Consider the following 56,992-nt stretch of genomic DNA (forward strand, 5'->3'; position numbering starts at 1 on the left):
TAGCGACAGATGAGCAAACAACCACTTGACCAGGAAGGCGCCAACAAAACGCCTGACGATGCCTCTCAAAACCGACCAGCGAGCGAAACGCCTGTGGCGGATGAGACATCGAGCGCGGCCTCGCCCCCGGTCGATGATAAAAACGCCGCTGACCAGGCCGCGCAAAACGACTACGCCACTAAAAACAGCCGTTCGCGTCGCCGCAACAAAGGCGGCAACAACGCTAAAAACGCCAGTGCCCCGGCCACGACCGGCACCAGCACGCCCGGTTCATCCAACGCCGCGCCCGACAAAACCAGCACCACCGCAGCCAGCACCGGTGCCAAACCGGCGTCCGGCGCTCCGGCAAGTAACAGCACCAAAAGCGCCACGCCGCCCCCGAAAACACCCGCCTCGCAAAAACCGGCCTCTTCCGGCGGCGGCGGTAAAGGCGGCGTGGTCGCACTCGTGTTAGTGCTGATTCTGGCGCTCGTATTGGGCGTGGTCGCCTGGCAGCTTTGGCAGCGCCTGGATAACCAGCAGGCGCGTATCGACGAGCTCGACCAACAGACCCAGGGCAGCGCCACTCAGCAGAACTTGAGTGAGCTGGAGTCGCGCCTTGAAAGCAATGAAGCCGAGCGCAACGAAACCCTCGAGAACACCGCTCGCGAACTGCGCGCCGAGCTCGACGAGGTGCAGGCCAGTGTCGATGAAACCGTCAATAGCGTGCTCGACCAGCTCTCCCAGACCCAGGATACCGATGAGCGCGACTGGCTCCACGCCGAAGCCGCCTACCTTTTGCGTCTGGCCAACCAGCGCCTGCAGCTCGAAGGCGACGTAGAGGGCGCCGCGGCACTGCTGCGCACCGCCGACGCCCGCCTGGTAGACGCCGACAACCCGGCACTGACGCCGGTACGCCGGGAAATCGCCAGCGAGCTGGCCGCGCTCGATGCCGTTCCCCGCGTCGACCGTACCGGCATTTACCTGGCGCTGAACGCCCAGCAGGAGCGCGTAGCCGGGCTTCGCCTCTCCCAGGAAATCGAGGAGCGCGCGGTCAATTCCGGTATCGAACAGCCGCCCCAGGGTTCTTTCGAGCGCCAGCTGGCGCGCTTTGGCGCCGAGCTACGTGATTTGGTCGTGGTGCGTCATCACGACGAAGCGCTGGAGGCCCTGGTCACGCCGGAGCAAGAGTCGTATCTGCGCCAGAGCCTGCGCCTGATCCTCGAGCAAGCCCAGCTTGCACTGCTGCGAGAAGAGCAGCCGCTTTTCGAGGCAAGCCTGGATAAAGCGCTGAATCTGCTCGATAGCTACTACGACACCGAACGCGAAGAGACGCAAAGCGTTATTACGCGCCTCCAGGAGATCAAACAAAACGACGTCGAACCCGAGCTTCCCGATATCAGCGGCTCGCAGCAAGCAATGTCGCGCTTTATCGACAACCGTTTCGAGTCACGCCGCCAGGGCGGAGGTGACGAATGAGAAAACTGCTGCTGTTAATCGTCGCCGGGCTCGCCGTGGGCGCCCTGTTCGGCCATCTGATGATGTCGGTACCCGGCTACTGGCTGATTCGCGTCGGCGATACCTCCGTACAGACCTCGTTCTGGTTTGGCCTGGTGCTGCTACTGGGCGCGTTTATCCTGGTGCACTTCGTGCTTCGGCTGCTCGCTGGCATCCTTCGTCCGATGGGCCGGTTTCGCACCTGGAATAGCCGGGCCCGTAACCGCCGCGCCATGAAGCGCACGGAGCGCGGCCTGGTCGCGCTAACCGAGGGCCGTTTCAAACGCGCCGAGCGCACCCTGGCCGGTGCCGCGGATGACTCCAGCGCGCCGATGGTGAACTATCTTTCCGCCGCGCTTGCCGCCCACTACCAGGGCCATCACGAGCGCTCCCAGGAGCACTTGAACCAGGCCCAACTCTCGACCGACGGTGCGGGTACCGCGGTGGGCCTGATGCAGGCGCAGCTCATGGTCGACCGGCAGCAGCCGGAAGAGGCGCTGGCGATTCTCAACCGCCTCGACCAGAAGCTCTCCAACCACCCGCAGGTGCTCAAGCTGCTCAAGCAGGTGTACTTGAGCGTCAGCGACTGGGAAGGCCTGCGCCACCTGGTACCACGGCTGACCGCCAAAAAGCTGATTACCGAGCAGGAGCGCGAGCAGCTCGAGTTCAAAGCCTACCGCGAGCTGATCGTGTTCGAAGCCGGCAACCCGGCCAACATCGAGCGCGTTCGCGGGCTGTGGTCGGACATGCCGGAGTACCTGCGCGGTAACACCGAGCTGATCGTGCTTTACGTCGAAGCGCTCCTACAGGCGGGCGAAGAAACCATTGCCGAGCGCCTTTTGAACCAGTCGCTGGACGTTCACTGGGACGCGCGGCTGGTGAAGCGCTACGGGCTTTTGGGTGTCGACGCGGCGCGCCAGCTGGCCAAGGCAGAAAAATGGCTGCAAGAGCGCCCCAACGACCCAGAACTGCTGCTTGCCTGCGGGCGGCTTTCCTTACGTACCGGCCAGTGGGAGAAAGCGCTCGAGTACTTCGAAGCCAGCCAGCGCCAGCGCCCGAGCGGCGAAGTATGTGCCGAGCTCGCTCGCCTTTACGCAAGCCTTGGCGAGCACAACAAGAGCCAGCTCTACTACCGCCAAAGCGTCGACATGATGGCTCAGTCGCTGCCTTCACTGCCCCAGCCAAGCGATGCAAGCGACAGCGACGGCCCCCACAAGGGCGCCAAAAAGCGCCGCTAGGCAAGCCCTGCCAGCAAGCTGTCCCTTCTCAAGGGTGCCCTCGGGCACCCTTTTTTGATTGTCCTCGGTACTTGAAACGCCTCTCATCTCCTCCTCTTGGCCACCCGGCGGGCTCGGAAAACGCAGTACGTCTAGTTATGGCGTGCTTGCGGCAATATTCTAAATAGACGAACGGTCTATGCGATTTTAAGCGCTTTTTATCCTACTTTTTCGATACTATTATGAGTGCATGTTCTGAAGCGCAGGGCGCGAACAGAGCCCCTAAACATATTCGATAACTACTTTAAGGTACGCCACCATGAAAAAACTGACCGCTACTGCCGCCATCGCACTTGCTCTCGTTTCTGGCTCTGCTTTCGCCGAGCGCGGCTCCGCCGAGCTGAACGCCATTAGCCAGCCGGAATCGAGCGCCACGCACCAGGCCGAAGCGCGCAACGCCTCCACGCAGCAAGTGATCGCTAAAAACAGCGCCTCCGGCGAGCACGTCACCCCCGCTGCTTCCAGCGGATCGAACACCGATCAAAGCGCCTCCCTGGACCAGGTACTGGCCAGAAACGGTGCGACCGGCGAGCAGACCGATAACGCCGTTTCAAGCACTAACTCGCACGGCTAAGCACGAATCCCCCACCGCTTGGTGGGGTTTTCACTAAAAAGGGTGCCCATTCTGGGGCACCCTTTTTTTGTCGTGAGCGCGGCGCTTGGGGCGTTGTCGTTGCCGCGCCGGGCTGAACGATCTTCTCCCTGACCGACAATGGTTGGGTGGCATGTACCGCTTAACGACTTGATCGACCAGGAGTGCCCTCCGGTACCTCATCAAACAGCAACAAGGTTAATGGCCCTTTACTTTCATATTAATCGAATGGTCTAGATACTTTTAAGCGCTTTTTATACTAATTTTTTAGTCCTATTATACGTTCATGTTCTGAAGCAACCGCTGCGACAAGAACCGAACAACCTTCCAATCGATATCTTGAGGTACGCCAGCATGAAAAAATTGACCGCTACTGCCGCCATTGCACTTGCACTCGTTTCTGGCTCTGCATTGGCCGAGCGCGGCTCCGGCGAACTGAACGCCATCAGCCAGCCCGCATCGAGCGCCACACACCAGGCCGAAGCGCGCAGCGCCTCCATGGATCAGGTGATCGCTAAAAACAGCGCTTCCGGCGAGCACGTCACGCCCGCTGCTTCCAGCAGCTCGAACGCCGATCAAAGCGCCTCTCTGGACCAGGTACTGGCCAGAAACGGTTCGACCGGCGAGCAGACCGATCACGCTGCTTCACGCGCTCGCACCCACGGCTAAGCATTAAAAAACCCCACGCACTGGTGGGGTTTTCATTAAAAAAGGGTGCCCCTAGTCGGGCACCCTTTTTTGGTTTGCGCGAAAGGTCAGTCGTCGATGACCGGCGCGCTCGTTACGCGCTCCTCGGGCAGCTCTTCGCGGATGTCGGCTACGTCACCCGCGCTGACGCCGCCGGCTTCGTTACCCCAGGCGTTACGCACGAAGTTGGCCACCTCGGCGACCTCGTCGTCAGAGAGCCGCCAGGCGAAGTCCGGCATGGCCAGTTGCGCCGGGCGCTGCTCGGTAGACGGCAAGCGAGCGCCGGCCAGAATCACGCGAATCAGCCCGGTGGCATCGTCGGCATTGACCATCGAGCTTCCCGAAAGCGAAGGGAAGACGCCGGAGGCGCCCTGGCCGTTGGAGAAATGGCAGGCGTTGCAGTTATCCAGATAAAGCCGCGCGCCCAGATCATCCCCCACGTCGGCGCTGGTCAGCCGGGTATCGGTTTCATCCACCTGCTCGGTGGTAATCACGCGGCGCCCCTCGCTATTGCCCAACGACTTCAGGTAGCCAGCGATCGCGTGTAGGTCGCTCTCGTCAAGACGCGAGGTGCTGTGCGCCACCACCGAGGTCATCTCACCGGCCACGGCGCTATGGTCGTTACGCCCGGTGGCCAGGTAGTCGACGATGTCCTGTTCGCTCCAGCGCTCCATGGCGCTGCCGCCATCACCGTCGCCGCGCAGGTTGGGCGCATACCATCCATCCAATACCTCACCGGACAGAAAAGCCTCGTCGCCATCGCTGAGCGCTTTCTCCTGGAAAAAGAGCCCGCGCTCGGTGTGACAGCTACCGCAGTGACCGAGCCCCTGCACCAGGTAGGCGCCGCGGTTGAGTTCTTCGCTGCGCTCGGTATCGGGTGTGAAGGGCTCGTCTGCGGTAAACAGCCAATTCCAGGCCCCGATGCCCCAGCGCTGGCTGAACGGAAAGCTCAGGTCCGTTTGCGGCGGCTCGTTATGCACAGGCTCCACCCCTTCCATGAAGTAGGCATAGAGCGCGTCGATGTCCTCATCGTTGATCAGCGAGTAGGACGGATACGGCATGGCCGGATAGAGATTCTTGCCGTCGGCACGCTTGCCTTCTCTCAGCGCGGCGGCGAACTCGTCGCGGCTGTAGTCACCGATGCCGGTTTCCGGGTCCGGTGTGATGTTGGTCGAGAAGATATCGCCAAACGGGCTGTCTACCGCCAGGCCGCCGGCGAAGGGTTCGCCCCCCGGCGCGCTATGGCAGGCCACGCAGTCGCCGGCGCGGGACAGGTACTCACCGCGTTCGATGTCGGCGTCGTCGAACGCCAGCAAGGGCGAGGCCACGCTTAAAAGCCCGACGCCAATAAGCCCCTGGCGCCATTTTGGGTAATGCTTCATGGTCGCTCTCCTTAGGCTTGAACCAGCGGGCCGGGGTTAGGCAGGTACTGCTCGCGAATCGCTTTCGCCGACCAGTAGGTCAACGCGCCGACCAGCCCCGTCGGGTTGTACTGCAGGTTCTGGGGGAAGGCGCTGGCGCCCATCACGAACACGTTATGTACGTCCCAGCTCTGCAGGTAGCGGTTCAGCGCGCTGGAGGAGGGGTCGGTGCCCATGATCGCTCCGCCCACGTTGTGGGTGGTTTGATACGGACGTACGTCGTAATGGGAGTCGAAGTCCTTGAACGACAGCTTGTAGTCGTCCGGGCCCAGGGCCTTGGAGAGCGCGTCGATCTTTTGCTTCATGAACTGGGTCATGCGCACGTCGTTGGCTTTCCAGTCGAAGGTCATGCGCATGAGCGGCCGACCGTGGTCATCGGTGTAGATGGGGTCCAAATCCAGGTAGCAGTCACGATACGACATGTTGCTGCCGTGGGAGCCGATGGTCATGGTATGGCCGTAGGTCTCTTGTACCGCTTCTTTCCAACCCACGCCCCAGCTCGGCGCGTCCCCGCGTAGCGGCATGTTGCGAATCGGCTGGCCGTTGGTCATCGCGGCATTGATATAGGAGCCGCCGATGAAGCCCTCCTGGCCGAAATCGATCTGCTCGACGCCGAAGTCGTTGATGATCTCGCCGTTGGCCCCCGCGCCGACGAAGGGGTTGAACTCCTTGTCGTTGAAATAGAGCGTGGCGCCACCGTTCATCTGGTAGGCGTAGTTCTTACCCACCACGCCCTCGCCGCTTTCCGGGTCGTAGGGCGTGCCGATGCCAGAGAGCAACATCAGGTGGACGTTGTGCAGCGAATAGGCGCCCAGAATCACCAGATCCGCAGGCTGGAAGACTTCATTGCCGTCGCCATCCACATAGGTCACGCCCGTGGCGCGCTGGCCGTCGTTATCGAGCTCCACGCGCAGTACTTCACTGTTGGTACGGTAGGAGAAGTTTTCGCGGCGCTTGAGCGCGCCCAGCACGCAGGTTTGCGGCGACGACTTGGAGTAGTTCAGACACCCATAGCGTTCGCAGAAGCCGCAGAAGTTACACGGGCCCAGCTGCATACCGTAGGGGTTGGTGTAGGCCTGGGAGGCGTTGGCGGCGGGCAAGGGGAAAGGGTGATAGCCCTCGCTTCGCGCCATATCGGCGAAGAGTTCGTCGTTGTAGGTACGCGCCAGCGGCGGCATCGGATACTCATCCGAGCGCCAGCCTTCGAACGGGTTGCCGCCCTGCTGGATCTCGCCGTTCAGATTACCCGCCTTGCCGGAAATGCCCGCCACTTTTTCGAAGAAGTCGAAAAACGGCTCGAGCTCGTCGTAGCTGACGCCGAAGTCCTGAATGGTCATCTCGTCCGGGATGATGTCCGCGCCCCAGTTCTCCTCGACGTAGCTTCGCAGTCTCAGCTCTTCGGGCTGCGGGCGCCAGGTATGACCGTTCCAGTGAGTACCCGCGCCGCCCACGCCGTCGCCGGGTAGAAACGACCCCAGGTTACGGTAGGGAACGGCCATGTCGTCCAGCCCGTGGCGAACGGTGAGCGTGCTCTTGGCCGGGCGCTGCATCAGCTGGTAGCGCACCCCATAAGTGAGCTCGTCGGCCATTTTGGGGTAGGCGAAATCCGGCACCGTGTCCCGGTCCTCGCCGCGCTCGAGCGCGAGTACGTTGAGCCCCTCGTCGGTGAGCTCCATGCCCATGATCGAGCTGGTCCAGCCGAAGCCCACCAGCACCACGTCAACGGGTGATTGTGTCTTAGCCATGCTTATCCTCTCTCCCCGTTAATGCTGACCGGTCCCAGCGGATACTCGACGTTATGCTGGTCGACCCACTCGCGGTACGCCCCGCGTGCGCCGGGAAAGCCGATGAACTTCCACGCCGCCATATGCTTGTTGCCGCCGTGAATGGGGTCGGCAAAATAGCCCTCTTTGGTGTTTTGCAGCAGCATGTCGAAAAAGTAGCTGCTCCGCATCGCTTCCATTTCGACATCCCCCTGGGCGAGCGCGGTGAGTACGTCATCGCGCGCCGCGTCGTCGAGGGCGGCGAAGGCCTGACCGTGCTGGCGCTGGCAAAACGCGTTGACCGCAGGTATGCCCTGCCGGTACATGTCGCGGGGGGCCAGCGATATCTGATGGCCGAACAGTTCAGGGACGTCGTCGGGAAACGGCCCTTTCATGTACCAGTCGGCGGCGTGGCCGAAACGGCCTTCCATTTGACGGTCGATGAAGATGGGGACGTTGGTTTCGAGCGCGCCGGGGCCGGGGCCATCGCCGGGGATCAGCCGGTCACAGGCGGCGATGATGAATTCCCACTCGCTCTCATCGAAAAATATCGGCTGGTAGTCGCCAAGCTGCTCGGGGGGTTCATCGGCGGGGGCAGTCAGCGAAACGCCGCTACCGATGGTGACCGCGGGGATACTGGTCAAGGCGCCTTTCATAAAGCGCCGGCGTGATGCGTCTTTAAGGCTCACGTGCTCTCCTCTTCTTTGCGTCGACGGGCCATGGCGTGACGAGTCCTTCAAGCGCTTTACAAGCGAAGCGTTTATAAGACTTCTTTTAATTATGGCGGTTAGCTTAATGCAAAACCGATTAATTAGCTTAGTAACGATCAAAGCAGATTGCCCGAACGCGTAGAAAAAAAGCACTCCCAAAAAGCGACGCCCGGCGAATGCCGGGCGTTTCAGACGAGACTACAACTTTAGTAGCAAAGACTTTTGTAAACCGCATTTATATACCCGAATCTACGGCGCTGATCATTAGCTCTGTGCCTTTGGCGCGTCCTCCTCCACATTTGTTAAAGCAGAAGTACAGTGCCCGCAGCGGCTTGCCTTGATCGGCACGGCCATAAAACAGTAAGGGCAGGACTTTTCTACCGGGCTTTTGGGTTCATCCACTTCTTCACGCTTTAGGCGGTTGATGGTGCGTACCAGCATGAACACCACGAAGGCGACGATTGCGAAGCTAATAACGGCGTTTAGAAAGAGCCCGATATTGAGCGTTACCGCCCCCGCCGCCTGGGCCGCCGCCAGTGTCAGGTAAGGCCCCGCTACCGCCCCTTCGCGCAACACGATGAAAATGTTCGAGAAATCGATTCCGCCGATCAACAAACCAATGATCGGATTCATGATATCCGCCACCAGACGCTGGACGATGAGCGTAAAAGCGCCGCCGATGATAATACCCACCGCCATATCGATGACGTTTCCCTTAACGGCAAACTCGCGAAACTCCTTGAAAAACCCCGACATTTCAGCACTCCTCGTTTAGAAAGTTTATTAGCATATAACGTTTTAATCATAAAACCCGCTACTTCAATAACTTATAAAAAGCGACGCCGGGTGTTCAGAAAACGTTGCGTTTTATTGGTTAATGCGAGAAAACCTCATTGGAGGGTTTTACAGGCGACCTTGGCCATTCTATTTGCGACAAGCCGCGCACCTCTTTCAAGATTGCTTTGTCAGTATAAGTGTCATCCATGCCACTATGCAGGCAGGACGCGATAAAGCTCGTTCATGGATTAAAACAACACGCCAGCGACATACCAGAAAAACAATAAAAAACCCAAGACGTTTAGGTGATAGAGGTAAAGACCATGACATCCGATCAAGTAACATACGGCGCTCCCGAGAGCCGCCCCAGCGCACCGCAAACCCTCGGTTTTCTGCTGCTGGATAATTTCACCCTGATTTCCCTGGCGTCTGCCATCGAACCCCTGCGCATGGCCAATCAGCTGGCCGGTCGCGAGCTTTACCGCTGGTATACGCTCACCCAGGACGGTGCGTCGGTACGCGCCAGCGACGGCCTCAACGTGACCCCGGATGCGGCCATGCAGGCGCCGCTTTCGCTCGATTGGGTGATCGTTTGCGGCGGAGTGGCGCCCCAGCACAGCGTCAGTCGCGAGCACATTCATTGGCTGCAGGCCCAGTCGCGCCAGCTAAAGCACCTGGGCGCCATCTGTACCGGCAGTTGGGCGCTGGCCAAGGCGGGGCTTCTGGATCACTACGAAACCAGCATTCACTGGGAGTGTTTGGCCTCGGTGCAGGAAGCGTTCCCGAAGATCGTGCTGACCACCAAGCTTTTTTCCATCGACCGGGACCGCTTTACCGCCTCCGGCGGCACCGCCCCTTTGGACATGATGCTCAACCTGATTACCCAGGACCACGGCAAGGCGCTGTCGGCGGGTATTTCGGAGATGTTCATTTACGAGCACATGCGCAACGAGCAGGACCAGCAGCGCGTCCCCTTGAAGCACGTGCTGGGCACCACCCAGCCCAAGCTTTTGGATATCGTGGCGCTGATGGAGTCCAACCTCGAAGAGCCTTTAGAGCTTAACGAGCTTGCCACCTACGTGGACGTATCCCGGCGCCAGCTCGAGCGGCTTTTCCAGCGCTACCTGCACTGCTCGCCCTCGCGCTACTACCTGAAGCTTAGATTGGTACGTGCGCGCCAGCTTTTGAAGCAGACGTCGCTTTCGATCATCGAGATCGCCTCGGTGTGTGGTTTCGTCTCCACGCCGCACTTCTCCAAGTGCTACCGCGAGTGTTTCGGCATTCCCCCACGCGACGAGCGCTTGGGCTCGCAGTCGCGTCAGTCGCCCCAGATCAAGGCCGCGCCGATAATCCAGCCCTGGGGCGTCGAGCCAGCCGCCGGCGAACCCGCCTCGAGCGCTCTGCTGGCGCTGGCCTACGCCCAGGGCGAGCCGACCTTTGCAAGCGTGCCGCTGGTGAACTACTAGCGCGCCCGGCCATTTGCCGTAAGCACTGCCCAAGAGCTGCCCCATGGGCAGCTCTTTTTTATACCGCCCCTTCCCAGCACCCCGGTGCTTTTTAACGCGAAGCCGAGGGCTTTGCCACGCGCATTGCTCATGATGACGCTTTTGGAATTTCCGTCGTCGTTTCCAGGAGCAGAGCAGGCCCAGGGCAGCGCTATGCTCCCCTTCATGGACAACCCTGGAGCCTCGTTATGAACCCTGCTGAATTACACCAAGACGCCATCGTCATCGACGGTTTGATCATCGCCAAATGGAACCGGGAGCTTCTGGAAGACATGCGCCGCGGTGGCCTGACGGCGGCCAACTGCACCGTCTCGGTTTGGGAGGGCTTCAAGGCCACGGTGGACAACATCGTCGCCTCCAACAAGCTGATGGAAGAGTGCAGCGACCTGGTCCGCCCGGTGCGCACCACCGCGGATATCACCCGCGCCAAGGAAGAGGGCAAAACGGGCATCATTTACGGGTTCCAGAACGCCCACGCCTTTGAAGACCAGATCGGCTACGTGGAGGTCTTCAAGCAGCTCGGCGTGGGCATCGTGCAGATGTGCTACAACACCCAGAACCTGGTGGGCACCGGCTGCTACGAGCGCGATGGCGGGCTCTCGGGCTTCGGTCGCGAGATCGTCGCGGAGATGAACCGCGTCGGCATGCTGTGCGATCTCTCCCACGTGGGCGCCAAAACCTCCGAGGAAGTCATTCTCGAATCCAATCAGCCGGTGTGCTACTCCCACTGCCTGCCCTCGGGCCTTAAAGAGCACCCGCGCAACAAGTCCGACGAAGAGCTCAAGTTCATTGCCGACCACGGTGGCTTTGTCGGCGTGACCATGTTCGCCCCGTTCCTCAAGAACGGTATCAACTCGACTATCGACGACTACTGCGAAGCCATCGAGTACATCATGAACATCGTCGGCGAAGACGCCATCGGCATCGGCACCGACTTCACCCAGGGCCACGACCAAAACTTCTTCGAGTGGTTGACCCACGACAAGGGCTACGCGCGGCGCCTGACCAACTTCGGCAAGATCATCAACCCGGAAGGTATTCGCACCATCGGCGAGTTCCCCAACCTGACCGAAGCGCTTTTAAAGCGGGGCTTAAGCGAGTCCCAGGTCAGAAAGATCATGGGCGAGAACTGGGTGCGCACGTTGAAAGATGTGTGGGGCGAGTAACGATCGAAAACGGGGCGAGTCGATTCAAAAAAGCGCCGCCCCGATGACCCTCTCTTGTTTGAACAAGTACAAGTTTTAAGGATGACCACCGTGACCAAGACAGCTCCCGAACTCCCGATCGACGTCGACAGCGAAACCGGTATCTGGACGACCGACGCACTGCCGATGCTGTACGTGCCGCGCCACTTCTTCGTCAATAACCACATGGCGGTCGAAGAAGCCCTGGGCGCGGAAAAGTATGCCGAGATTCTCTATCACGCCGGCTACAAGAGCGCCTGGCACTGGTGCGAAAAAGAGGCCGAGCTTCACGGCCTCGAAGGCGAGGCCGTTTTCGAGCACTACATGAAGCGGCTTTCCCAGCGCGGCTGGGGGCTTTTCATCACCGAGGAAATAGACCTGGACGCGGGCACCGCGCGGGTACGCCTGGAGCACAGCGCCTTCGTGTATCAGATGGGCAAGGTGAATCGTAAGATCGAGTACATGTTCACCGGCTGGTTCGCCGGCGCCATGGACCAGATTCTGGCCGCGCGGGGGAGTGAGACGCGCACGGTGGCCGAGCAGACCCAAAGCGGCGCCGAAGATGGCTGCGAGCACGGTCTGTTTGTCGTAACGCCCTTGAGCTGAGGTTACTCCCATGGCATTCGATGCACTATTCAAACCGATCCAGATCGGCAGCCAGACGATTCGTAACCGCGTGGTCAGCACCGCCCACGCCGAGGTGCACGCCACCGACGGCGGCATGACCACGGATCGCTACGTCAAATACTACGAAGAGAAGGCCAAGGGTGGCTGCGGGCTTTGCATCTGCGGCGGCTCGTCGATCGTTTCCATCGACAGCCCCCAGGGCTGGTGGAGCTCGGTGAATCTGTCCACCGACCGCATCATCCCGCACTTTCAGAATCTGGCGGACGCCGTCCATAAGCACGGCGGCAAGATCATGATTCAGATTACCCACATGGGCCGCCGCTCGCGCTGGGACGGCTTTGACTGGTCGACGCTGGTCTCGCCTTCGGGTATCCGCGAGCCGGTCCACCGCTCGACCTGCAAGACCATCGAGGAAGAGGAGATCTGGCGCATCATCGGCGACTTCGCCCAGGCCGCGCGCCGGGCGAAGGAAGGCGGCCTCGACGGCGTCGAGCTCTCTGCGGTGCACCAGCACCTGATGGACCAGTTCTGGAGCCCACGGGTCAACAAGCGTACCGACGAGTGGGGCGGCACGTTTGAAAACCGCATGCGTTTCGGCATGGAAGTGCTCAAGGCGGTGCGCGCCGAGGTCGGCAACGACTTCGTGGTGGGGATGCGCATCACCGGCGACGAGTTCCACCCGGACGGTCTCGATCATGAAGAGATGAAGCGCATCGCCGCCTATTTCGACGCCACCGGCAAGGTCGATTTCTTCGGCGTGGTGGGTTCGGGCTGCGATACCCACAATACGCTGGCCAACGTCATTCCCAACATGTCCTACCCGCCGGAGCCCTTTCTGCACCTGGCTGCGGGCATCAAGGAAGTGGTCAACGTGCCGGTCATTCACGCCCAGAACATCAAGGACCCCAACCAGGCCCAACGCATTCTGGAGGGCGGCTACGTCGACATGGTCGGCATGACCCGCGCGCACATCGCCGACCCGCACATCATCGCCAAGATCAAGAACGATCAGGTGGATCAGATCAAGCAGTGCGTGGGCGCCAACTACTGCATCGACCGCCAGTACCAGGGCCTCGACGTGCTGTGTATCCAGAACGCCGCGACCTCGCGGGAGTACATGGGTTTGCCGCACATCATCGAGAAAACCGACGGCATCAAGCGCAAAGTCGTCGTCGTGGGCGGCGGCCCGGGCGGTATGGAAGCCGCCCGGGTCTGCGCCGAGCGGGGGCACGACGTGACGCTGTTCGAAGCCAAGGACCAGATCGGCGGGCAGATCACCATCGCCTCCAAAGCGCCCCAGCGCGACCAGATCGCCGGCATCACCCGCTGGTATCAGTTGGAGCTCAACCGGCTGGGCGTCGACCAGCGCCTGGCCACCAAAGCCGATGAAGCCACCATTAAAGATCTACGCCCGGACGTGGTGATTCTGGCCACCGGCGGCCAGCCGTTTCTCTCCCAGGTGCCCGAGTGGGGCTATGACGAGGACACCGAGCAGAGTTTGGTGGTCAGCACCTGGGCGATCCTCAACGGCGACGTCGAACCGGGCAAGAACGTGCTGATTTTCGACACCATCTGCGAGTTTTCCGGCGTCTCGGCGGCGGACTACCTGGCCGACAAGGGCTCAAAAGTCGAGATCGTCACCGACGATCTCAAGCCGGGGGCGGCGGTGGGCGGTACCACCTTCCCCACCTACTACAGAAGCCTGTACGAGAAAGAAGTCATCATGACCTCGGATCTCGCCCTGCATAAGGTGTATCGCGAAGGCGAATCCCTGGTCGCGGTGCTCGAGAACGAGTACACCGGCGCCTTGGAGGAGCGCGTGGTCGATCAGGTCGTGGTCGAAAACGGCGTGCGCCCGGACGAGGCGCTCTACTACGCGCTCAAGGCGCAGTCGCGCAACAAGGGCCAAACCGATATCGAAGCGCTCTACGCGATCGAGCCCCAACCCTGCCTCTCACAAAGCGGTGAAGGCTTTGCCCTGTTCCGCCTGGGGGATTGTACCGCGCCACGCAACACGCACGCCGCCATCTACGATGCGCTGCGCCTTTGCAAGGACTTCTGACACAATAACGCTGTAAGCTGAACGGCCCGGGGCACGCCCCGGGCCGCAGACCTTACGGTGTCTCTGAGAGGAGAGACGCCATGCTCGATACCCTGTTACCGATTTTGCTGTTTTCCGCGCTGGCGCTGGCCATCGTCGGGGCGGTTCGCCGTGCCCGCCTGTGGCGCCAGGGGCGGCCCTCTCCCGTACCCGTATTGAAGGGCCTGATGCAGGTGCCCAGGCGCTACCTGGTCGACCTGCACCACGTCGTCGAGCGGGACAAGTACATCTCCCACACCCACGTAGCCACCGCTGGCGGCTTCGTGCTGGCGGCCTTGCTTGCGATCATCGTCCACGGTTTTGGCCTGGATAGCGCGATTCTCGCCTGGGTGCTGCTGGCCGCCACCACCAGCATGTTCCTGGGCAGTATCCTGGTCGCCAAGCGGCGAAGCCCCCCGCCATCAAGGCTATCCAAAGGGCCCTGGATGCGCCTGCCCAAAAGCCTGATGGCGTTCTCGATCGGTATGTTCGTGGTCACGCTGCCCACCGCCGGCATTCTGCCGGAAGGCGTTTTCCAAAGCGGCATGGGCTGGATTGCCGCGCTGGTGCTGGCGGCGGTCATCGTCTGGGGCCTGGGCGAGATGTTCTTCGGCATGACCTGGGGCGGGCCGATGAAGCACGCCTTCGCGGGTGCGCTGCACCTGGCCTTTCACCGCCGCCCGGAGCGCTTCTCGGACAAGACCGGCGGTGAGCACCGCTCCACCGGCCTGAAAGCGCTGCACCTGGGCGACGACCACGCCAAACTTGGCGTCGAAAAGCCCGCGGACTTCACCTGGAACCAGCTTTTAGGGTTTGACGCCTGCGTGCAGTGCGGGCGCTGCGAAGCCGCCTGCCCGGCGTTTGCGGCCGGCCAGCCGCTCAACCCTAAAAAGCTGATTCAGGACATGGTCGTGGGCATGGCCGGCGGTAGTGACGCGAACTATTACGGCTCGCCCTACCCCGGCAAGCCGGTCGGCGAGCATCAAGGCGACCCCTTTGGTCCGATCGTCGCCCGCGAAGGCACCGCGCTGGTCGATCCTGAAACGCTCTGGTCCTGCACCACGTGTCGCGCCTGCGTCGAGGAGTGCCCGATGATGATCGAGCACGTCGACGCCATCGTCGATATGCGCCGCTTCCTAACGCTTGAGCACGGCAACACGCCCAACAAGGGCGCCGAGGTGCTGGACAACCTGATCGCCACCGATAATCCCGGCGGCTTCGATCCGGACTCGCGCCTTTACTGGGCGGCGGATTTGAACCTGCCGCTGATGGCGGAAAAGGGCGAGGCCGACGTGCTCTTGTGGCTGGGCGACGGCGTGTTCGATATGCGCAACCAGCGCACCCTGCGCGCCTTCATCAGCGTACTGCGGGCAGCCAACGTCGACTTCGCGGTGCTGGGTAATGAAGAGCGCGACAGCGGCGACGTGGCGCGGCGCCTGGGCGACGAAGCGACCTTCCAGACCCTGGCCCGCCGCAACATCCAGACCATGAGCCGTTACCGTTTCGCGCGCATCGTCACCTGCGACCCGCACAGCTTCCACGTGCTCAAAAACGAGTACGGTGAGCTGGGCACGTCCGATGCCCCCGCTACCTATCACGTTCAGCACCACAGCACTTATATCAACGAGCTGGTGGTGGGCGGTGCGCTCACCTTCAAAGAGTGGAAAGGCGGCAGCGTGACCTATCACGACCCGTGTTATCTGGGCCGCTACAACGGCGAGTATGAAGCACCGCGGGACGTGCTCAAGGCGCTGGGCATCGAGGTGCAGGAAATGGCCCGCTCCGGCTACCGTTCGCGCTGCTGCGGCGGCGGCGGCGGCGCGCCGATCACCGACATTCCCGGCAAACAGCGTATCCCCGATATGCGCATGGAAGACGTCCGCGAAACCGGCGCGGATCTCGTCGCCGTAGGCTGCCCACAGTGCACCGCGATGCTGGAAGGCGTGGTCGAGCCCCGCGCGGGGATCAAGGATATCGCCGAGCTGGTCGCCGATGCGCTGATCATCGATGCACCCGCCGACAAAGCGGCACCGGCCAAGGCCGCGCCCGCCCCGGCGCTGGAGGAAACCTCATGAGCGACATTCTGCGCCGCGATCCTCGCAAGGAGTGGATCGCCCGAAACCGCCTGCACCCACAACATTTGACGGTGCTGGCCGAGCTTGGCGGTGGAACCAAAGCCACCGAGTGGATGGGCCCTAACGGCGTGATGCGCCGCGACCCTCGCGCGGTCGGCTTTATGGGTCCGAACGGCGTTCGCCGCATTGATCGTAGCGGCGCGCAGCAAGCGGCTCAGGCCCCGGCGCACAGCGCCGAGGCCAAGGACTCGCGCCAGTCCGTCACCATCGAGTCGCCGGCGTTTATGGTTGCCGTGGTGCCGGATATGGCCGGCGGACGGCTGTCGGCCCATGATCGCGACCTGCTGGGCCTGGCGCGCCAGCTGGCCGATGCCGACCCGGCCAACCCCGGTGCGGTGGTGGCCATCGTGTTTGGTGAGCACAAGGAGAGCGCCTTTGGTGACGCCGGTATCGACCGGCTGATGCACCTGGAGGGCGAGCGCTTCTCCGGCTACCTGCCGGAGCTCAAGGTGGCCACGCTGCAAAGCGTGGAGCGCGAGTTGGCGCCGCGCTTTTGGCTGCTGCCTGATTCCACTCTCGGCGGTGGCGAACTTGGCCGCCGCTTGGCCGCGAGGCTTGGCGAGCGCCCGGCGGCCCAAGTGTGGCAGGTCGAGGCCAACGAAGACCCTTCGACCTGGCGGGCCACCGCGCGGGCCGGCGCCGGGCGCCACGATATTCACCGCGCCCTGCCCCGGATCGTACTGGCGCTGGCCGAGTGCGCCGACCCGGTCAGCGACACCCGCCACGCCGCCGAGGCCCTCGAGCTGAACCAGGCGCTTCCCGACGTGCTTGGGCGTATCGAGGATCTCGGCGAAGTCGCGGTCGACCCGGCCAGTGTCTCGCTGGCGGAAGCCGAGTTCATTCTCTCGGCGGGTAACGGCGTCAAGGACTGGGAGGGTTATCACCACGCCGCCGAGGTGCTCGGCGCGACCAAGGGCGCCTCTCGAGTGGCGGTGGACGACGGCTACATGGCGCGGGACCGCCAGGTGGGCGCCACCGGCACCTGGGTCTCGGCCCGGGTCTACGTGGCGATCGGCATTTCCGGCGCCATTCAGCACCTGCAGGGGATCCAAAGCTGCGAAAAAGTGGTCGCCGTCAATCTGGACGAGGGCTGCGATATGGCCAAGCGCGCCGATCTCACCATCATTGGCGATGCCAGCGCCGTGCTGGCCGCGCTGGTCGCACGGGTCGAGCAGCACCGCCTGGAACAACAGGAGAACCGCGATGCCGCCTAACCCTTACCCCACGTCACAAAGCACTTCACCCGCTCACCAAAACGCCGGGCTGCACGTGGCCGTGCTGGTTTCCATCGGCCGCCACCCGCTGACCGCCCGCGCCCGACGCGCCGACCAGGACGCCCGAGCGGTGGAAATGGCGCTGTCGCTTAAAGGGGCCTCTATCGAGCTGCTCCACGCCGGCCAACACGCCGGCGAGCACGAAGAGGCGCTGCGCGGCTATCTAGGCATGGGGATCGAGAGCGTCAACCTGATCGAGCAGGCACCCAACGCCGACGTGGTACCGGCGCTGAGTGAGGCGCTTCGCGAAAACGCGCCGCAGCTGATTCTGACCGGCAGCCGCGCCGAAACCGGCGAGGCCTCCGGGGTACTGCCGTACCTGCTGGCCGAGGCGCTGGGCTGGCCGATCATCACAAGCCTGGCGGCGGTAGAGAAAGTCGAACAGGGCACGGCGGTGGTGCTTCAAGCCCTGCCCCGGGGCAAGCGCCGGCGCCTGCGTATTCGCCTGCCGGCGATTGCCACCGTGGACACCAGCGCCCCGGCGGCGCGTCAAAGCGCCTTCGGCCCGGCCAAACGCGGCGAGCTGGCCCCGAGCGAGGCGCAAAGCGTGCTCGACGAACCCCTTGCCGGCTGGCAATTCTACCCGGCCCGCAAACGCCCCAAACGTCTCAAGATCGTCAAATCCTCCTCGGCGCGGGACCGCTTCAAAGCCGCGGCGGCCAAGGCCGATGGCGGCGGCGGGCAAACGCTCAGCGATGTCCCCCCGGAACAGGGCGCCGAGGCGATCTTCAAGCTGCTCAAGGAGGAAGGCGTGCTGCGCTAGGCGCTTAACAGCGCATCAAGGCCGTGGGTGACCTCGAATACCGGCTGGGGCCACGGATTGAAACCCCGTGGCCTTTGCTCGATGCGCCTACGGCGTCGATGCGTTGAACTGGATGCGCTGACCCGGCACCAGCCGATCGCTTTCTATGCTGATCTCTAGTGCCTCCCGCGCATGCGGGCCGATACAGGCCTCGGCGGTGCGTTCCTCGCCGGGCAGCAACCCTTTTAACGAAGTGTCCATGCGCTGACCATCCGCGGCGGGCCAGGCGTCGTAATAGATCGGCGCCACGCCTTCGTTACGCGCCGTCAGACGCACGCACTCGCCATTGCTGGCGAGCGCCGTGACCCGAAACGCGTAGCCGGTCGCCATCGACGCCTCGCGGATCCGCTCGCGGGGTTGATAGCCGGGCTGGTCGTTTCCGATCATGTAGCTGATGTGATACTGCGCCGCGAGGGATTCGAAGCTTCGCCCCCAGGGACCGTCCGGAGCCAGCACATGCTCCTGGTCGTAATCGCTGTAGTAGTTGAATTCGCCGCCCGCGGGGTTGTCGTGATAGCGCGTGCTGCCGAAGAACAGCCAGGAGGCGCGGTTGTATTCCTGATCGCTCTCCGAATGCGTTTCGTGCATGAAGGAATCGTCGAACAGGCCGAAGCGCAGCTGGCGCAGGGCCGGTACCGCCGAGAACGGCGTGTATCTGGAACTCGCAGCGTCGATCGAAATCGACCATGGCGTTTCTACGAAGGTGTCACCCAGGTGTGTCAAAAACTGCTGCTGGAAGGCCTTCGACGGAAACGTGGTGCCGAGCGTCAACGGCCCGTCCCAGAGGTGGTACTCGGCGTAGGAGCCGAAACCGACCTGCAGGAAGGCAAGCCGTGAATCGAGGTCGTAGCGCTGCGCAAACCGGCTGTAGAACTCGAGAATGAACGCCTGGAGGGTTTCTGAGCGCCAGTCCGGCACGAAGGTCCGTTCGCCTTCGATATCGTGGTAGCTCAGCGCGTGATCCGGCGCGTCTGCGATGTGGGCAGGAATCGAGACCCGGGTCTGTCCGGGGTAGGTGTCATGAAAGCGCAGGATCATCTGGTGACCCCGCGCCGCCGAGGACGCCAGCGTGGCCTCGACCCGAGACCAGTCATAGACACCCGGCTCGGTGACGACATCGCTGTACTTGAAGTAGGCGAACTCAAGCTGCACGTCATCGCCAAGTGCGGCGAGGTCACGGGCGTTGTCGTTCCACAACACGATGCCGGTCATGGGTTGCACCCGGTCGATCGAAGAATTCAGCGGGACCGGAACGTAGTCCGCGTCATGCGGGCTTTGCTCAGTGTCGGCCTGGGATGTGCTCGTGAACGCAAGCAGGGCGGCGGTGATGAACCCGTGCAGCAGAGGGCGGCATATCGGCATGACATCTCTTCTTTCGTGGGTGCGAAACCTCAGTCTAGTCACCAAGCATCCATAGCGGTATAGAAAAAAGAACAGATCTATTTATTGGGCTGAATGGTCGCCTTTAGCCGATGGCAGCCTTTAGCAATGCCCTCTACCGGAGCCCATAAGCAGAACGTCTCGCAAACCTGCTGGCTCTTCCAGCCCAACAGCCGCCATGGCGTCTTTGCTAGCCATGCAAGCTGCTAATCGAAATAGGGCTCCAATACACGCTCGATCCACGTCATGAAGGCCCGCACGCGAGGGGAAAGGTTGCGCCGATGCGCGACCACCAGCCATGCCGCCAGCGGTTCGGGGCGTAGATCGGGCAGAACCTCCACCAGGTCGCCGCGTTCGATGTGGTGCGCAAGGGTCGAATAACCGGCCTGGATCAGTCCAAGCCCCGCCAGGCCCGCCGCATGATAGGTCTGCACGTTATTGACCTGCATCGCCCCAGGCAGGGCAAGTGACGCATAGCCATTCCCCTCCGGATATTCCCATCCCTCCAGTCGGGCGCCGAGGGTCGGCGCGTAGTGAACCATCCGGTGGCCCTGGGTGAGCAGGTCATCGAGGGTTTGCGGTGTGCCGTACTTTGCCAGATAGCCCGGGCTTGCCACGTTCACCATTCGCAACTTGCCAAGCGCGCGGGCGACCAGCCGGTCGTCGATGATGGGCCCGAGACGGATGACGCAATCGAACCCTTCCTGAACGAGATCGACCCGGCGATCCGTGCTGGACATCTCAAGTGCCAACTCAGGGTTCGCATCGAGCAGTTGCGGCAGCGCGGGGATCACGACGGTCTTTGCCAACTCGGTCGGCATATCGATGCGCAGCCTCCCCTTAAGAGGAGCATCGCTACTAGCGAACATGGACTGCACGTCCTGAGCCTCGGCCAGCAGGTCGCGTGCGCGTTCGTAGAAAGCACGGCCGTCTTCGGTCAACTGCACGCTGCGCGTCGTTCTGTGCAAAAGCGCCGCGCCCATCTCGCGCTCGATCCCACGAATCACCGTCGATACTCGCCCTTTCTGGACCCCCAGACTTTCCGCCGCACGCGTGAAGCTCAACATTTCCGCCACGCGGACAAATATCAAAAGGGCCTGGAGATTGGGCATTGTTCACCAAATAGATAACAGAGCGTTCAGATTGGGATGATTTATAGCGCATTGGACACTCAGTAGAGTAGCTCATGTCCTCCACCACACCATTACATCCCCATAAGAGAACCCTCATGAACTCAGATTCCATGCCTGTCCAAACGGTCATCGTGTATCACTCCGGCTACGGTCACACCACGCGCATGGCGGCGGCTGTCGCCGAAGGTGCAGGCACCGGCGCCGTATTGGTGGCCATCGACCCCGAGGGCCATATTGCCGACGATGCCTGGCCATCCCTCGCAGGCGCAGACGCCATTGTCTTCGGCTCGCCGACCTATATGGGCGGCCCTAGCTGGCAGTTCAAGAAATTCGCGGATGCCTCTTCCAAGCCCTGGTTCGAGGGCGCTTGGCAAAACAAGATCTTTGGCGGCTTCACCAACAGCGCGAGCCTCAACGGCGACAAACTCAACACGCTCGAGTATTTCGTCCTGCTCTCCGGGCAGCACGCCGGGATATGGGTTGGCCTGGATATCAAACCGGCGAACGCCAAGGCGTCGAAACGCGACGACCTGAACCGTATGGGTTCCTACATCGCCCCCATGGCGCAGACGCCGGCCGATGCGTCGCCGGAAGAGATGTCGCCAGGCGATCTGGAAACGGCCCGCCTGTATGGCGCGCGGGTCGCATTGATTGCCGGGCAGTTTCGAGCCGGGAAGTCTCAGCCCCTCTGAGCTCACTTCATGCCGGCGAGGTCCGCCCGGCGTCATGCTGACGTTGGAATCCACGAATTCGAAGGAGGCGCCATGAAATACAATCGACTGGGCCGTACGGGCCTTTATGTGTCCGAGCTGTGCCTGGGCACGATGACACTGGGTGGCAATGCGGACGCGGGCATGTGGGCGGCCATCGGGGCGGTGGATCAGGCTGACGCCAACGATTTGATTGCCCATGCGTTAGAGCAAGGAATCAACTTTATCGACACCGCCGATATTTACTCTTTCGGTCAGTCCGAGCGCATCCTGGGTCAGGCAATGAGAGATCTCGGCGTGCGGCGCAGCGACATTGTGCTGGCGACCAAGACGGCGGGGGTCATGGGGCCCAAACCCAACGATCAAGGGGCGTCGCGCGGTCATATCATGGATTCTGTTCAGCGAAGCCTGGAGCGTCTTCAGGTCGACCATATCGACCTTTACCAGATTCACGCCAGCGACCCCATCACCCCAATAGAGGAAACACTGCGGGCGCTGGATGACCTGACGCGCCAAGGGTTGGTCCGCTATGTCGGTGTCTCGAACTGGCACGCGGGCAAGATCGGCAAAGCGCTGGGGCTGAGTAGCGCGCTCAATGCCACACGCTTTGAGACACTCCAGGCCTATTACTCGATTGCCGGACGGGATATAGAGCGCGAACTGGTGCCGCTGGTTATCGAAGAGCAGATGGGGCTGCTGGTCTGGTCGCCGCTTGCCGGTGGATTACTCTCGGGGAAGTTCGGCCCGGGAGCATCGATTGAGGAGGGGGCCCGGCGCAGTACTTTCGACTTTCCACCCGTGGATCTGAATCAGGCCTGGCCCTGCATTGCCGAGATGCGCGCCATCGGGGACGCGCGGGGCATTTCCGTCGCCAGAGTGGCGCTGGCCTGGTTGCTTTCCAAACCCCATGTCACCAGCGTCATTATCGGCGCCAAACGCATGGATCAGCTCGACGATAACCTGGGGGCGGTCAATGTCACTCTTACGGACGAGGAGCTGGCGCGGCTGGAGGCCGTGAGTGCCTTGCCGCCTTACTACCCCGGCTGGATGGTGGATCATCAGGATGCCAGCCGCCGCCCTGACCCTTTCACGCCGCTGGGGTCGACGCCGCGACTGTGACACCCACCCTGGGTTGAATTGCATGTAGCCACCCAAAGAGCGCATCAAGCCCCCAGGTTCATAACGTAAAGTGGCAAGCGCACTACTTTCCAGCCACCCCCGGATACAACCTCAGCCGCTGGCGCTCTCGGCGCAGGCCAATCCAGGAGTGCAGCACCAGCACGGTAATGACCACCACCCCGCCGGCCAGCGTGGAGGCGGTGGGCTCTTCGCCAAGCAGCCACCACACCCAGAGCGTGCCCAGCGCGGTTTCCACCAGATAGAAAAGCGCTACTTCGGTGGAGGGCAAGTAGCGCGTGGCGCTGTTGATCAGCACGGTGGCCAGCGGCATTTGCACCAGGCCCATCAGCGCCAGTACGCCAAACTGCGGGGCGTTCAGCGCAAACGGTGCGGCCATGGGCAGCGCGAGCGCGGCCGATAGAAGCCCGCCCCCGGCGATCAGCGCGATACGGTCAAGACCTGGAAAGCGGCGCAACAGCGTGAGATTGCCCCCTACCGCGGCGGCGGCGGCGAGCGCGTAAAGATTGCCCAAAAGCATGCCCTGGGCGCCCTCACCCATGAACACCAGGCCCATACCGGCCATGCAGAGCGCAATGGCAATCAAAGTACGCAGCGCCACGCGCTCGCCCAAAAACACTCGTGACAGGATCGCGGCAAATAGCGGTGCCGAGCTCAGAATCACCACCACGTTGGCAACGTTGGCGTTCATTACCGCCAGCACGAAGAGTAGCGAAATCAGCCCCAGCAGAACGGACGAGGCGAGCGCTGCGAGCGGCGTGTCGCGCAGCGTGGCGAGGCGTTTACCGGAAAGGCAAAACAGCGCCAGCACACCCAACATCAGAAAACCGCGCCAAAAGACGATGGTCCACCCATCGGTATTGGCCAGGCGGATCAACAAACCGTCGAAACTGAGACACACCACGCCCAGCACCACGATGACCAGGCCGCGTTGATAAGCACTTGGCTGCATTGTTTTAGCTCCGGGTCGGTTAAAAAAACCAACCGCCCGCCATAAAGGCGGGCGGTTGGGCGGTAAGCGGACGTCCTTTGGTTTTAGCGGCTCGCCGCGACAGTTTGATGAGGAGCGCTTGGCGAGCGCGGGCGCACCAGCCAGAAGCCGACGCCGCCGGCCATCAATAACATGGCGCCGCAGCCAATAGCCAGCCCGTAAGCGCCCTGCACCGCCCCGGGCGCCACGCCAAACGGCTCGGCAAAGCCCGCCAGCGTGACCGCGTACTGCTGCCACAAAAAGATGCCGATCGCCACGCCGCAGAGCATGGTGCAAAGCGCGATCCAGCGGGTACCCGGCACCCAGCCGCGAACGGCCTCGGTATCAACGTCGTGCAGAAACGCGCGGTAGGTGTGCTCGGCTTGGCTGACGCGCGTGGCTTTAGAGGCAAGCGCAATGGCCACCAGCGCCATCAGCGTGCTGAGCAGTACCGGGTGCAGATACACCGGCAGGCTCAGCCACTCGGCCTGAACCATCAACGAAATCGCCACGTTACCGGCAAAGCCCACCGCCAGCCCCCAGCCAGCACCTGCGGCGGTGATCCGCTTGCTCCAGATGCTCAAAAGCGCCACCGGCCCCCAGGACGAAGCGAAGAGCGTCGCGGCAAACCACACCACGGCCATGACCGCCGGCGGCTGAAAAAGCGCCAGCACCAGCGCGACCAGCCCGGCAGCCAGCACCGCCAGGCGGCTTTTGCGCATCGCCGAGGCCTCGTCTTTCGAGGCGGCAAGAATGTCATTGGAGATGCTAAAGCCGATGATCGACAGAAAGGTCGAGCACGACGAGAGCCCGGCGGCGAACACGCCGGTCAAAATCACGATGCCAAGCCAGGTCGGCAGGATGTTGAGCGCCACCCAAATCATCGAGCGCTCCGGGTCCAGGCCCGGGTCGTACAGGTTGATCGCCGCCCCGGTCACCATCATCAGCGCGTAGAAAACGGCGAGTGCCACCGCGGTCAGCATGGCCGAGCGCATCACCACGTGCTCGTTGCGCGCCATCAGGTAGCGACTCGACTGCCAGGGGCTCGCCGCGAGCACCGCCGCCCACACAAGACCCAGCGTCAAACCCCAAACCAGCGCCTCGCCGGGGGTGGAGAAAGTAGCGTTCGGGCCTTCCAGCACGCCGTGCCACAGCGCGATATCGGGCTTGTCGGTTTGACTTAGAAGCCCTTCGATCACACCGCTGAAGCCGCCCAGGTCCTGAATCACATAGATCGATCCGCCTATTGCTGCCAGCGAAAAGATCACGAACATGATCGTGTCAGTGAGCATGACCCCGGGGGAGCCGGAGTAGAGAATAAAGCCAGTGTAAGTCGCCCAGACCAGTACCAGGCCCACCCAGTAGGGCATACCGGTCAGCTCGGCAAACATGATGCCCGCGCCCTGCATCACGCCCAAAAGGTAGGCGCCCAGGCCGATGATCGTGGTGAGCCCGGCAATGATTTGCACCCGACGCGAGGCGAAGCGCTTGCCGAAAAATTCCGGCACGGTATTCGCCTCGCTTCGGCGCAGATAGCGGCCAAACACCAGCGCGCCCAGCAAGCAGCCCGAGGTGCTGATCGCGGCAAAGATCAGCATGACGAAAGGATAGCCCTGGTAGGCAAACCCGGTTTCCCCCAGAAAGGCGCTGGTGCTTAGGTAGCTTGCCACCAGGGTGCCCAGAATGAAAAAGGTCGGTGCGTTGCGTCCAGCCACCAGGTAGTCATCCAGGCCCTTGACGCGCCGGCCGGCCAGATGCCCGATCACAAAGTAGCCGACCAGGCTCAACAGTATCGCGATGGTGTAAATCATAAGCGCAGCCGTAAGGTTATTGATGTTGTTAAGCGGGGTTGCCAAGCGCTTTCAAGACGCTTTACAGCATGATGCAGCGCTTTATAAGCGTACTCTTAGCTATTAGCGCCAGCGGCTGCCGGAATTACGACATACGCCAATGCACCTGCGAGAAAGGCAGCTCTGGGGCAAGCGACATCACCTTTTCACCCCTTGTTGTGCGCGGCACGCCTGTACCGGCCACGGCTTATAAAGCCTTGAGCCCGGCACCGAAACCCGGTTACCCAAAACCGACCTCGACGTAGCCAAAGACGCTGCCTATCGCGCACGTACAAAGCGACTTTGCGTACACTGAGCGCTTTAGCCTCGCTTGTCGCGACCCATTGATAAGAGGATGCAGCCATGATGATTGTCGAACTGATCGACGGTGATGACTTTCGTGCGCGGCTCGAGACGCTGGGGATCGCGCTCCCTCAGGATGCCGACCCGGACACCTGCGCCCGGATCGCGGCCAGCGCCCACCGCCAGCAGCCCGTCGATGGGTTACCCGCCTGCATTGAAGCGCTAAAAGCCCGGCAGGATATCGTGCTGCCCGAGGTCCGCGAGGCGGTCGAGCGTCATCTGGCCTTTGTCGAGTAGGCCAGTCGGCCGCCAGTGCTTGAAGGGATCTTGAAGGGATAGAAACGAAAAACCGGCGCCCCGCTAAGCGGGAGCGCCGGTAGGTAGGCAAAAAGCGGGCGGTTAGCCCTGGGCCTTGGCAAGCGTGAGTGAAACGCCCTCGCCGCCCAGGTTCTCCAGCATGCGCTCGGCGTACCAGTTGACGAAATCGATCACGCCGAACTCATAGGTTTCCGAGTACGGGCCGGGCTGGTAGGCCTTCGAGTTGATGCCGCGCTGGTTCTCTTCGGCAAGCCGGCGGTCCTGGTCGTTGGTGGCGTCCCACACCCGGCGCATGTTCTCCGGATCGTAATCCACGCCTTCGACCGCGTCCTTGTGCACCAGCCACTTGGTGGTCACCATGGTCTGCTGCGGGCCCAGTGGCAGCACGCGGAACACGATCGAGTGATCGCCCATGAAGTGGTTCCAGGAGTTGGGCAGGTGCAGAATGCGTAGCGACCCCATATCCGGGCTGGTCAAGCGGCCCATCAGCTTGCTGCAGGCGGGCTTGCCGTCCATGGTCATGGAGACCACGCCATCCAGAAGCGGCGTACGGGTGATGCGGTTGCGGCTACCAAAGCGCTTGAGCTGCCAGGGCACCTGCTCGCCGTTCCAATCTGACTGCTTGCGAAACACCAGGTCCTTGTATTTGTCCGTGGCCCGCGGGTCTTCGGTGTCGTCGAACTCCATCAGCGAGTTCAAAAGCTCCGGGTGAGCGCCGTTGCAGTGGTAGCACTCGCGGTTGTTCTCGAGCACCAGCTTCCAGTTCGCCTGCTCGACGATGCTCGACTCCACCGCCACCTTGACGTTGTCCATCTGGTAGGGCTCGAGGTAGTGCTCCAGCGTCACCAGGAAGTCGTCGATCGACGAGGGGTTCTCGCTTAAGTTGATGAACACGAAGCCGCCGGCGGTGCGTACGCTCACCGGCTTCAAGCCGAACTCATTCAAATCGAAGTCGCTGCCCATTTCGCTACCGGCGAACAAGAGACGCCCGTCGAGCTCGTAGGTCCACTGATGGTAGGGGCAGACCAGCTTGGCGACCTTGCCTTTTTCGGTGCTGCAAAGGCGCGAACCGCGATGACGGCAGACGTTATGGAAGGCGTGAATCTCGCCTTCGCCGCCGCGTACGATCACGACCGGGTTGTCGCCTATCTCGAGGGTCATGAAGTTGCCCTTGGCCGGAATCTCGCAGCTCATGCCGGCAAACAGCCACTCTTTCTCGAAGATCTCTTGCATGTCGAGGGCAAAAAGCCGCGCGTCGTTATAAAACGGCTGCGGCAACGAGTAGGTGCGCGCCCGAGACGTGAGCATCTCGATCGTCTCCTCACGCATGGCGGCCAGGGGGTCGTTCTGGGTGTAATCCGTCGTGTTGTTCATACCAGATATCCTTTTAAACCCGCCTCCCCTTGAGGGCGGCGACACAGTCATTGACCGAACGTAATTGTCTTGTTGTTTAAGTTGCGTGACCTGACGTTGTGCGGGCGCGCGGCGATGGCTACTTGTGGTTTGCCACTTATGAAAAGGATTGTGGTCCAGGGGTTTTGACGTCAATTATCTGCCGACGACACTGCGTAGCGTACCGACGACGCGAAAACGGATTTCTCACGCCCTTGAGGTGGCGCCAGATAAGTACGTGTCGCTAACAGGTAAGCTGGCCCGAAAGCGCGTACCCAGAATGCAGGCAATGGTGCTGGACCGTGCAGTGCAAGGACGGGCCGGTGAAGGCAACGCGATAGCACGGCCATATTGAGACGACGATGACAACGAACTATTTCAACCCCGTCACGACCCAGACCTGGACCAATGGCCGCCACCACGTGCGGTGCGTCAAGATCATTCAGGAAACCCCGGACGTGCGCACGTTCTGCTTCATGGCCGAGCAGCCCGTCATGTTTTTCTTCAAACCGGGCCAGTTCGTCACCCTGGAGCTCGAAATCGACAACCAGCCGGTGATGCGCTCCTACACCATCTCGAGCTCGCCCTCGATCCCCTACAGCTTCTCGATCACGGTCAAGCAGATACCGGGCGGCCAGGTCTCCAACTGGCTGCACACCAACATGAAAGTCGGCGACGAGCTGGTGGTCCACGGGCCGGTGGGTAACTTCAACTCCATCGACTTCCCCGCTGACAAGGTGCTGTTTCTCTCCGGCGGCGTGGGCATCACGCCGTTGATGTCGATGACGCGCTGGTTCTTCGACACCAACACCAATGTGGACGTCGAGTTCATTCATAGTGCCCGGGCGCCCAGGGACGTGATCTATCACCGCGAGCTTGTGCACATGTTCTCGCGGATCCCCGAATTCAAACTGCATATCGTCTGTGAGAAAAAAGACGATATCGGTGAGGCCTGGGCGGGCTATCGGGGCTTTTTGACCCAGCCCATGCTCGAAATGATGGCCCCGGATTTTCTCGAGCGGGAGATTTTCTGCTGCGGCCCGGTGCCCTACATGAACGCCATCAAGGCGATTCTGCGGGCCAACAACTTCAACATGGACCACTACCACGAAGAGCTTTTCGGCGCCACGCCGGTCGACGTTCAAGAAGACGTCAAGGAGCTTGCCGAGCAAGCGGAAGTGGAAGCCGAGCTTGCCGAGCCCGAAGACCTTCTCAGCGTCGAGTTCGCCCAGTCGAACAAGAGCGTGCGCATTCAGCCTGGCGAGACGGTCCACGCCGCCGCGGCCAAGCTTGGGCTACATATTCCCAAGGCGTGCGGTATGGGGATCTGCGGCACCTGCCGAGTGCAGCTCAAGTCCGGCGACGTGGAGATGGAGCACAACGGCGGTATCACCGAGGAGGATATCGAAGAGGGTTATATTCTCAGCTGCTGCAGTCGGCCCAAGAACAGCCTGGTGGTGGATTTCTAAGTCACTACGCTCAAAGGTCGCAACTCAAAGGACGCAAAGCGGATACCACCTCGTGGTATTCGCTTTTTTATGCCCATATCCTGCTGGAACCAAAGATAAAAAAACGCCCGCGGCAGTGGCCGCAGGCGTTGGACGAGACGAGGAGACGCGTTAAGCGACGCCGAGCAGCCCGTGCGGGTCGAGCACGAACTTGCTGGCTACGCCCTGATCGAACTGCTCGTAGCCCGCTGGCGCGTCCTCGAGCGAGATCACCTGGGCGTTGACGATCTCGGCGATGTTCAAACGGCCGTGCAAAATCGCCTGCATCAGTTGGCGGTTGTACTGCACCACCGGGGTCTGGCCGGTATGAAACGAAAGGCCCTTGGCCCAGCCCTGGCCAAAGCGCAGGCTAAGGCTTCCGGTTTGCGCGGCTTTTTCCGTCGCGCCCGGGTCTTCGGTCACGTAAAGGCCCGGAATACCTATGGAGCCGCCTTCGCGGGTAATGTCCATCATCTGGTTGAGCACCACCGCGGGCTGCTCTTTGCCGCCGTGACCGATCGCCTCGAAGCCCACCGCGTCGATGGCGCTGTCCACGCTCGGCTCGCCGACCACGGCGGCGATCATTTCGCCCAGGCGGTCGTGGTTGTTCAAATCGATCGGCTCGAAGCCCATCTTGCGCGCGTGCTCCAGGCGGTCCTTGTTAAAGTCGCCGATCATCACCACCGCCGCCCCCAGCAGGCGCGCCGAGGCGGCCGCGGCCAAACCGACCGGGCCCGCGCCGGCCACATACACCGTGGAGCCCGCGCCAACGCCGGCTTTTAAAGCGCCGTGAAAGCCCGTGGGCAGGATGTCGCTCAACATGGTCAGGTCGCGAATCTGGCTCATGGCCTGGCCCCGGTCCGGGAACTTCAAAAGGTTGAAGTCCGCGTAGGGCACCATGACGTAGTGCGCCTGACCGCCGACCCAGCCGCCCATGTCGACGTAACCATAGGCGCCGCCGGCGCGGTCGTCGTTGACGTGTAAGCAAAGGCCGGTATGGCCCTCTTTACAGGTACGGCAGCGCCCGCAGGCGACGTTGAACGGCACCGAGACGATATCGCCGATGCCCAGGAATTCGACGCCCTTGCCCTTCTCGATCACCTCGCCGGTGATCTCGTGGCCCAGCACCATGCCGGTCGGGGCGGTCGTGCGCCCGCGCACCATGTGCTGGTCGGAGCCGCAGATGTTCGTTGAAACCACTTTCAGGATCACACCGTGATCGATGGGCTTGCCATTGGGGGTTTCCATTTTCGGGTAGGCGATATCCTGTACGTCGACCTTCCCGTCGCCGATATAAACAACACCACGATTATTGGACATGGGACATCCTCTTTTCCAGGTGCCGCGCGGCCGTGACCACGCTGCATCGTTATTCTTGAAGAAAACTGGCGTACTTGGCGCGGCGACACAAGCCGGTGCTTGTCAGAAACCCGCCAAAGAGCATTAGCTTGCTGCCCCAGCATGGTCTATTAGCCGACGCGAAAGTTACTCACAGACGACATCGAACGGTAGCTGGACGACCTCTTTTACCCCGCGACACGATTTTTCAGCGAATGTCGCAAATACGCCGAGCGGTGACGTCGGCAAGCATCCTGGGGGCGAGGCCCGGCGATACTATCGCGGCAGGATAGCGTCAAACGGTAGTCAAAATACCGGCGCTAACAGACTCTCAGACCGAATAGAGCGACTAGCCTGGAGCACTCGATGTCACACAATAATTTTCTTTCTGATGCCCGTCTGGCCGACTACGACACAGCCCTTGCCTCGGCAATCGCTGAAGAAACGTCGCGCCAACAAGCCCATATCGAGCTGATCGCCTCGGAAAACTACACAAGCCAGGTGGTGATGGAAGCCCAGGGCACGCAGCTGACCAACAAGTACGCCGAAGGCTACCCGGGCAAGCGCTACTACGGCGGCTGCGAGTTCGTCGACAAGGTCGAAGCACTCGCCATCGAGCGCGCCTGCAGCCTGTTCGGCGCCAACTACGCCAATGTGCAGCCGCACTCCGGCGCCCAGGCCAACGCGGCGGTCTTCATGGCGCTGGTCAAGCCTGGCGACACCATTCTGGGCATGAGCCTGGCCCACGGCGGCCACCTGACCCATGGTGCGGCACCGAATTTCTCTGGCAAGCACTACAACGCTATCCAATACGGCCTGGTCGAGGGCACCGGCGAGATCGACTATGAAGAAGTCGAGCGTCTGGCCCGCGAGCACCAGCCGAAAATGATCATCGCCGGCTTCTCGGCCTATTCCCGCGTGGTCGACTGGCGCCGCTTTCGCACCATCGCCGATGAAGTAGGCGCTTACTTGATGGTCGACATGGCCCACGTTGCCGGTCTGGTCGCCGCGGGCCTCTACCCAAGCCCGCTACCCCACGCCCACGTGGTGACCACCACGACCCACAAGACACTGCGCGGCCCGCGCGGTGGCCTGATCCTCTCCGACGACGGCGACGAGGCGCTTTACAAGAAGCTCAACGGCGCGGTTTTCCCGGGCCAGCAGGGCGGCCCGCTCATGCACGTCATCGCCGCCAAGGCCGTGGCGTTCAAGGAAGCGATGAACCAGGACTTCGTCAACTACCAGCGCCAGGTCATCGTCAACGCCCAGGCCATGGCGCGGGTGTTCGTCGAGCGCGGCTTCGACGTCGTCTCCGGCGGCACCGACGATCACCTCTTTTTGGTCTCGCTGATCAAACAGGGCGTAACCGGCAAAGACGCCGACGCCGCGCTTGGCCGCGCGCACATCACGGTCAACAAGAACAGCGTGCCCAACGACCCACAAAGCCCGTTCGTCACGTCGGGCCTTCGCATTGGCACCCCGGCGGTGACCACCCGCGGCATGAATGAAGCCGACTGCGAACACCTGGCCGGCTGGATCTGCGACATTCTCGACGTGCTTGCCGATCAAAAAGATACCACTGAGGTGGAGAACCAGGTGCGCGACAACGTCTCTGAGCTGTGCGCCCGCCATCCGGTGTACGGCCAGGCCCAAACCCAGGGCGAGCAGGCTACCGAAAGCGCCACTTCCATCGCTTAACGATCGCCGCGGCGGGCTTTCCGGCGCCGATTCAGGAGAGATTTATGCAACGTTATTCCGGCTTCGGATTGGTCAAACATGCGCTCGGCCATCACGAGAACTGGGAGCGCCAGTGGCGCAATCCCGAGCCAAAAAAACGCTATGACGTGATCATCGTCGGCGGCGGCGGCCACGGTTTGGCCACCGCCTACTACCTGGCCAAGGAGTTCGGCGTCAAGAACGTCGCCGTGGTCGAAAAAGGCTGGCTGGGCGGCGGCAACACCGCGCGCAACACCACCATCGTGCGCTCCAACTACCTGTGGGACGAAGCCGCCAGGCTTTACAACCACTCCCTCGACTTGTGGAAAGGCCTTTCCCAGGATTTGAACTACAACGTCATGTTCTCCCAGCGCGGGGTATTGAACCTGGGCCACACCCTGCAGGACATGCGCGACATTCAGCGCCGCGTACACGCCAACCGCTTGAACGGCGTGGATAGCGAAGTGGTGACCCCGCAGCAGATCAAGGAGATCGAGCCGGAGCTGGATATCTCCAACCGCGCGCGCTATCCGATCATGGGGGCCTCCTGGCAGAAAAGCGCGGGCGTTGCCCGCCACGACGCGGTGGCCTGGGGCTACGCCCGCGCCGCCGACGCCCTGGACGTGGATCTTCTCCAGAACACCGAAGTCACCGGCTTCAAGATTCGCGACGGCAAGGTGCTGGGCGTGCACACCAACCGCGGCGACATCGAAGCCAATACCGTGGGCTGCGTGGCGGCGGGTAACTCCGGGGTGCTGGCCAACATGGCGGGCATCAAGCTGCCGCTCGAGTCCCACCCGCTGCAGGCGCTGGTTTCCGAGCCGCTCAAGCCGGTGCTCAACACCGTCACCATGTCGAATCACGTGCACGGCTACGTTAGCCAGTCCGACAAGGGCGATTTGGTCATCGGCGCGGGTATCGACGGCTACGTGGGTTATGGCCAGCGCGGCAGCTACCCGACCATCGAACACACCCTGCAGGCCATCGTCGAGATGTTCCCGATGTTCTCGCGGGTGCGCATGAACCGCCAATGGGGCGGCATCGTCGATACCTGCCCGGACGCCTGCCCGATACTTTCGAAAACGAAGGTGAAGGGGCTTTATTTCAACTGCGGCTGGGGCACCGGCGGCTTCAAGGCCACCCCCGGATCCGGCCACGTGTTTGCGGCAAGCCTGGCCAAGGGTGAAATGCACCCGATCGCCGCGCCTTTCTCCATCGACCGCTTCCACACCGGCGCGTTGATCGACGAACACGGCGCCGCCGGCGTTGCGCACTGAGGAGAGCTAACATGTTCTATATTCACTGCCCCTACTGCCAGGAGCACCGCGAGGAAGAGGAGTTTCACCCTCGCGGCCAGGCTCACCTGATGCGCCCCGCGGACCCGGAAAACACCACCGACGAAGAGTGGGGCGACTACCTGTTCTTTCGCGATAACCCGCGCGGTATTCACCATGAAATGTGGGTGCACTCGGTGGGCTGTCGCAAGTTTTTCAACATCACCCGCAACACGGTGACCTACGAAATCCTCGAGACCTACCCGATGGGCGAGCAGCCGACCATCACCGCCGAGTCCGAAAAAGTCCGCAAGGAAGAGGGCGTACAAACCGCCGACGGCGGCTGGCAAACCATCGGTGCCCAGCCCGAAACAAAGGCCCTGAACGAGGAGGCTTCGTCATGACGCAGACCAATCGTATCGATGCCGGCGGTCGTGTCGATCGCTCCCAGGTGCTCGAGTTCACATTCAACGGCCAGCGCTACCACGGCCTCAAGGGCGACACGCTCGCCTCGGCCTTGCTCGCCAACGGCGTGGACATCGTCAACCGCAGCTTCAAGTATTCGCGGGCCCGCGGCATCGTCGCCGCCGGTGCCGAAGAGCCCAACGCCGTGGTCCAGCTCGGCGCCCGGGACGACACCCAAGTGCCCAACGTACGCGCCACTCAGCAGGCGCTTTATAAGGGGTTAGTCGCGCGCAGCACCAACGGCTGGCCCAGCGTCCAGCGCGACGTGATGAGCTGGGTGGGCCGTTTAGGCGGTGGCTTCATGCCGCCAGGCTTTTACTACAAGACCTTCATGGCCCCGGCCTCCATGTGGATGACCTACGAAAAGTACATCCGCAAGGGCGCGGGCCTTGGCCGGGCACCGACCGAGTCCGACCCGGATATCTACGACCACATGCACCACCACTGCGACGTGATGGTCGTGGGTGCTGGCCCCGCCGGACTAATGGCGGCGCTGACCGCCGCCCGCGCCGGCGCCCGGGTGATTCTCTGCGACGAGCAGGAAGAGATGGGCGGCTCGCTTCTGGATAGCCGCGAGACGCTCGACGGCGTTTCCGCGGTGCGCTGGGTCGACGAGACCGTAAGAGAGCTTGCCGGTCTCGACAACGTCACGCTACTGCCCCGCACGACCGCCAACGGCTACCACGACCACAACTTCGTGACGCTGCACGAGCGGCGCACCGAGCACCTGGCGGACACCGCCCGGGAAGCCGGTTTCCCGGGGCAGTCCCGGGCACGGCTTCACCGCGTACGGGCAACCCAGGTGGTGCTTGCAAGCGGCACCCACGAACGCCCGCTGGTGTTCGCCAACAACGACCTGCCCGGCACCATGCTCGCGGGTGCGGTGTCGACCTATATTCGCCGCTACGCCGTGGTGCCGGGTAACAAACTGGTGCTCTCGACCAGCAACGACCACGCCTACCGCGCCGCGCTCGATTGGAAAGAGGCCGGCCGCGAGGTCGTCGCCATCGTCGATGCCCGCGCCAACCCGGACGGCGATTTGGTGCGCCAGGCCCGGGACAGCGGCATTCGCGTGATCACCGGAAGCTGCGTCGTCGAAGCGCGCGGCGGTCAGCGCGTCACCGGCGCCCGCGTTTGCGCCGTTGATCTAGAGCGCTTCGTGGTCACCGGTAAAACCGAAGACCTCGAGTGCGACACCATCGCAAGCTCCGGCGGCTACAGCCCGGTGGTGCATCTCTCCTCGCACACCGGCACCCGCCCGCAGTGGAACGAAGAGCTTCTGGGCTTCGTGCCCGGCGAAGTAAAAGGCATGGTTTCGGTAGGCGGCGTGGCCGGCCACTTCGCGCTTACCGAGACACTGGCGGACGCCGCCCGCGCCGGCCAAAAGGCCGCCCAGGCAAGCGGTTTCGAAAACGCCCCAGCGTGTGAGGTGCCCGCCACCCGCGCCCGCCGCGAAGGCCCCGCCTGCGCGCTTTACCAGGTCCCCCACGAAAAGAGTACGCTGCGCGCGCCCAAGCAGTTCGTCGATTTGCAAAACGACGTCACCGCCGCGGGCATCGAAGTTGCCACCCGGGAAGGCTTCGAGTCCATCGAGCACGTCAAACGCTACACCGCGCTGGGCTTTGGTACCGACCAGGGCAAGCTTGGCAACATCAACGGCATGGCCATCGCCGCGCGCTGCCTGGACCGCTCGATTCCGGAAGTGGGCACCACGGTGTTCCGCCCCAACTACACGCCGATCACCTTCGGCGCCATCGTCGGCCGTCACTGCAACGAGCTATTCGATCCGAAACGCTACACCGCGCTGCATCAGTGGCACCTGGAAAACGGCGCCGAGTTCGAGGACGTGGGCCAGTGGAAACGCCCTTGGTACTTCCCGCGTACGGTGAACGGTAAAAAAGAAACCATGCATGACGCCGTCGCCCGGGAGTGTCTGGCGGTGCGCGAAGGCGTGGGGATTCTCGATGCCTCGACGCTTGGCAAAATCGACATTCAGGGCCCGGATGCCCGCGAATTTCTGGGCCGCGTCTATACCAACAAGTGGGCCAAGCTCGACGTCGGCCGCGTGCGTTACGGCCTGATGTGTAAAGAAGACGGCATGTTGATGGACGACGGCACCACCAGCTGCCTCGGTGACAACCACTTTCTGATGACCACCACCACCGGCGGTGCCGCCGGCGTGATGGAGTGGCTGGAGCTTTGGCACCAGACCGAATGGCCGGAGCTTCAGGTCTACTTCAACTCGGTGACGGATCACTGGGCGACCATGACCGTGACCGGGCCGGATGCGCGCAAGCTGATGGAGGAAGTCACCGATATCGATCTCGACAAAGAGCAGTTCAAATTCATGGACTGGAAGGAAGGCAACGTGGCCGGTGTCCCGGCACGGGTGTTCCGAATCTCGTTTACCGGGGAGCTTGCTTACGAGATCAACGTTCAGGCCAACTACGCCCTGCACGTCTGGAAAAAGCTTTTTGAGCACGGCGAGAAGTACGCGCTGACGCCCTACGGCACCGAAACCATGCACGTGCTGCGCGCCGAAAAAGGCCTGATCATCGTCGGCCAGGACACCGACGGCTCGGTAACGCCGGAAGATTTGGGCATGCAGTGGGCGATCGGCTACGACAAACCCTTCCCGTGGATCGGCAAGCGCGCGCTGAGCCGCCCGGACACCATGCGCGGCGACCGCAAACAGTTCGTCGGCCTGAAGCCGAAAGACCCGAGCGTGGTACTCGAAGAGGGCGCGCAGATCGTGTTCGACAGCACGCAAAGCATCCCCATGGCCATGAAAGGCCACGTAACTTCGAGCTACTACAGCCCCTCATTAGGCCACGGCTTCGCTCTGGCGGTGGTGGTCGAAGGCCGCGAGCGCATGGGCCAGACCGTCTACCTGCCCATGACCGACGGCACGATGCACGAGGCCGAAATCGTAAGCCCCGTCTTCATCGACCCGAAAGGAGAGCGTCAGCATGTCTAACGCGAGCGTATCGAACGTGCAAGAGTTCAACACCGTGCCTGACGGCAACCCAGCGGTCGAGTCGCCGCTGGCCTGGAGCTACCAGCAGCAAGCGACGCCGGAGGCGCGCCAAGCGTCGCCGGGCGTGGTGCTGCGCGAAAAAGCCCTAATGGGCCATCTGGTGCTGCGCGGCGGCGCCATCGTGCTGGACGAGGCGGTGCGCCAGGTGCTGGGGCTGAGTCTTCCCGCCAAACCCAACACGATGACGCAGGACGAAAGCGGCGAGCGCTCGATTCAGTGGATCTCGCCGGACGAGTGGCTGGTGATCGTGCCTGGCGGCGAAGAGTTCGCCCTGGAGCGGGCGCTTCGCGAGGCGCTGGGGGGCGCTCATTTCAGCATCGTCAACGTCAGCGGCGGCCAAACCGTACTGACGCTTGGCGGCGCGAACGCGCGCGAAGTGCTGATGAAATCGATCTCCTTCGATGTTCACCCCAGCGCCTTCCCGGTGGGCAAGGGCGTGACCACGGTATTCGCCAAGGCGAGCGTGGTACTGCGCCGCTCGTCTGACACCGAGTGGGAGCTGGTCATCCGGCGAAGCTTTGCCGACTACTGCTACCGCTGGCTGCTCGATGCATCGAAAGAATACGGGATCGACACACAATAACAAACACTTCGGCCGGCCCCGCCGGCCGCCCCTGACTGTGGATGAATGAGACGCGCCATGAGCCGAATGACGGATACCTGGATTATCACTGCCCAATGCCCCAGCATTCTGGGGACGGTCGATGTCGTGACCCGCTTCTTAAAGGAGCAACACTGCTACATTACCGAGCTGAGCTCCTTCGATGATCGGCTCGGCGAGCGTTTCTTCATTCGCGCGGAGTTTCGCCCGGAGCGCGAGCCCTTCAACGAACAGGCGTTCCTGGAGGATTTCACGTCCCGCGCTGACGCCTTCGAGATGGCCTTCGAGCTGACGCCGCCGGCCAAGCGCACCGGGGCGGTCATTCTGGTCTCCAAGGCGGACCACTGCCTGAACGACCTGCTCTACCGTTACCGCACTGGGCAGTTGCCGCTGGATATCCGGGCGATCATCTCCAATCATCCGGATTTAGAAGCGCTGGCCGAGTGGCACGACCTGCCCTACCATTACTTACCCATCACCCCGGATACCAAGGCCGAGCAGGAAGCCCAGGTGCTCGATATCATCGAGAAAACCGGGGCGGAGCTGGTGATTCTGGCACGCTACATGCAGGTACTTTCGCCACGCATGTGCGAGCTGCTCGACGGCCGGGCGATCAACATTCACCATTCGCTTTTACCGGGCTTCAAGGGCGCCAAACCCTACCACCAGGCCTACGAAAAAGGGGTGAAGCTCGTCGGCGCCACCGCCCACTACATTAATAACGACCTGGACGAAGGCCCGATCATCGCCCAGGGCGTCGAGCCGGTGGACCACGCGCACTACCCGGAGGACCTGGTGGCCAAGGGGCGCGATATCGAATGCCTGACGCTCGCCCGGGCGATTGGCTACCACCTCGAGCGGCGCGTGTTCTTGCACAACGGCCGCACCGTGGTGTTCGGTAACTAGTACCGCCTGGCCTTTGCGGCCCACGTGATGGGCACAGCACAACAACAATGAAGTCTGCTTACAAGCAAGGCGCGTGCGAAGGCGTAGCATCAATGTGCGCTTCGCGTGTCCTATACTCAGTGAGCGGGCTTTATACTCTCAATTCAGAGGTCTCCCATGCCTATCAGTGTCTTCGACCTTTTCAAGATTGGCGTCGGTCCATCCAGCTCGCACACGGTCGGCCCCATGATGGCGGCCTTCAAGTTTGCCACGGCCGTGGACGAGGGCCAGATGCTTGGCCAGGTCAGCCGCCTGGAAGTGCACCTTTACGGCTCGCTTTCGGCCACGGGCATCGGCCACGCCACCGACCACGCCATCATCATGGGCCTGCTCGGCGAGCGCCCGGACACGATCGACCCGGCGATCATCGGCCCAACCATCAGCGCGCTCAAAGAGACCCAGCGCCTGTCGTTTTGTCGCCAGCAGGACGTGGCCTTCGTGTGGGACCGAGATTTGGTGTTTCACGAGGAAAGCCTGCCCCACCATCCCAACGCCATGAAGCTCTGCGCGTTTGCCGAAGACGGCCGTACGCTTTTGGAAAACACCTACTACTCGGTGGGCGGCGGCTTCGTGGTCGACCAAAGCCAGGTGGACGCCAAGCTCGAAGACATGGACACCGCCGAGATCCCCTTCGACTTCAACTCCGCCGAGGAGCTGCTGGCGCTTTGCAAGCGCGAAAACATGAGCGTCAGCCAGTTGATGATGGCCAACGAAAAAACCTGGCGGCCCGAGCAGGCGGTGCGCGACGAGCTGTGGCGCATCTGGCGGGTAATGTGCGAGTGCGTCGACAACGGCCTGACCCACGAAGGCGTGCTGCCCGGCGGGCTCAACGTCAAACGTCGCGCCAAACTTCTGCATCAACGCCTGTCGGCCGCCGAACAGGACCCCTGCCTGATCGCGACCACCTTCTCCGCCATGGAGTGGGTCAACATCTTCGCGCTGGCCGTGAACGAAGAAAACGCCGCTGGCGGGCGCATGGTCACCGCGCCGACCAATGGTGCGGCGGGCATCATCCCGGCGGTGCTGCACTACTACATGAAGTTCCAGGCAGGCTCAAGCGAGCGTAACGTGGTGGACTTTCTGCTCGCCGCGGGGGCGATCGGCATTCTGTGCAAGAAAAACGCCTCGATCTCCGGCGCCGAAGTGGGCTGCCAGGGCGAGGTCGGCTCCGCCTGCGCCATGGCCGCCGCCGGTCTTGCCGAGGTCATGGGCGCCACCCCGGAACAGGTCGAGCACGCCGCCGAGATTGGCCTGGAGCACAACCTGGGGCTAACCTGCGACCCGGTGGGCGGGCTTGTTCAGGTACCCTGCATCGAGCGCAACGCCATCGCCACCGTCAAGGCGATCAACGCCGCCCAAATGGCGCTGCGCGGCGACGGCACCCACTTCATCTCACTCGATAAAGTGATCCGCACCATGCGCGACACCGGCCGCGACATGCTCGACAAGTACAAGGAGACCTCCAAGGGGGGGCTGGCGGTGAATGCGATCGAGTGTTGATACGGGAACGGGCTCGTTCCGATACAAAGCCCAGGCCTTGCCTGGGCTTTGTTGTATCAATCAGACTCGAATGGGCGTTACTCCAGCGGCTCGTAAGGCAACCCCACGTAGTTCTCGGCAATCGTCGTCAAACCGGCTCGAGAGCTGGTTACGTAATCGAGCTCCGCTAGCTGCATGCGGCTGTTGAAATCCTCTTCATCGGAGAAGTTGTGCAGCATCGAGGTCATCCACCAGGAGAAACGCTCGGCTTTCCAGATGCGCTTTAGGCAGGTTTGCGAATAGCGCTCGATGAGATCCGTGCGCCCTTCCTGGTAGACCTTCACCATCAGCCGGTAAAGCGTATTCACGTCGCTGGCGGCCAGGTTCAGCCCCTTGGCACCGGTGGGTGGCACGATATGCGCGGCGTCGCCCACCAGAAACAGCTTGCCGTACTGCATAGGCTCGACCACGTAGCTGCGCAGCGGCGCGATGCTTTTTTCGATCGAGGGGCCGGTCACGAGCTGTTCGGCCACCTCTTCGGGCAAACGGCGCTTGAGCTCCTCCCAAAAACGCTCGTCCGACCAGTTTTCGACTTTTTCGTCCAGCGGCACCTGCAGGTAGTAACGGCTGCGGGTCGCGGAGCGCATGCTGCATAGGCTGAAACCGCGCGGGTGGCGGGCATAGATCAGCTCATCGGAGACCGGTGGCGTGTCCGATAACATCCCGAGCCAGCCAAACGGGTAAACCTTTTCGAACTCGGTCAGGCGGTCTTCGGGGATGGCCTGGCGGGAAACGCCGTGATAGCCATCGCACCCGGCGATATAGTCGCAGTCCAGGCGTACGGTTTCGCCGTTGTGCTCGAAGGTTAAATAGGGCGAGTCGCTTTCCAGATCACTAGGCTGAACATTTTCAGCTTCATAGAGCGTCGTGGCGCCAGCGGCCTCACGGGCCTGCATCAAATCACGGGTGACCTCGGTCTGCCCATAGACCATCACCTGACTGCCGCCGGTCAACTCATCCAGCGCGACGCGCACGCGACGGTTATCGAAGGCCAGCTCGAAACCGTCGTGGGGCAAGCCTTCCTTGTCCATGCGCTCATCGACGCCGGCTTCGCGCAGCAAATCCACCATGCCCTGCTCGAGCACGCCTGCCCGTATACGGCCCAGCACGTACTCGCCGCTGCGCCGCTCGACGATCACGTTGTCGATACCCTGGCGATGCAGTAATTGGCCCAGCAACAGCCCGGAGGGGCCGGCACCGATAATCGCAACTTGTGTCTTCATGGGGGGAGGCCTCATCGTCATTATTATCAAGCGAAACGTATGGCTTGTATTTTTGACCGATAAAGGCGCTAACATAAGGCAGAATATCGAGAGTCTCTTGGACTTTTCACGTATCCATGACCCACCTTGGTCGAACACGGTGATTGCCGCCCGATGACACAGCGCCCGATCGTCCCCGTCTTCAAGCTATACGGCGAAACCGAGCACTGGCCGACGCCGGACTTGCTGCACTGTGAATCCATTGCCGAGCGCAGCCGCTTGCACGATTGGCGTATTCGCCCCCACCGGCACGCCGATCTCGTGCATATCCTGTTGATCAAGCGGGGCAGCGTGGCGCTGGAGCTGGAGGGCGCCCATCACCACTTCCAGGATATGGGTACGATCGTAGTGCCGGCCATGACGATTCACGGTTTTCGTTTCTCTGCTGACGTGGAGGGCGACATCATTACCCTCGCCAAACCGTTGGCCGAGCACCTTTCCCGCGCCCTGGAAGGGAGCAGAGTACTGTCGAAGGCGGGGTTTTACCGTTTGGAAGGCGCCAGCAACCAGCAGCAGATCGCGACGCTGGTCGGTCAAATCAGCCGGGAGTACCATCGACCGGCGCCGGGGCGTCGTCAGCTATTGGAGATATTGGCGCAGGCGCTGGCGATCGAGCTGGAGCGCCTCACCCTGCCTGCAAAGACGAGCATCAAAAGCCGCCGCTCCCAGCGAAGCGAGAAAGGGCGTCAGCACTTCGAGCGTTTTCAGGCATTGGTCGAAACGCACTACCGCCAGCAACCCAGCATCGCGATGCTGGCAGACCAGCTAGGCATGAGCAGCGCCCACCTCAATCTGACGTGTCGCAAACAAGCGGGGCTCAGCGCGCTGCAACTTCTTCACGAGCGCGTGTTATTGGAAGCCAAGCGGCAACTTACCTACACTAACATGACGGTTGCCGAAATCGCCGATAGCCTGGGGTTCTCCGAGCCGGCGTACTTTACGCGTTTTTTCAAGCGTAATACGGCGCAGGCCCCTCGCGAGTTTCGCCAGCGGCAAACGCACCTGTTAACGCACTAGCGGAGTAGATCGATCAACCGGCCGCCGGCGCTGCGAGCGTAGCTCCCCCGATTAACGTCATTATCCAAGATTTCAATGAAGAAAAAATTACAGCGCTTCATCTTTCCCGAAAAACCGTCCTGGTACCTGGTCCGCGACACCCAGCATGCCCGCTTGCTAAGCCTTGGCGAGCTGCAGCCCATGCCGCAGCTCGATGCGCAGAGCAGCAGCCGCTTTTATGCCCAACCGCAGTCGAGCACCCTGTTCAAGCTGGTGGGCGACAAGTACTCCCCCAAGCGGAATTTCTGGCGCTGGCTGGGGCGCGATATTCTCTCCAAGCGCCTGGCGGGTTCCTACGATGCTCACAAGGAGTTCAAAAGCCGCCGGATTCTCAAAAAGCTGGGCCAGCGCACGGTGGATGTGCGCTGTTACGGCGTGGCGCTCAACTTTCTGAACCCGCTGGGGTCACTCTATGCGATGGAGTACATGAATAATTGCACCACGGGCAGCGCCTATTTCGAAGCGCAGAATGAGCAGGGGCGCCACGCGTTTATCGAATCCCTCGGCCAGCAGGTCGCTCAGCTTGCCCAGGCAGGCTATTACCACCGCGACCTGCACATCGATAATTTACTGGTCGACAGTGAGCACCATTTGATCTGGATCGATACCCATATCAAGGCGCTGCCGTCCTCGACGAGCAAACGGGCCAAACTGCTCAAGCACATGCTCGAGCATAACCGCATCGAGGGAGCGGCGTATCGAGCCGAGCTCAGCGCTCGGCTCGCGCCCTATTTCCAGGGCACGCCTTGAAAGATTAGAGCAGGAAAAACGTGCTCAAGACAGGGAATGCGATCAAAAGCGCCAGGCGGATGAAGTCCGAGACAATAAACGGCGCAACGCCTTTGAAAATCTCACCAAGGCCCACATGAGGCGCCATGGCCTTGATCACGAATACGTTCATTCCCACCGGCGGGGTGATCAACCCAAGCTCCACGGTCAACACGGTAATAATCCCGAACCAAACCGGATCGATACCCAGTGCCTGAATAATGGGATACACCACGGGCACCGTGATCACCAGCATGGCGATCGAATCCATGAACATGCCCAGCACGAAATAGAGCAGCAGGATACAGAGCACGATCGCGATGGGTGCCAGATCCACGCCCATCAAAAAATCGCTGATCGAGAAAGAGATCCGCGAGACCGAGATGAAATAACCCAGCGTCTCGGCACCCACCAGCATGAAGAAAACGACCGCCGAAAGCGCCAGCGTTTCTTGCAGGCTTCGCCATAAACCGACCAGGCGCATCCCTTTATAGAAAGCGTACAAAAGCGTGGCGAATGCCCCCACGCTTGCGCCTTCGGTCGGGGTAAAAAGGCCGAAATAGATCCCCAGAATCATCACCAAAAACACGGCGAAGAAAGGCAGCAGCCCGGAGATCGAGCCCAGCTTCGCCCGCCAGGTGGTCGGCTCGCCGGCTACCGCCAGCTGGGGGCGCAGGCGCATCATCACCGTCACCGTCAGGGCGTACATCACAAGCCCCATCAGGCCGGGAATGAGTCCGGCCATGAACATGTCACCAACGGACTGCTCGGTTAAAATCGCGTAGATCAGCAGGGCAATGCTGGGCGGAATCATGATGCCTAAGGTGCCGCCAGCGGCAAGAGCGCCGGTCGCAAGACCCCGGTTATAGCCATAGCGTTCCATTTCCGGCAGGGCCACCCGGGTCATGGTGCTCGCCGTGGCAAGCGACGATCCCGAAATGGCCGAAAACACCCCGCACGACCCCACCGCGGCGATCGCCAGCCCCCCTTTCCAGCCCCCGCAGATCGTGCGCGTGGCATCGAAAAGCTTGCCCGCCATGCCCGAATGCGCGGCCAGTACGCCCATCAAGATGAACATGGGCACGGCACTGAAGCTGTAGTTCGAAAGCACTTCGATGGGCACGGTTTTCAGCTGCGCGATGGCGGCGTCCCAGCTAATGATCCACGCAAAACCGCCCACTCCGATCACCAGCATGGTCAACGCGACGGGCACCCGCAGCACCATAAGGACCAGCAGTAGCCCAAGGCCTATGGCCCCGATCATTTCACTCCCCATGGGCAACGTCTCCTTCAGCGCCAAAGAGCGCACCCAGCAAAGCATGCAGGGCGCTGCGAATACCCAGCATCAGGCTCATGGCGGCCGCGGCGTAATAAATGGGCCCCATGGGCAGGCGTAAATCCTGGGTTACCTCTCCGTGTCGCGACGCCGCTGCCGCCGAATCCAAAAGCCCGGTGAACAGCACCAGCCCCAGGGCGGCAAAGCCGAACAGATAAACCCCATGAAGTCGGTTTTTCATCCAGGCGGGCAGACGGTGTGAAAAAGCCTCGACCACGACCTGGCTTTTTTCGACGTTGGCGGCCATGGCGGCCAGCAAGGAGCACAGCATGAGATAGCTCACAAGCTCCACACTGCCGCTGACACGCAGCGCGAACGCGCCGTCCGTCAACCGGTACAGATAGCGGGTGCTGACATCCGCAATCGTGACCATCAGCAGCGCCACCAGGGCGATCCCGGCAATGACACGGCATAACAGGGCCAGCCCATGGCTGGCCCTTTCCAGGGAAGTCTGCATTCATTACTCCTGGCGTGCGGCGCAGTCGGCGCTGGCGCTCAACGCTGCCTCGTAAACCTCGCGTGCCTGGCTCAACCCACGCTCTTCGAGCTGACTCAGATACGTTTCGATACCGGCTTCCAGCGGGCCCTGCCAATCGGGGTGCTCGAGCGGGTTCTCGATTTCGCGAATGGTGTGTCCCGCGTCGACGGCCTCTTGCTTGCCTTCTACGTCCAGGCGATCGAATACTTCACCGGCCTTCTGGGCCCACTTCATGCCCGAATTATCGTCGATCACCGCCTGCTGTTCGGGAGAAAGACGCTCGTAAGCGCGCTGATTCATCGTGGCGACGAACACCAGCGTATAAAACGGCACTTCGGTGTGATAGCTCACCAACTCGTTGATACGAAAGCCTGCAAGGCCCTCCCAGGGGAAGCTCAAACCATCGATCACGCCGCGCTGCATGGAGGTATAGATATCCGGCGCTGGCATCCCGACCGGGCTTGCGCCCATGTTCTCCAGCATTTGACCGGCAACGGCGGTCGGGCGGCGGATACGCAGGCCTTCCAGGTCAGCGGGGGTTTGAACATCGGTATCGATGGTGTGGATACCGCCAGGCCCGGTGGTGAACATGAAAAGCGGGCGCGTATCTTCATACTCGCTATCCAGATGGCCATCGTCATAGAGGGTTTGCAGTACGCACGCGCCTTGGGTCGCCGAGTTGGCAACACCGGGTAGCTCGACGATTTGAGAAAGCGGGAAACGGCCCGCCGTGTACCCCTGCGCCGTCGCCCCGATATCGGTAATACCGTTGGCCGCCGCTTCGTAGATGGAATCGGGCTTGGCAAGCGTCCCCGAGGGGAACATCTGGACCGTCAGATCGCCGTCGGACTCTTCGGCAATGGTATCGGCCCAGGCTTGCAGAACGTCTTCATTGACGCCGGATGCGCCTGGCCAGAAGTGGGCCATACGTAGCGTGGTGGCCGCCTGGGCTGAGGCCATCGAGAGACCCGCAATGGTGGCGGCAATCGCACACCGAGTGAAAATTGCTTTCATGAGAAGCTCCAGTCCAGTCAGTAGAACGCACTTGTTCGCATAACGAATATTAGTTCGTTTTATGAAAACAACCTTAATCCACTAATCCCCTCAGAGCTAATCGACCTTGGTCTACTTTTTTGTAAAATCCTTTGGGCACAGGCGCCTGGTGAGCGACGCCAAGCAGTGGGTCAGAAGCGTTCTGCATAGCGGATACCAATCAAAGCGTGCTCGCGCATCAACATTTCGACACGCGCCCCCTCGCCGTTTTCAAGCGCCTGATAAATAAGCTCGTGATGCAGCTGGGCCAATTGCAACTTTCTAAATTCACGGATCAATTCACTGTCATCGATCACGATGGAGGCCGCGGCCGCGAAGGGCAGGTGGTTGTTACGCGCAATGGCATCGCCAATGACACTACTACCGGCTGAATTCACGATCTTTTCATGAAAACGGTAATTGAGTTCGATCCAACACTCGATATCGGCTTCGCTCAAAGATCCCTTCTCGATCACCTCTCGCCCTTTTTGGATCCAAAAGAACAACTCACGGCGCTGCTCTTCCGATACGCCCCGCTCGGCCAGGCGCCGCGCGGCCAAACCCTCCAAAACGCCACGAACCTCGACGGCGCAGTGAATGTCGTCCTCGGTAAACTCGCGCACCATAAAACCGCGTTTACCCGCCCGCTTGAGTAGCCCTTCCTGCTCCAGGCTCCTGAACGCCAGGCGCACAGGCGTTCTCGAGACCCCCAGATGCTCGGCGACGGCCTCTTCGCCCAGCCGTTCACCTTGCGGGTAGTCCCCTTCCTCGATCAATTTACGAAGCCGGCTGGCAACGCTTTTATCGTTGCTACTCATCAATGCGTCCCTATATCAACAGCCTTTAGCCCCACTCAGCGAGCAGGCTAAACCAAAGTATGGGTTGACCACCAAATCACTCATGCCCTTTACTTTGGATCCAATAAAAAAGAAAACTTCAAAGAGGATATCACCGTGACGCAACAAGCTCCCTACCCATTGAATACCTGGTACGTCGCCTGCACGCCTGATGAACTGGACGGCAAGCCGCTAGGACGAACCATCTGCAACAAGCAACTCGTGTTCTTCCGCGGTGACGAAGGCCGCGTGGCCGCCATGGAAGACTTCTGCCCCCACCGCGGCGCGCCGCTCTCTCTCGGGTTCGTGCGCGACGGCAAGCTGGTGTGCGGCTACCACGGCCTGGAAATGAACTGTAGTGGCAAGTGCGACAGCATGCCCGGCCAGCGCGTACGCGGCTTCCCCAGCGTCACGTCCTACCCGGTCGAGGAGCGCTATGGCTTTATCTGGATCTGGCCCGGCGACCCGGACAAGGCCGACGCCGACCTCATCCCGGTTCTCGAGTGGGCGGATAATCCCGAGTGGGCCTACGGCGGTGGTCTTTACCACATCGGCTGTGAATATCGGCTGATGATCGACAACCTCATGGACCTGACCCACGAGACCTACGTGCACGCCTCGAGTATCGGCCAGCCCGAGATCGAGGAATCCGCTCCCGACACCAAAACGAATGGCGACGAGGTCATCACCAGCCGCCAAATGGAAAACATCTCCGCACCGCCGTTCTGGCAGGCGGCGCTGCGCGGCAACGGCCTGGCCGACGACGTGCCGGTGGACCGCTGGCAAATTTGTCGCTTCACCCCACCAAGCCACGTGCTGATCGAAGTCGGGGTCGCCCACGCGGGCAACGGCGGCGTCGACGCACCGGCGGACAAGAAAGCCTCGAGCATCGTGGTGGACTTCATCACCCCGGAATCGGACACCTCGATCTGGTACTTCTGGGGCATGGCGCGCAACTTCAAACCCGAAGATCAGGCATTGACCGAGAGGATCCGCGAAGGCCAAGGCAAGATCTTCGAAGAAGACCTCGAGATGCTCGAAGCGCAGCAGCGCAACCTGCTCGCCTACCCCGAGCGGCAGTTGCTGAAGCTCAATATCGACGGCGGCGGTGTACAGGCGCGCCGGATCATCGACCGCATCCTCACCGAGGAGCGTGAAACGGCGGTGGAGGCGAGCGCATGAGCCATACGGCCCCTTCGCTGATCGTGGAGGTCAAGGCACGCCACGAGGAAGCGCTCGATATCGTCACGCTCGAACTCGCTGATCCGCACGGCCGGGAGCTCCCGGCCTTTAGCGCCGGCGCGCATATCGATGTGCGCGTCAAAGAGGGACTCATCCGCCAGTATTCGCTTTGCAACCACTCGGACGACCGCGCGCGCTACCTGATCGGCGTGCTGCGCGACCCGGCCTCCCGCGGCGGCTCCACCGCCATGCACGACGAGCTACAGGTGGGCGAGCTGGTGCAGATCAGCGCGCCCAAGAACCACTTCCCCCTGGAACCTGCCAAACGCACCCTGCTGCTGGCCGGCGGTATCGGCATCACGCCGCTGCTCTGCATGGCCGAACGCCTAGCGCACACCGACGGGGAGTTCGAGCTCCACTACTGCACCCGATCGCAGGAAAGAACCGCGTTCTACCAGCGCCTGAAGGCGTCCGCGTTCGCCGAGCGGGTGCACTTTCACTTCGATGATGGCGAGCCAAGCCAACACCTGAACCTCGAGACGCTGCTCGGCCAGCCGGATCCGGATACCCACGTCTACGTCTGCGGCCCCAAGGGCTTCATCGACGCCGTCCTGACCGCCTGCAAGGCCGATGGCTGGCCGGATGACCGGGTGCATACCGAGTATTTCAGCGGCGCCGAGACATCGAGCGACGACGATGGAAGCTTCGAGGTGCGTATCGCCAGCAGCGGTCAAAGCTTCACCGTACCCGCGGACAAGACGGTACACCAGGTGCTCGCCGAAAACGGCATCGAGGTCATGGTCTCCTGCGAACAAGGCGTGTGCGGCACCTGCCTGACCCGTGTACTGGAGGGCGAGCCGGATCATCGCGACCTTTATCTGGAAGATCATGAGCACGCGGCCAATGACCAGTTCACGCCGTGCTGTTCGCGTGCTAAAAGCAGTGTATTGGTATTGGATCTTTAAGAGTTCCAACGCCCCTGGTTTCTCTGGATAGACAAAAGGATAACTATAATGAAAAAAACCCCGACGACCGTGACCCGCGCCGCACTGATGAGCGCGCTGGTTTTACTGCCCGCCGCCGTAGAGGCGCAAACGACGCTTCGCTTGGCCCACGTATGGCCCGGCGGCTCGATGATCGACCGCGCGCTTTTTCAGACCTGGGCCGAAAGCATCAACGAGGCTTCCAACGGCGAGCTCAATGTCGAGGTCTTTCCCAGCCAGACACTGGCCAAATCCGCACAAACCTACGAGAGCACCGGGCGAGGGATTGCGGATATCGGTTCATCCGCTCAGGGCTACACCGCCGGGCGCTTTCCGCTGACCCAGATCGTCGAGCTGCCCGGCGTCTCCTCGAGTGCGCACGAAGGCGCCTGCATTCTGCAATCGCTTTATGAGCAGGGCCACCTGGACGACGAGTACGCCGATACGCATCCGCTGTTCTTCTTCACCACCGGCCCGGGCTACCTGCATACCAAGGAGCGCCAAATTGAAAAGCCAGACGACCTGGCGGGCTTGAGACTGCGACGCCCCACCCCGGTCGTGGGTGACATGATGGAGCGTTTGGGCGCCCAGGCCGTGGGCATGCCCGCCCCGGATGTGTTCACCGCCATGCAGCGCGGCGTGGTGGATGGCCTGAGCTTCAACTGGGAGGGCATGAAAACCTTCCGCCTCAACGAACTGGCCAACTACCACACCGAAGTGCCGCTTTATGATCTGTCGCTGTTCGCAGTCATGAACCAGCGCAACTACGACAATCTGCCGGAAGAGCTTCGCCAGGTGGTGGACGAGCATAGTGGCATGGCCTGGTCGATGCGCGCCGCCGAGGTCTACGACACTTTAATTGAGCAGGGCCGCCAGGAGGCCGTCGAGGCGGGCCATACGTTCATCGCTATCGAGGATGCGCTCGAGGATCCGGATTGGGGGCCGGTGCTGCAGGAGACCATCGACGGTTACATCGACGAGGTCGGCGGCAACGCCCAGCAAGTGTACGACGCCGCGATGGCACTCAAAACGGAATGCGCGACCAGCGATACCTAGCGGCCGAACGGCGGGCCGTGGCCAGTTGGATTTTCGCAAAGCAAAAGCGCCGGGCAAGCCCGGCGCTTTTTCGTTTACTCGGCAAGCCAGCCAGGGCGACTAGAAGTCGAAGAAAATCGTCTCTTGCGGCCCCTGCAGGTGGATGTCGAAACGGTAACGAGTGATGCCGTCGTGCTCCTCGCGCTTGGCGATCAGCGTCTGACGGCGCTGGTCCGACTCGACCCGCGAGAGCACCGGACATGCGCGGTTGGCCTCAGCCTCATCGTCGAAATAGAGGCGCGTCTGCAGCTGAATATTGATGCCCCGAGCAAACACCGCCAGATTGATGTGCGGGGCCATCGGCGTGCCGCTGGGGTGAACGACGGCGCCCGGCTTGACGGTCTTGAACAACCACTCGCCCTGTTGCTCGGCGATCGTAGCGGTGCGCCCGAAGCTATTGAATACATTACGTAAATCGTAATTCATTTGATAATGACCGTCGGCGTCGGCCTGCCAAGCCTCCAAAAAGGCATCGCGCACCGGGTCACCGTTGCCGTCGATGACGGTGCCGACGATCTCGATATGCTCGCCCTTGGCATCCGGCCCGGCCATCTCGTTCCAGATTTCTTCGTCGCGCTCGGGATTGCCGGCGGCGGCAGGCGCCAGGCCGATGTGCACATAAGGGCCGGCAGTCTGCGAGGCGGTTTCGCGCAGCATCAGCTCGCTGGTCGGCTGGGTGTTAGGCTGTTTCATGATGGTCTCCCCCGCCTCACTGGTTTTCGAAATAGGTTTGGAGTTCGCCGCGCACCACGATATCGAAGCGGTACGCAAGGCAATCCATCGGCCGGCTCTGGGCCATGTCCAGCCGCCCGATCATCGTTTCGACCGCCTCCGGGTCGTTCAGCGTATGAACGATGGGGCAAAGCGGAATCAGCGGGTCGCCCTCGAAATACATCTGGGTAATCAGCCGCGTCGAGATCGACGGCCCCATCACCGAGACGTGAATGTGCGCCGGGCGCCAGCTGTTCACGTCGTTGGGCCAGGGGTAGGGGCCGGGCTTGATGGTGCGGAAACGGTAAAAGCCCTGGTCGTCGGTCAGACAGCGACCCACGCCGCCAAAATGGGGGTCCAGCGGCGCCAAGTAGGCATCTTTCTTGTGCCGGTAGCGCCCGCCGGCGTTGGCCTGCCACATTTCCACCAACGTGTGGGGCACGGGCTTGCCGAACTGGTCGACCACGCGGCCATACATGATGATCCGTTCGCCCTGGGGCAACCCTTCGCCCTGGGTGAAATTCATCAGCAGGTCGTTATCGAAACGGCCCATGTGCAGGTGGCTGAAGTCCGGGCCGGTCAGCTCCGAGGCGGTGGGCTGCTGCAGACTCATCAGCGCCTGCTGGGGCGAGCGCGCCACCGAGGTCTTGTAGCCGGGGGCGTAGGCAGGGGGGTGCCAGTTACGGTCGCGGGTCACGAAGCGTTTATGATTATGGGTCATGGGCGAAGCTCTTGATGACGTTGTAAGCACCGGCCGCTCTTGCGCCGGTAAGCTACGAGTGTGGCGCGTCGCCCCACCCTTGCCAATTGAAGAGTCATGTCCGCCCATAACCCATGGGTTATGACCACTAAGACCTTGGTTGAATGCGCTGCGCCGCGACCTGGCGCAACGTTTCGCAGAACGCATCCCGGGTCATCGACTTTTCCATGCTCGCGTTGGTGCAGATCCCCACCGAGCCCCCCTGGGCTTCGAAGGGCAGCGCGATTTCGACGAGCTCCCCTTTTTCGAGCTCCCCGACCACCGCTTCCCGCGGGGCGATCCAAAGCGCGTCGCTCTCCAGAGTGTAGCGGTGGCTGACCGGCAGCGAGAGGGTTTCCAGCAGCAGCGCCGGCAAGGTGATGGCGTGGCGTACACAGAAACTATCGACCTGCTGGCGCAGCGTGGTCTGGGGTGGCGGCAACGCCCACGGGTAGGCAATCAATTGCTCGGCGGCCACCGAAGAGAGCGCCGCCAGGGGGTGCGCCTGCCGTGCAACGATAACCAAAGGCTCATAGTAGAGGTGCTCGAAGTAAAGATCCCCGATCTCCCGCGCTTCGGTCATGCGGCCCACCACCATGTCCAGCTCGCCCAAACGCAGCCGCGACAGCAGATAGGCGCTGGCCCCGCTCACCACCGAGACACAGGTATCGCCCTGGCCCGGCGGCGGCGCGCTATGCCAGCGCTGGATCGCTACCGGCAGCAGCCGGCTCTCGACGGTGGAAAGCGCGCCCACGCGCAGCCAGCGCTTGCCACGGTGGGCATCGCCAATGGCGCCCACCCCTTCGTCCAGCGCGCGCATGGCGGGGCCGGCGTGGCGCAGCAGCGTCAGCCCCGCCTGGGTGAGCGACACCCCCTGGGATGCGCGCTCGAAAAGCGGCGTCTCGAGAATCTCCTCGAGTTCGCGTATCGCCTTGGAAATGCCCGGCTGGCTGATCGCCAGCGCCTCGGCGGCGCGGGCGAAGCTGCGCCGCTTGGCCACTTCGAGAAACGCCATCAGGTGGCGCAGTTTGATGCGAGCGTTCAGCATGGCTCTCCATCCGCGAAAGGAAAGCCCCTACCTTCGCCGATTCACCCGCGCAAGGAAACCACGCGATTCACTCTGCACACTCGTCGCGCAGGCTCAAGGCGCGCTCATGGACCTCGCGGGCGTTATCCAGGCCGCGCTGTTCGAGCCGCGTCAGGTAGCGCTCGGTGCCCTCTTCCAGCGGCCCTGCCCATTCGGGGTCGTTCAAGGGGTCTTCGACGGTGTGGATGGTATCGCCCTGCTCCAGCGCTTCTTCACGGCCCACCGCATCGAGCTGGTGATACACCTCACCGGCCACCTGGGACCATTCCATACCGCTGTGCTGGTCGATCACCGCGCGCATATCATCGCTCAACCCCTCATAGGCATCACGATTCATGACCGCCATGACCGCCCCCGAGTAGTAGGGCACCTCCAGGTGGTAGTCGACCAGCTCATTGATCCCGAACACGCGCATCGCCTCCCAGGGAAAGCTCAAACCATCCATGACGCCGCGCTGCAGCGAGGTATAAATATCCGGCGCCGGCATGCCCAGCGGATCCGCCCCCAGGCTCGAGAGCATCTCACCGGCGACGTCGCTCGGCCGACGGATACGCAGCCCCGCCAGATCCGAAGGCGACTCGATTTCGGTGCTGCGCGTATGCAGGTACGCCGGCCCGGTGGTGAACAAAAACAGCACCTTGACGTCCTCGTACTCGCTGGCGATCAGGTCTTCGTCGAAGAGCGTCTGGAGAATGCACGAGCCTTGCGGTGCACTGCTGGAGACCCCCGGCAGCTGCACGATCTCGGAGAGCGGGAAGCGACCGGAGGTGTAACCCTGAAGCGAGGCGGCGATGTCCGAGACGCCGTTCACCGCGCCCTGGTAGGCATGGTCCGGCTTGCTTAGCGTGCCAGAGGGAAATATCTGAACGTCGAGCTCGCCCTGGGAGGCCTGTTCGACGCTCTGCGCCCAGGTTTCGAAAATCTCCTTATGGACGGCGGAGGCCGAAGGCCAGAAGTGGGACATTCGCAGCGTTTCGCCCTGGGCGCCGAAGGACGCGGTGGCGACGCAGGCGGCCAGCAGGTTGAGTGAGATGGCGCGTTTCATGAGGTCGTCCTCTTGTTGTCATTATCAAGCGATGGTCATTGTCGAGCGAAAGTCATTGTCGAGCGAGTTGCGAAAGCGTGGTGGCGCCCATGTTTAGGTCTGGAGCGTAGGCACCTCGATCAGCAGCGGAGTATCCATGCCAAGGCCCTTCGTCAGCGCGGCTTCCAAATCCTCGCGGTTCGTGGCGCATACGGCCTTTACGCCGTAACCTTCGGCCAGCGCGCAGAAGTCGATATCGGGCACGTCGAGCCCCGGGGCGTCATCCACCTGCATGTGCCGGGCAAAGCCGCGCAGGGCGCCGTAGGTGCCATTCTTGAGAATGATGAAGATCACCGGGACGCGGTACTGGGCCGCGCTCCAGAGGGCCGTGATGGCGTAGTTGGCCGAGCCGTCGCCGACCAGGCCAATCACCTGGCGCTCGGGTTTGGCGAGCTGGACACCGACCGCCGCCGGCAAACCAAAGCCGAGCCCGCCGGCGGCGGGGAAGAAGTAGCTACCGGGGTGGCGCATCTCGACCCGCTCCCAGAAGATTTCCACCGTCGAGGTGGCCTCCTTGACGTAGATGGCATCCTTGGGCGCCAGCGCGTTCACCGCTTCGAACACGTTAGCCGGCGCCATTCGGTCCTGCTCGTCCTGCACGGCGCCCGGTGTCGGTAGCGCTTCGGGCATCGCGCGGCTGCTTGCCTCGAGACGCGGCAAGAGCGCCTCGAGCATGCCGTGCACACTGCCTACGTAGGCCTCCCCCACTGGCGCTCGGGCGGCCTCGTCCGCATCGGAGGTAACGTGTATAAGGCGGGCCCCATCCGGCAGGTAGTGCCCTGGCGCGTACTTGTGATAGCGAAACACCGGCGCGCCCACGACGATGACCAGATCATGGCCCTCGAGCTGCTCACTGATCCCGGCGATGGCCGCGGGCAACACGCCGCGAAAGCAGGGGTGGCGGTTGGGAAATGGGCAGCGCGACGCCGACGGCGCCACCCATACCGGCATTTTCAGGCGCTCGGCAAGCTCGACGGCCAGCGCGCTTGCCTGTTCGGCGTCGACCTCCGGGCCGAGTACCAGCACCGGGTTCACCGCCGCCTGAAGCCGCCCGGCCAGACGCTCGACCTGCCCCACCTGCGGCGCACTGGCATGGCGCACCTCGCGCTCCAGCAGGTGGCGTGCCTCCTCGCCGGCCTCGCGCTCCCAGTCGTCGTGGGGAATGGAGACGTAGACCGGCCCCCTGGGCGGCGCGCTCGCGCTGTGAATTGCCTGGCTCAGCGCCCGCGGCGTGTCTTCGGCGCAGGACGGCTCATAGCTCCACTTGACCAGTGGCCGGGGAAGCTGCGGCGCGTCGACATTGGCGAGCATCGACTCGACGCCGATCATCGAGCGCGCCTGCTGGCCGGCGGTGAGCACCAGCGGCGAGTGGGAATACCAGGCGTTGGTCAGCGCGCCCATGGCGTTGCCCGTGCCCGCCGCGGCGTGCAGGTTCACGAAGGCGGGCTTGCCGCTTGCCAGCGCGTAGCCATCCGCCATGCCGGCCACCACCCCCTCGTGAAGCCCTAAAATGTACTCGAAGTCCTCCGGCATGCCCTTGAGAAACGGCAGTTCGTTGGAGCCTGGGTTGCCGAAGATCCTGGTGATCCCCTGGCGGCGCAAGAGCGCGTAGGTTGTGGCGTGGACGCTGGGCATCGGCTGCTCCTTGTTGGATGTCTTGCATCCAACCTAGCGGGCTCGCCTATAATTGATCAAATCAATAATATTTCTTATAAAAATAGATGAGGCTTATAGTTATGGCGCAGGTCGATCTGAACCTGATTCGCACCTTCCTGATGCTGCATGAAACCGGCAGCGTGACGCTGACCGCCGAAAAGCTGCACGTCACCCAGCCGTCGGTCAGCTACGCCTTGAATCGGCTAAGAGAGCTGTTCGACGACCGGCTGTTCGTGCGCACCGCCCAGGGGATGGAGCCCACCACGGTCGCGCGCCAGCTCTATCCGTCGCTGAAAGAGGCCATGCGCCAGATCAACGACACCATCGACGCCAGCCGCCACTTCACGCCCGAGCACTGCAAACTCCGTTTTCGCCTCGCGCTGACCGACCTGGGCGAAATGGCACTGCTGCCCGCCATTTTGAAAGCCTTCTACGCCCAGGCGCCCCAGGCTGAGCTCGACGTGGTTCCGCTGGAGATCGACAAGGCGCGGGAGTGGCTGACCACCGGCAAGGTCAATGCGGTGATCTGCAGCCGGGCGCTCGGCGGCGCCGATATCGACAAGCACGTGCTGCTCGAGGATCGCTACGTCTGCCTGCTCGACCGGCAAGGCGGCGCGGCCGACGGCGACTTGAGCATCGAGCGGTTCGTCCACGGTCGGCACGTGTCGATCGCCTCCTCGTCGGGCCACGACCTGGTCGAGGAGGTCATGGCGCAGCGCGGTATCGAGCGCAAGGTGAGCCTGTCGCTTTCGCACTTCTCGGTGCTCCCCCAGGTTCTGCAAGGCAGCGATCTCATCGCGATTTTGCCCCTTCAGATCGCCGCGCGCTTTGCTGATGCCAGGCTCCGGGTCCATGAGCTGCCCTTCGCGGTGCCGAGCTTCGAGGTCGCGCTGCACTGGCATGCTCAACCCCGCAGCGCGGCGTCCCAGCGCTGGTTCTGCGCTACCGTCATCGACGCCGTGACCGCCGCACAACGAGCGTAGCCTCGCGGCGGCCCGGCCCAAAAAAGCGGCGCACAAGGCGCCGCTTTCAGGGTCGTGACTCAAAGATAGCTAATGATGCAGGTATCAGATCGGGTAGTGGCGCGGCCCGGTCTGTAGCGTCATCCAGCGCAGGTCGGTGAACTCCTCGATCACCGCCTTGCCGCCGAAACGGCCGTAGCCGCTGCTTTTGACGCCGCCGAAGGGCATCTGCGGCTCGTCGTGCACCGTGGGCGCGTTGATGTGGCAAATGCCGGTGACGACCTGCCCCGCCACGCGCAGCCCGCGGGCGCTGTCCCGGGTGAAGACCGCCCCGGAAAGGCCGTACTCGCTGTCGTTGGCGATGCGAATCGCCTCCTCTTCGCCCTTGACGCGCATCATGGCCACCAGCGGCCCGAAGGACTCCTCTGCGTAGAGGCGCATCTCGGCGGTCACGTTATCCAACAGCGTGGGCTGCATCACCACGCCCTCGGCCTTGCCGCCACACGCGAGCCGCGCGCCCTTGCCGGTCGCGTCGTCGATCAACGCATTGAGCTTGTCGCCAGCGGCGGCGGCCACCAGCGTGCCCAGGGCGTTGCTGTCGTCGCGCGGGTCGCCGGCGCGCAGCGTTTTCGCCTTCGCCGCGAGCTTCTCGGCAAACTCATCAGCCACGGCGTCATCGACGATCAAGCGCTCCGTGGACATGCAGATCTGGCCCTGGTTGAAGAAGGCACCGAAGGCCGCCGCCTCCACCGCCGCGTCGATGTCCGCATCATCGAGCACCAAAAACGGCGCCTTGCCGCCCAGCTCGAGCAGCACGGGCTTTAAATGTTTGGCCGCTTGC

Annotated in this window: 49 protein-coding genes (1 of these 49 cut by a window edge); 28 read left to right on the forward strand and 21 right to left on the reverse strand. The window is 62.2% G+C overall.

The window, feature by feature from the left end; genetic code table 11:
- The first annotated feature begins 9 nt into the window (after positions 1-9).
- The 4 genes from ACWHVV_RS17750 to ACWHVV_RS17765 all read left to right on the forward strand — a co-directional run bounded on the left by ACWHVV_RS17750 (position 10) and on the right by ACWHVV_RS17765 (position 4,014).
- Positions 10-1,458: a uroporphyrinogen-III C-methyltransferase gene (locus ACWHVV_RS17750; RefSeq protein WP_447927394.1), complete on the forward strand. Its 1,449-nt coding sequence runs from the start codon at positions 10-12 to the stop codon at positions 1,456-1,458.
- Entirely contained in the window at positions 1,455-2,714 is a 1,260-nt protein-coding gene (locus tag ACWHVV_RS17755) for a heme biosynthesis HemY N-terminal domain-containing protein (RefSeq protein ID WP_447927395.1), read from the forward strand. Before ACWHVV_RS17750 ends, ACWHVV_RS17755 begins: the two co-directional genes overlap by 4 nt.
- A gap of 298 nt (positions 2,715-3,012) precedes the next feature.
- A complete protein-coding gene (locus ACWHVV_RS17760; RefSeq protein ID WP_447927396.1) occupies positions 3,013-3,327 on the forward strand; it encodes a hypothetical protein in 315 nt (104 codons plus the stop codon).
- 372 nt (positions 3,328-3,699) lie between these two features.
- Positions 3,700-4,014 (forward strand): hypothetical protein, encoded by a 315-nt coding sequence (locus ACWHVV_RS17765; RefSeq protein ID WP_447927397.1) that lies wholly within the window; start codon positions 3,700-3,702, stop codon positions 4,012-4,014.
- Positions 4,015-4,100: 86 nt separating this feature from the next.
- On the opposite strand, the gene ACWHVV_RS17770 is transcribed toward ACWHVV_RS17765, so the two are convergent.
- The 4 genes from ACWHVV_RS17770 to mscL form a co-directional block, all read right to left on the reverse strand.
- On the reverse strand, positions 4,101-5,414 hold the full coding sequence (locus ACWHVV_RS17770) for a c-type cytochrome (RefSeq protein WP_447927398.1): 1,314 nt from the start codon (positions 5,412-5,414) through the stop codon (positions 4,101-4,103).
- A gap of 11 nt (positions 5,415-5,425) precedes the next feature.
- On the reverse strand, positions 5,426-7,198 hold the full coding sequence (locus ACWHVV_RS17775; protein ID WP_447927399.1) for a GMC family oxidoreductase: 1,773 nt from the start codon (positions 7,196-7,198) through the stop codon (positions 5,426-5,428).
- Positions 7,199-7,200: 2 nt separating this feature from the next.
- Positions 7,201-7,905 carry a gluconate 2-dehydrogenase subunit 3 family protein gene (locus ACWHVV_RS17780; RefSeq protein WP_447894657.1) on the reverse strand — a complete coding sequence of 235 codons (705 nt, stop codon included), beginning with the start codon at positions 7,903-7,905 and terminating at the stop codon, positions 7,201-7,203.
- A gap of 285 nt (positions 7,906-8,190) precedes the next feature.
- Positions 8,191-8,682: a large conductance mechanosensitive channel protein MscL gene (mscL, locus tag ACWHVV_RS17785; RefSeq protein ID WP_447927400.1), complete on the reverse strand. Its 492-nt coding sequence runs from the start codon at positions 8,680-8,682 to the stop codon at positions 8,191-8,193.
- A gap of 344 nt (positions 8,683-9,026) precedes the next feature.
- On the opposite strand from mscL, the gene gbdR reads away from it, so the two are divergent.
- From gbdR to etfB, 7 genes are all read left to right on the forward strand, one after another.
- A complete protein-coding gene (gene gbdR, locus ACWHVV_RS17790) occupies positions 9,027-10,169 on the forward strand; it encodes a choline metabolism transcriptional regulator GbdR (protein ID WP_447927401.1) in 1,143 nt (380 codons plus the stop codon).
- Between the two features lie 227 nt (positions 10,170-10,396).
- The gene (locus ACWHVV_RS17795) at positions 10,397-11,374 is read left to right on the forward strand and encodes a dipeptidase (protein WP_447927402.1); all 978 of its coding nucleotides are present in this window, start codon (positions 10,397-10,399) and stop codon (positions 11,372-11,374) included.
- Between the two features lie 90 nt (positions 11,375-11,464).
- Positions 11,465-11,998, forward strand: coding sequence for a DUF5943 domain-containing protein (locus tag ACWHVV_RS17800; protein ID WP_447554613.1), 534 nt, complete (start codon positions 11,465-11,467; stop codon positions 11,996-11,998).
- A gap of 10 nt (positions 11,999-12,008) precedes the next feature.
- Positions 12,009-14,081 carry a dimethylglycine demethylation protein DgcA gene (gene dgcA / locus ACWHVV_RS17805; RefSeq protein WP_447927403.1) on the forward strand — a complete coding sequence of 691 codons (2,073 nt, stop codon included), beginning with the start codon at positions 12,009-12,011 and terminating at the stop codon, positions 14,079-14,081.
- 80 nt (positions 14,082-14,161) lie between these two features.
- The gene (locus ACWHVV_RS17810) at positions 14,162-16,174 is read left to right on the forward strand and encodes a (Fe-S)-binding protein (protein ID WP_447927404.1); all 2,013 of its coding nucleotides are present in this window, start codon (positions 14,162-14,164) and stop codon (positions 16,172-16,174) included.
- Positions 16,171-17,448: an electron transfer flavoprotein subunit alpha gene (etfA, locus tag ACWHVV_RS17815; protein WP_447927405.1), complete on the forward strand. Its 1,278-nt coding sequence runs from the start codon at positions 16,171-16,173 to the stop codon at positions 17,446-17,448. Before ACWHVV_RS17810 ends, etfA begins: the two co-directional genes overlap by 4 nt.
- Complete coding sequence (etfB, locus tag ACWHVV_RS17820) at positions 17,438-18,271, forward strand: electron transfer flavoprotein subunit beta (RefSeq protein WP_447927406.1); 834 nt, start codon at positions 17,438-17,440, stop codon at positions 18,269-18,271. The genes etfA and etfB overlap by 11 nt, the downstream gene beginning before the upstream one ends.
- Before the next feature lie 87 nt (positions 18,272-18,358).
- On the opposite strand, the gene ACWHVV_RS17825 is transcribed toward etfB, so the two are convergent.
- Both ACWHVV_RS17825 and ACWHVV_RS17830 read right to left on the reverse strand, forming a co-directional pair.
- The gene (locus tag ACWHVV_RS17825; RefSeq protein ID WP_447927407.1) at positions 18,359-19,672 is read right to left on the reverse strand and encodes a hypothetical protein; all 1,314 of its coding nucleotides are present in this window, start codon (positions 19,670-19,672) and stop codon (positions 18,359-18,361) included.
- Between the two features lie 224 nt (positions 19,673-19,896).
- Positions 19,897-20,802 (reverse strand): LysR family transcriptional regulator, encoded by a 906-nt coding sequence (locus ACWHVV_RS17830; protein ID WP_447927408.1) that lies wholly within the window; start codon positions 20,800-20,802, stop codon positions 19,897-19,899.
- A 116-nt stretch (positions 20,803-20,918) separates the two neighbouring features.
- Here ACWHVV_RS17830 and ACWHVV_RS17835 point away from each other — a divergent pair, with 116 nt between their 5' ends.
- Together ACWHVV_RS17835 and ACWHVV_RS17840 are read left to right on the forward strand one after the other, a co-directional pair.
- A complete protein-coding gene (locus ACWHVV_RS17835; protein WP_447927409.1) occupies positions 20,919-21,515 on the forward strand; it encodes a flavodoxin family protein in 597 nt (198 codons plus the stop codon).
- A gap of 72 nt (positions 21,516-21,587) precedes the next feature.
- Positions 21,588-22,652 (forward strand): aldo/keto reductase, encoded by a 1,065-nt coding sequence (locus tag ACWHVV_RS17840; RefSeq protein WP_447927410.1) that lies wholly within the window; start codon positions 21,588-21,590, stop codon positions 22,650-22,652.
- 82 nt (positions 22,653-22,734) lie between these two features.
- On the opposite strand, the gene ACWHVV_RS17845 is transcribed toward ACWHVV_RS17840, so the two are convergent.
- Together ACWHVV_RS17845 and ACWHVV_RS17850 are read right to left on the reverse strand one after the other, a co-directional pair.
- Positions 22,735-23,622, reverse strand: a complete 888-nt coding sequence (locus ACWHVV_RS17845; RefSeq protein WP_447927411.1) for a DMT family transporter — start codon at positions 23,620-23,622, stop codon at positions 22,735-22,737.
- Positions 23,623-23,705: 83 nt separating this feature from the next.
- Positions 23,706-25,451: a sodium:solute symporter family protein gene (locus ACWHVV_RS17850; RefSeq protein ID WP_447927412.1), complete on the reverse strand. Its 1,746-nt coding sequence runs from the start codon at positions 25,449-25,451 to the stop codon at positions 23,706-23,708.
- A 381-nt stretch (positions 25,452-25,832) separates the two neighbouring features.
- Here ACWHVV_RS17850 and ACWHVV_RS17855 point away from each other — a divergent pair, with 381 nt between their 5' ends.
- Positions 25,833-26,069, forward strand: a complete 237-nt coding sequence (locus ACWHVV_RS17855) for a hypothetical protein (protein WP_447927413.1) — start codon at positions 25,833-25,835, stop codon at positions 26,067-26,069.
- Positions 26,070-26,171: 102 nt separating this feature from the next.
- On the opposite strand, the gene ACWHVV_RS17860 is transcribed toward ACWHVV_RS17855, so the two are convergent.
- Positions 26,172-27,464, reverse strand: coding sequence for an aromatic ring-hydroxylating oxygenase subunit alpha (locus ACWHVV_RS17860; RefSeq protein ID WP_447927414.1), 1,293 nt, complete (start codon positions 27,462-27,464; stop codon positions 26,172-26,174).
- 380 nt (positions 27,465-27,844) lie between these two features.
- On the opposite strand from ACWHVV_RS17860, the gene ACWHVV_RS17865 reads away from it, so the two are divergent.
- Positions 27,845-28,951: an FAD-binding oxidoreductase gene (locus ACWHVV_RS17865; RefSeq protein WP_447554626.1), complete on the forward strand. Its 1,107-nt coding sequence runs from the start codon at positions 27,845-27,847 to the stop codon at positions 28,949-28,951.
- A gap of 150 nt (positions 28,952-29,101) precedes the next feature.
- Here ACWHVV_RS17865 and fdhA read toward each other — a convergent pair whose 3' ends face one another.
- The gene (gene fdhA, locus ACWHVV_RS17870) at positions 29,102-30,289 is read right to left on the reverse strand and encodes a formaldehyde dehydrogenase, glutathione-independent (protein ID WP_447927415.1); all 1,188 of its coding nucleotides are present in this window, start codon (positions 30,287-30,289) and stop codon (positions 29,102-29,104) included.
- A gap of 384 nt (positions 30,290-30,673) precedes the next feature.
- Between fdhA and glyA the strand changes: the two genes are divergently transcribed.
- The 7 genes from glyA to ACWHVV_RS17905 all read left to right on the forward strand — a co-directional run bounded on the left by glyA (position 30,674) and on the right by ACWHVV_RS17905 (position 39,845).
- A complete protein-coding gene (gene glyA / locus ACWHVV_RS17875) occupies positions 30,674-32,005 on the forward strand; it encodes a serine hydroxymethyltransferase (protein WP_447927416.1) in 1,332 nt (443 codons plus the stop codon).
- Positions 32,006-32,049: 44 nt separating this feature from the next.
- Entirely contained in the window at positions 32,050-33,300 is a 1,251-nt protein-coding gene (locus ACWHVV_RS17880; RefSeq protein WP_447927417.1) for a sarcosine oxidase subunit beta family protein, read from the forward strand.
- 11 nt (positions 33,301-33,311) lie between these two features.
- Complete coding sequence (locus tag ACWHVV_RS17885) at positions 33,312-33,701, forward strand: sarcosine oxidase subunit delta (RefSeq protein WP_447927418.1); 390 nt, start codon at positions 33,312-33,314, stop codon at positions 33,699-33,701.
- The gene (locus tag ACWHVV_RS17890; protein WP_447927419.1) at positions 33,698-36,739 is read left to right on the forward strand and encodes a sarcosine oxidase subunit alpha; all 3,042 of its coding nucleotides are present in this window, start codon (positions 33,698-33,700) and stop codon (positions 36,737-36,739) included. The genes ACWHVV_RS17885 and ACWHVV_RS17890 overlap by 4 nt, the downstream gene beginning before the upstream one ends.
- On the forward strand, positions 36,732-37,382 hold the full coding sequence (locus tag ACWHVV_RS17895; RefSeq protein WP_447927420.1) for a sarcosine oxidase subunit gamma: 651 nt from the start codon (positions 36,732-36,734) through the stop codon (positions 37,380-37,382). Before ACWHVV_RS17890 ends, ACWHVV_RS17895 begins: the two co-directional genes overlap by 8 nt.
- A 57-nt stretch (positions 37,383-37,439) precedes the next feature.
- Positions 37,440-38,306 carry a formyltetrahydrofolate deformylase gene (gene purU / locus ACWHVV_RS17900; protein WP_447927421.1) on the forward strand — a complete coding sequence of 289 codons (867 nt, stop codon included), beginning with the start codon at positions 37,440-37,442 and terminating at the stop codon, positions 38,304-38,306.
- A 156-nt stretch (positions 38,307-38,462) separates the two neighbouring features.
- Positions 38,463-39,845, forward strand: coding sequence for an L-serine ammonia-lyase (locus tag ACWHVV_RS17905; RefSeq protein WP_447927422.1), 1,383 nt, complete (start codon positions 38,463-38,465; stop codon positions 39,843-39,845).
- Between the two features lie 77 nt (positions 39,846-39,922).
- On the opposite strand, the gene pobA is transcribed toward ACWHVV_RS17905, so the two are convergent.
- Complete coding sequence (gene pobA, locus ACWHVV_RS17910) at positions 39,923-41,107, reverse strand: 4-hydroxybenzoate 3-monooxygenase (RefSeq protein WP_447927423.1); 1,185 nt, start codon at positions 41,105-41,107, stop codon at positions 39,923-39,925.
- Positions 41,108-41,260: 153 nt separating this feature from the next.
- Between pobA and ACWHVV_RS17915 the strand changes: the two genes are divergently transcribed.
- Together ACWHVV_RS17915 and ACWHVV_RS17920 are read left to right on the forward strand one after the other, a co-directional pair.
- Entirely contained in the window at positions 41,261-42,163 is a 903-nt protein-coding gene (locus tag ACWHVV_RS17915; protein WP_447927424.1) for a helix-turn-helix domain-containing protein, read from the forward strand.
- Between the two features lie 75 nt (positions 42,164-42,238).
- Positions 42,239-42,952: a lipopolysaccharide kinase InaA family protein gene (locus ACWHVV_RS17920; protein WP_447927425.1), complete on the forward strand. Its 714-nt coding sequence runs from the start codon at positions 42,239-42,241 to the stop codon at positions 42,950-42,952.
- Between the two features lie 4 nt (positions 42,953-42,956).
- Here ACWHVV_RS17920 and ACWHVV_RS17925 read toward each other — a convergent pair whose 3' ends face one another.
- The 4 genes from ACWHVV_RS17925 to ACWHVV_RS17940 all read right to left on the reverse strand — a co-directional run bounded on the left by ACWHVV_RS17925 (position 42,957) and on the right by ACWHVV_RS17940 (position 46,634).
- Entirely contained in the window at positions 42,957-44,246 is a 1,290-nt protein-coding gene (locus ACWHVV_RS17925; protein ID WP_447927426.1) for a TRAP transporter large permease, read from the reverse strand.
- Positions 44,236-44,763, reverse strand: coding sequence for a TRAP transporter small permease (locus tag ACWHVV_RS17930; RefSeq protein WP_447927427.1), 528 nt, complete (start codon positions 44,761-44,763; stop codon positions 44,236-44,238). Before ACWHVV_RS17930 ends, ACWHVV_RS17925 begins: the two co-directional genes overlap by 11 nt.
- 3 nt (positions 44,764-44,766) lie before the next feature.
- The gene (locus ACWHVV_RS17935) at positions 44,767-45,798 is read right to left on the reverse strand and encodes a TRAP transporter substrate-binding protein (RefSeq protein ID WP_447927428.1); all 1,032 of its coding nucleotides are present in this window, start codon (positions 45,796-45,798) and stop codon (positions 44,767-44,769) included.
- Positions 45,799-45,968: 170 nt separating this feature from the next.
- Entirely contained in the window at positions 45,969-46,634 is a 666-nt protein-coding gene (locus ACWHVV_RS17940) for a GntR family transcriptional regulator (RefSeq protein WP_447927429.1), read from the reverse strand.
- A 135-nt stretch (positions 46,635-46,769) separates the two neighbouring features.
- On the opposite strand from ACWHVV_RS17940, the gene ACWHVV_RS17945 reads away from it, so the two are divergent.
- The 3 genes from ACWHVV_RS17945 to ACWHVV_RS17955 are packed head-to-tail and all read left to right on the forward strand — an operon-like array spanning position 46,770 to position 49,873.
- Positions 46,770-47,834 carry an aromatic ring-hydroxylating dioxygenase subunit alpha gene (locus ACWHVV_RS17945; RefSeq protein ID WP_447927430.1) on the forward strand — a complete coding sequence of 355 codons (1,065 nt, stop codon included), beginning with the start codon at positions 46,770-46,772 and terminating at the stop codon, positions 47,832-47,834.
- Positions 47,831-48,799 (forward strand): PDR/VanB family oxidoreductase, encoded by a 969-nt coding sequence (locus ACWHVV_RS17950; RefSeq protein ID WP_447927431.1) that lies wholly within the window; start codon positions 47,831-47,833, stop codon positions 48,797-48,799. Before ACWHVV_RS17945 ends, ACWHVV_RS17950 begins: the two co-directional genes overlap by 4 nt.
- Positions 48,800-48,847: 48 nt before the next feature.
- Complete coding sequence (locus tag ACWHVV_RS17955; RefSeq protein WP_447927432.1) at positions 48,848-49,873, forward strand: TRAP transporter substrate-binding protein; 1,026 nt, start codon at positions 48,848-48,850, stop codon at positions 49,871-49,873.
- A gap of 99 nt (positions 49,874-49,972) precedes the next feature.
- On the opposite strand, the gene pcaG is transcribed toward ACWHVV_RS17955, so the two are convergent.
- The 5 genes from pcaG to mdlC form a co-directional block, all read right to left on the reverse strand.
- Positions 49,973-50,605 carry a protocatechuate 3,4-dioxygenase subunit alpha gene (gene pcaG, locus ACWHVV_RS17960; RefSeq protein ID WP_447927433.1) on the reverse strand — a complete coding sequence of 211 codons (633 nt, stop codon included), beginning with the start codon at positions 50,603-50,605 and terminating at the stop codon, positions 49,973-49,975.
- Between the two features lie 16 nt (positions 50,606-50,621).
- Positions 50,622-51,344 (reverse strand): protocatechuate 3,4-dioxygenase subunit beta, encoded by a 723-nt coding sequence (pcaH, locus tag ACWHVV_RS17965; RefSeq protein WP_447927434.1) that lies wholly within the window; start codon positions 51,342-51,344, stop codon positions 50,622-50,624.
- 127 nt (positions 51,345-51,471) lie between these two features.
- Positions 51,472-52,410 (reverse strand): pca operon transcription factor PcaQ, encoded by a 939-nt coding sequence (gene pcaQ / locus ACWHVV_RS17970; RefSeq protein WP_447927435.1) that lies wholly within the window; start codon positions 52,408-52,410, stop codon positions 51,472-51,474.
- A gap of 67 nt (positions 52,411-52,477) precedes the next feature.
- Positions 52,478-53,494 carry a TRAP transporter substrate-binding protein gene (locus ACWHVV_RS17975; RefSeq protein ID WP_447927436.1) on the reverse strand — a complete coding sequence of 339 codons (1,017 nt, stop codon included), beginning with the start codon at positions 53,492-53,494 and terminating at the stop codon, positions 52,478-52,480.
- A 93-nt stretch (positions 53,495-53,587) separates the two neighbouring features.
- Positions 53,588-55,168: a benzoylformate decarboxylase gene (gene mdlC, locus ACWHVV_RS17980; RefSeq protein ID WP_447927437.1), complete on the reverse strand. Its 1,581-nt coding sequence runs from the start codon at positions 55,166-55,168 to the stop codon at positions 53,588-53,590.
- 101 nt (positions 55,169-55,269) lie between these two features.
- Between mdlC and ACWHVV_RS17985 the strand changes: the two genes are divergently transcribed.
- Positions 55,270-56,172, forward strand: coding sequence for a LysR family transcriptional regulator (locus ACWHVV_RS17985; RefSeq protein WP_447927438.1), 903 nt, complete (start codon positions 55,270-55,272; stop codon positions 56,170-56,172).
- A gap of 84 nt (positions 56,173-56,256) precedes the next feature.
- Here ACWHVV_RS17985 and ACWHVV_RS17990 read toward each other — a convergent pair whose 3' ends face one another.
- A protein-coding gene (locus ACWHVV_RS17990) for an aldehyde dehydrogenase (protein ID WP_447927439.1) crosses the window boundary here: on the reverse strand, positions 56,257-56,992 show its 3' portion. Its footprint extends 716 nt past the window's final position; 736 of the gene's 1,452 nt are visible here — the last part of the coding sequence; its start codon lies off the right edge, out of view — the gene reads right to left on this strand; the stop codon is at positions 56,257-56,259.

The sequence above is a fragment of the Vreelandella sp. EE27 genome (genome assembly GCF_968206495.1).

What these genes read in the sequence shown, in the direction of transcription:
- ACWHVV_RS17750 (WP_447927394.1), top strand. Translation starts at nt 10, where the DNA reads ATGAGCAAACAACCACTTGACCAGGAAGGCGCCAACAAAACGCCTGAC.
- ACWHVV_RS17755 (WP_447927395.1), top strand. Translation starts at nt 1,455, where the DNA reads ATGAGAAAACTGCTGCTGTTAATCGTCGCCGGGCTCGCCGTGGGCGCC.
- ACWHVV_RS17760 (WP_447927396.1), top strand. Translation starts at nt 3,013, where the DNA reads ATGAAAAAACTGACCGCTACTGCCGCCATCGCACTTGCTCTCGTTTCT.
- ACWHVV_RS17765 (WP_447927397.1), top strand. Translation starts at nt 3,700, where the DNA reads ATGAAAAAATTGACCGCTACTGCCGCCATTGCACTTGCACTCGTTTCT.
- ACWHVV_RS17770 (WP_447927398.1), bottom strand. Translation starts at nt 5,414, where the DNA reads ATGAAGCATTACCCAAAATGGCGCCAGGGGCTTATTGGCGTCGGGCTT.
- ACWHVV_RS17775 (WP_447927399.1), bottom strand. Translation starts at nt 7,198, where the DNA reads ATGGCTAAGACACAATCACCCGTTGACGTGGTGCTGGTGGGCTTCGGC.
- mscL (WP_447927400.1), bottom strand. Translation starts at nt 8,682, where the DNA reads ATGTCGGGGTTTTTCAAGGAGTTTCGCGAGTTTGCCGTTAAGGGAAAC.
- gbdR (WP_447927401.1), top strand. Translation starts at nt 9,027, where the DNA reads ATGACATCCGATCAAGTAACATACGGCGCTCCCGAGAGCCGCCCCAGC.
- ACWHVV_RS17795 (WP_447927402.1), top strand. Translation starts at nt 10,397, where the DNA reads ATGAACCCTGCTGAATTACACCAAGACGCCATCGTCATCGACGGTTTG.
- dgcA (WP_447927403.1), top strand. Translation starts at nt 12,009, where the DNA reads ATGGCATTCGATGCACTATTCAAACCGATCCAGATCGGCAGCCAGACG.
- ACWHVV_RS17810 (WP_447927404.1), top strand. Translation starts at nt 14,162, where the DNA reads ATGCTCGATACCCTGTTACCGATTTTGCTGTTTTCCGCGCTGGCGCTG.
- etfA (WP_447927405.1), top strand. Translation starts at nt 16,171, where the DNA reads ATGAGCGACATTCTGCGCCGCGATCCTCGCAAGGAGTGGATCGCCCGA.
- etfB (WP_447927406.1), top strand. Translation starts at nt 17,438, where the DNA reads ATGCCGCCTAACCCTTACCCCACGTCACAAAGCACTTCACCCGCTCAC.
- ACWHVV_RS17825 (WP_447927407.1), bottom strand. Translation starts at nt 19,672, where the DNA reads ATGCCGATATGCCGCCCTCTGCTGCACGGGTTCATCACCGCCGCCCTG.
- ACWHVV_RS17830 (WP_447927408.1), bottom strand. Translation starts at nt 20,802, where the DNA reads ATGCCCAATCTCCAGGCCCTTTTGATATTTGTCCGCGTGGCGGAAATG.
- ACWHVV_RS17835 (WP_447927409.1), top strand. Translation starts at nt 20,919, where the DNA reads ATGAACTCAGATTCCATGCCTGTCCAAACGGTCATCGTGTATCACTCC.
- ACWHVV_RS17840 (WP_447927410.1), top strand. Translation starts at nt 21,588, where the DNA reads ATGAAATACAATCGACTGGGCCGTACGGGCCTTTATGTGTCCGAGCTG.
- ACWHVV_RS17845 (WP_447927411.1), bottom strand. Translation starts at nt 23,622, where the DNA reads ATGCAGCCAAGTGCTTATCAACGCGGCCTGGTCATCGTGGTGCTGGGC.
- ACWHVV_RS17850 (WP_447927412.1), bottom strand. Translation starts at nt 25,451, where the DNA reads ATGATTTACACCATCGCGATACTGTTGAGCCTGGTCGGCTACTTTGTG.
- ACWHVV_RS17855 (WP_447927413.1), top strand. Translation starts at nt 25,833, where the DNA reads ATGATGATTGTCGAACTGATCGACGGTGATGACTTTCGTGCGCGGCTC.
- ACWHVV_RS17860 (WP_447927414.1), bottom strand. Translation starts at nt 27,464, where the DNA reads ATGAACAACACGACGGATTACACCCAGAACGACCCCCTGGCCGCCATG.
- ACWHVV_RS17865 (WP_447554626.1), top strand. Translation starts at nt 27,845, where the DNA reads ATGACAACGAACTATTTCAACCCCGTCACGACCCAGACCTGGACCAAT.
- fdhA (WP_447927415.1), bottom strand. Translation starts at nt 30,289, where the DNA reads ATGTCCAATAATCGTGGTGTTGTTTATATCGGCGACGGGAAGGTCGAC.
- glyA (WP_447927416.1), top strand. Translation starts at nt 30,674, where the DNA reads ATGTCACACAATAATTTTCTTTCTGATGCCCGTCTGGCCGACTACGAC.
- ACWHVV_RS17880 (WP_447927417.1), top strand. Translation starts at nt 32,050, where the DNA reads ATGCAACGTTATTCCGGCTTCGGATTGGTCAAACATGCGCTCGGCCAT.
- ACWHVV_RS17885 (WP_447927418.1), top strand. Translation starts at nt 33,312, where the DNA reads ATGTTCTATATTCACTGCCCCTACTGCCAGGAGCACCGCGAGGAAGAG.
- ACWHVV_RS17890 (WP_447927419.1), top strand. Translation starts at nt 33,698, where the DNA reads ATGACGCAGACCAATCGTATCGATGCCGGCGGTCGTGTCGATCGCTCC.
- ACWHVV_RS17895 (WP_447927420.1), top strand. Translation starts at nt 36,732, where the DNA reads ATGTCTAACGCGAGCGTATCGAACGTGCAAGAGTTCAACACCGTGCCT.
- purU (WP_447927421.1), top strand. Translation starts at nt 37,440, where the DNA reads ATGAGCCGAATGACGGATACCTGGATTATCACTGCCCAATGCCCCAGC.
- ACWHVV_RS17905 (WP_447927422.1), top strand. Translation starts at nt 38,463, where the DNA reads ATGCCTATCAGTGTCTTCGACCTTTTCAAGATTGGCGTCGGTCCATCC.
- pobA (WP_447927423.1), bottom strand. Translation starts at nt 41,107, where the DNA reads ATGAAGACACAAGTTGCGATTATCGGTGCCGGCCCCTCCGGGCTGTTG.
- ACWHVV_RS17915 (WP_447927424.1), top strand. Translation starts at nt 41,261, where the DNA reads ATGACACAGCGCCCGATCGTCCCCGTCTTCAAGCTATACGGCGAAACC.
- ACWHVV_RS17920 (WP_447927425.1), top strand. Translation starts at nt 42,239, where the DNA reads ATGAAGAAAAAATTACAGCGCTTCATCTTTCCCGAAAAACCGTCCTGG.
- ACWHVV_RS17925 (WP_447927426.1), bottom strand. Translation starts at nt 44,246, where the DNA reads ATGGGGAGTGAAATGATCGGGGCCATAGGCCTTGGGCTACTGCTGGTC.
- ACWHVV_RS17930 (WP_447927427.1), bottom strand. Translation starts at nt 44,763, where the DNA reads ATGCAGACTTCCCTGGAAAGGGCCAGCCATGGGCTGGCCCTGTTATGC.
- ACWHVV_RS17935 (WP_447927428.1), bottom strand. Translation starts at nt 45,798, where the DNA reads ATGAAAGCAATTTTCACTCGGTGTGCGATTGCCGCCACCATTGCGGGT.
- ACWHVV_RS17940 (WP_447927429.1), bottom strand. Translation starts at nt 46,634, where the DNA reads ATGAGTAGCAACGATAAAAGCGTTGCCAGCCGGCTTCGTAAATTGATC.
- ACWHVV_RS17950 (WP_447927431.1), top strand. Translation starts at nt 47,831, where the DNA reads ATGAGCCATACGGCCCCTTCGCTGATCGTGGAGGTCAAGGCACGCCAC.
- ACWHVV_RS17955 (WP_447927432.1), top strand. Translation starts at nt 48,848, where the DNA reads ATGAAAAAAACCCCGACGACCGTGACCCGCGCCGCACTGATGAGCGCG.
- pcaG (WP_447927433.1), bottom strand. Translation starts at nt 50,605, where the DNA reads ATGAAACAGCCTAACACCCAGCCGACCAGCGAGCTGATGCTGCGCGAA.
- pcaH (WP_447927434.1), bottom strand. Translation starts at nt 51,344, where the DNA reads ATGACCCATAATCATAAACGCTTCGTGACCCGCGACCGTAACTGGCAC.
- pcaQ (WP_447927435.1), bottom strand. Translation starts at nt 52,410, where the DNA reads ATGCTGAACGCTCGCATCAAACTGCGCCACCTGATGGCGTTTCTCGAA.
- ACWHVV_RS17975 (WP_447927436.1), bottom strand. Translation starts at nt 53,494, where the DNA reads ATGAAACGCGCCATCTCACTCAACCTGCTGGCCGCCTGCGTCGCCACC.
- mdlC (WP_447927437.1), bottom strand. Translation starts at nt 55,168, where the DNA reads ATGCCCAGCGTCCACGCCACAACCTACGCGCTCTTGCGCCGCCAGGGG.
- ACWHVV_RS17985 (WP_447927438.1), top strand. Translation starts at nt 55,270, where the DNA reads ATGGCGCAGGTCGATCTGAACCTGATTCGCACCTTCCTGATGCTGCAT.